The following is a 57,671-nucleotide window of genomic DNA, read 5'->3' on the forward strand; positions in this document are numbered from 1 at the left end:
GGACATCGAAATGGACAGCGGCAGAAAATATTGGAGGGTCAAGGTAACGCATGTCCAGGATGAAAAAGAAGCAATGTTTGACACCGTAGAGTCGGCAATGAAATTTATTAAAGAAATAGTTGGAGAATCATAGATCCGGTTTTAGAGGGGGGAAGAGGATGCAGATTGGCATTGTCAGTACGGGAATCTACCTTCCTGATACCTATATCACAGGAGCGGAAATTGCCCGGTTGGCAGGAATTCCTGAACAAGTTGTGGAAGAAAAAATGGGAATCAGGAAAAAGCCGGTGCCCGGTCCGGCTGACCATACATGTGAGATGGGAATCAGAGCTGCGAGAATTGCGTTGGAAAAAGCAAACATTGATCCACTGGACATCGACCTTGTCATCTATATTGGCGAGGAATACAAGGAGTATCCATTATGGACAGCCGGAATCAAGCTGCAGGAGGAAATCGGTGCAAGGAATGCCTGGGCTTTTGACACGGCATTAAGATGCGGAACGACAGTGATGGCCCTGAAGCTTGCCAAAGGGATGATGCTCTCTGATTCGGCGATCAATACCGTCCTCCTCGCTGGAGGTTATCGCAATGGTGATTTCATAGATTACCAGAATCCAAGGACAAGGTTCATGTACAATCTCGGGGCTGGTGGGGGTGCAATTTTATTGCAAAAGGGCCATCAGGAGAACGTGCTGCTGGAAACAGAAGTGATTACGGATGGGTCTTTTTCCGAGGATGTCGTCGTGTTAGCCGGCGGGACAAAAAACCCGATTTCAGCAGAGAATCTGGAGCGAGGTCTGTACCAGCTTGATGTTCTCGATCCTCAGGGAATGAAAGAACGGCTCGAGCAAAAGTCGATGGCTAATTTCCTGAAGGTCATCTATCGGTCCGTGGAAAAAAGCGGGTTTTCCGAAAAAGATATCTCCTACGTCGGGATGTTACACATGAAGCGGTCGGCACATGATTTTGTATTGAGGGAGCTAGGTCTTGCGGAAGAAAACTCTATCTACCTCGAAGACTATGGGCATATTGGACAGATTGACCAGATCCTGTCGCTGGAACTGGCAGAAAAGGCAGGGAAATTGAAGGACGGGGATGTAGCTGTTCTTGTCAGTGCAGGGATAGGCTATGCATGGGGCGCAACAACCATTCGTTGGGGAAAGGGTGTGCTGTAATGGAAAAAACAGCAGTGGAATTGAAGAAAGTTGATTTGCAGAATGGGGAAACGTTCGCGTATAGGGAACGAGATGGCGGAACCAAAAATGTTCTTTTGATCCACGGCAACATGACATCATCCAAACACTGGGACATATTGATTGATCAGATAGATCCTGAATATAAAATTTTTGCGGTTGACCTGCGGGGATTCGGTGAGTCCAGCTATCACAAGCCAATCATGTCCATCAAGGATTTTTCCGATGATGTAAAGTTGTTTGTAGATGAAATGGGGTTGAAGAATTTTGCACTTGTTGGCTGGTCGACGGGAGGAGCAGTAGGGATGCAATTCGCCGCTGATTATCCAGGTTATTGTGAAAAACTTGTGCTGCTCGCTTCTGCATCGACAAGAGGATATCCGTTCTTCGGGACTAGTGCAGAGGGTCTGCCAGATGTAAATAACCGGCTGGTTACTTATGAGGATGTAAAAGCGGATACTGGTAAAACGGTTGCCGTCCAGACGGCCTATGACCAGCATAATAGAGGATTTTTAAAGGCAATGTGGAATATGTTGATTTATACCGATCGTCAGCCGGAAGAACGGCATTATGATGAGTATGTTGATGATATGCTGACACAACGTAACTTGGCTGAAGTCTACCATTCTCTTAATAATTTTAATATCAGTTCTTTAAATAATGGGTTGAAGGATGGAACAGACCAGGTAAAGGATATCCAGACTCCTGTGCTTGTGCTCCGCGGTGACCGGGATCTTGTTGTCACTAAAAGGATGGCAGAAGAAATTATCGAGGATTTTGCAGGGCGGGCAAAGTTTGTGGAACTGAAAAATTGCGGCCATTCGCCATTAGTGGATGACCTGGACCAGCTATTGCAGCATATCGAAGGATTTTTAGCAGAGTAGGAAGGTGTATTTATGAGATTGAAAGATAAGGTAGCGATTATTACAGGTGCAGCGAACGGAATTGGGCTTGCTGCTGCAAAGACTTTTGCCCGTGAAGGTGCCAGGATTGCAATGGCTGACTTTGATGAGGAAACAGGAACAAAGCGTGAAGCTGAACTGTCTGCTGAGGGCTATGATGTCGCTTTTTTTCAGGTGAACGTTGCCGAAAGGGCCAGCGTAGACTCGTTGGTCCAAAACGTTTTAGGACACTTTGGCAAAATTGATATTTTAATAAATAATGCAGGCATCACCAGGGATGGGATGCTTCATAAGCTTTCGGCAGAGGACTTTCAAAAAGTCGTTGATGTCAATCTGACTGGCGTATTCAATTGTGCCCAGGCGGTTGTGCCAGCGATGGTTCAGCAAGGTTCAGGGAGAATCATCAATACATCATCAGTTTCGGGCATATATGGCAACGTGGGACAGACAAACTACGCAGCAACAAAAGCCGGAGTCGTCGGGATGACGAAAACATGGGCAAAAGAACTCGGCCGCAAAGGCATCAACGTCAATGCTGTAGCTCCAGGTTTTATCGAGACTGGCATGACAGCCAAGGTTCCAGATAAAGTGATTGAACAAATGAAAATGCTTGTCCCGCTAGGCAGGCTTGGTTTGCCAGAGGACATTGCCAACGCCTATTTGTTCCTCGCTTCGGACGAATCAAAATATGTAAACGGCACGACGCTTCATGTCGATGGCGGGATCATGATGTAACTGTAAAAGCGCACTTGTTGCGCTTTTTTATTTTGGGGGTAGGAAGGGTAGTTAAACTTTTATAACGGGGAATAAAGCTTCACCAACGGGGATAAAAACCGCTGCAAAGGGGATTAAAACTCCTTCAACGGGGATTAAATTTGTGCCAACGAGGATTAAAACCTTTTTCAACGGTTAAAACTTCGAATTCGCAGAAAAAATAGCTCAACCGTAAATATATTCGAGCTAACCGTAAATATAATGATCTCGACCGTTAATAAAACTTAGACAACCGTATATAAATTTGTTTCAACCGTAAATAAATCTTCCCAACTGGTATTAAAACCGATTCAACTGGTATTAAAACTGTCCCAACTGGTATTAAAACCGATTCAACTGGTATTAAAACTGTCCCAACTGGTATTAAAACTAATTGTTCCCACTGCAATTGGCCAAAATGTGCTCTAAAATGCCAAAACTGCATTGCATATCCAACCTTTTGCTTCCCTGTAATCACTTTAGGGTTAAATCCCCTCCAAAAGTGGTAAATGGTATTAAAAAAGGATGAGGTGCTGTACATGGAAGAAACAAAGCAGAAGTACTATTTTAATATAGAAAGCGGTGAGGTCCTGGACACGCCGGCTGAGCCAGAGGGCCATTTATTCACGTTAATCGCGACAGGGGAAGAAATCAAGGATCTGCGCGAATACCTGGAGATTAACTATAAAGCAGACTGGGCAACATACGGAAATTCTCATCTGCATCCTTTCAAGGACCCGGACCGTGAACATGCTGAATATGACTTTGCGATGAAGGAAATTTACGCGATGGTCTACAAACTGGGTGATGCTGAAGCGAGGAACCATGTGAAAAGCATGGGGATATTTACGGAAGAAGAGTTAAGTGGCTTATAAAATTTTGACACCATAGCTGATGCTGTGGTGTCTTTTGCATATGTAACTATACTGTAACTCCCTTTTCTTAAAATTAACCCATCATGACGAGTGAAGGAGAGATTGCGGTGAGGTGGGAGCTCGACTGGCTTGAATCTAGAGCGGGATTGACACCTGATGCAGCTGCGATTGCCGATGCAGGGACGGATCAGGAATGGTCATACAGGGAAGTCAATGATCGGGCGAAAGCAATCGCGGTGTGGCTTGGTGAAAAGGGTGTCAAAAAAGGCGACAGGGTTGCGCTGCTTGCGCTGAACGGAATCAGTTACTTTGATTTGCTGTTCGCCTGCGGGAAAATTGGCGCCATTTTTGTGCCGCTGAATTGGCGGCTATCCCTCGATGAGCTGGCATATATCATAAAAGACTGTGAACCCAGTTTGCTGGGATTCCATTCCAATTTCACGAAAGAAGTGACAATGATTTGGGAACACGAGGATCGTTGCATCCAAATCAACAGCTCACGTTACGACCAGCTGTTTGACGTAAATGTTAGCCAAGATGCTGAAAAGGTGAAAGTGGAGGAAGAAGATCCGCTTGCGATGATTTATACAGGCGGAACGACGGGAAAGCCAAAAGGGGTTGTTCTGTCACATCGGGCAATCATCTGGAATAGCATTTCCACGATCGCCAGCTGGAATCTGACGAATGAAGACCGAACGGTGACATATTTACCATTATTCCACACGGGAGGGCTGAATGCTCTTTCCGTTCCGATCCTGATGGCAGGGGGCACCGTCGTCCTGGCCAATGATTTCACACCGGAAAGCGCAATTAAAAATTTAATACAGCATCAATGCACAATTGTCCTGTTTGTCCCGACGATGCACCATATGCTTGTAAAATCTGATTCCTTTCATAAGGCAGTATTCAAGGATATAAAGCTATTTTTATCAGGGGGAGCGCCATGCCCGCTCGAAATTTATGAAGCTTACAAACAGAAGGGTATTGCCTTTAAGGAAGGGTATGGACTGACAGAGGCTGGCCCAAATAATTTTTACATAGACCCTTCAGAGGCGGATGTAAAAAGGGGCTCAGTGGGCAAGCCGATGTTGTTCCATAATATCAGGATCCTGAATGAAGACGGCAACGAGACTGGAGCGGATGAGGTCGGTGAACTCGCCATCCAGGGGAATCATGCATTTTCTTTTTACTGGAAAAATAAGAACGCGACCGAAGACACATTGAAGGATGGCTGGCTCTATACAGGTGACCTAGCGAAAAGAGATAGAGATGGCTATTACTATATTGTCGGCCGAAAAAAAGAGATGATCATCACGGGCGGTGAAAATGTGTACCCGCTCGAGATTGAACACTGGATCTGTTCCCATCCTTCTATCCGTGAGGCTGCCGTGGTCGGTATGCCGGATACAAAATGGGGAGAAGTCGTGACTGCGTTCATTGTTCTTGAAGAGGGAGCCGTTCTGGAGGAGCAGGAAGCCAAAATGCATTGCAGGAAGAAGCTCGGCGGCTATAAAATTCCGAAAGTAATCCATACCATTGGCCAGATGCCCAAGACACATGTCGGGAAAATTGATAAAAAGCAACTGAAAGAAGATGCGTTGTCTACTTCCGGCCAAAAGCCTGTCAGCTAAAATAGAAGAAAGGCATTTCAGCCAGCATTTGCTGACTGAAATGCCTTTTTTTGAATTAATATGCAAAGTCCGATATTAACAAAGAAGAGTGAAGACAAAAGAATCATGACTCCGCTGAATGGCAGGAGAGCAGCAACTGGCGGAGCGAGGCTGGCGCCGGTCAGCAGGATAAACGAATAGAGCGACAATGCTTTTGCCCGCTGGCTGCTGCCGTAAAAGCCAATCAAGGTAATGACGGTCGGGATGACGAGTGAAATCGATGAAACAAAAAAGATGGAGAAGAAAATCAAAGCTCCGGTAGAATGGAAGAAAAGCAGCAGGAGCGCGCTTGTTGACCCGATGGCCAATCCGAACATTAATGTCCGCAACTCGCCCCATCGATCCATCAGTTTACCTGTGAAGAGGGAAAGAGAAGCGCCAATCAATCCAACAAGCCGGATCATCAGCAGGTCTGATTCAGGACCGTTAAAATAACGGCCAATTGCATCATAGAAAGCGATAATCGCAAACAACAGTGAGAATGAAATACTATAGCATTTCATCAACCGAGGCTCTTTTAACAATTGAAAAAAGATTCTCCATAAAGGCTTGCTTTCTACCGTCTGTGGTGGTGATTCTTTCAGCAGGAAAAAAGCGGCAGCAAACAGAATAAAATAGACAGCTGAGAAGAAAAAGAAGACGCTGTTCCAGGAAAAAACATCGGCCAGAAAGTCACTGGCAACCTGCCCGAAGATTCCAGCAATCAAAAATCCAGTATTGATCAGTACAACAAGGATGGTCCTCTGCCGAAAATTGAATACATCATAGGAGTAGGCGAAAGCAACTGAAGCGAAGGTAGCCAGAGTGATTCCCTGGAGCGAACGGGCGATCCACAAACTGGCGGATCCTGCAGAAAAGCCGACGCCCAGTGTCGTCAGTGCTGAGGCCAAAAGTCCGAACACGAGGATTTTCCTTCTCCCTGTGAAATCGGATACCGGCCCGAATGAAAGCAGTCCGCAGGCATAGAAAAAAGTAAATAGCCCTCCGGCCAGGACAACGTGGGATTCGGCGATCAATAGGTCATCCGCAAGAACGGAATAAATGGGAATCAGCGTATAAATATTACTTGCGACCATGATGGCGCAAATTGTCAGTAAGATGGAAGCCTTGTAAAAAAAGGACATGGATTTCATGTATATCACCTGCCATCACTAACATATGAAGCCACCGTTGATTTTGCAGGTTGTTTTGGCAAAAATTAACGGGCTTCCTGCTTCCAAAATGGCCTGAAAAAAAGGTATAATGAATGATATATAGAACAATCGTTTGGTATGGAGAAGGCGCATGAATATGAAGCGCCTTTTTCAATTTTAAAAGTGATACAGAGATAGATATTTTAAGAGAGAAAGGGGAAGTCAGATGTCTGTACGTTTAGTACTCGGGCGCTCGGGAAGCGGCAAGACCGAGATGATCATAAATGAAATCAAGGACAGGCTCATTTTCGACCCCCAGGGGGATCCGGTAGTTTATCTTGTTCCTGAACAAATGTCATTCCTTTCCGAATACAGATTGTCCACTGACCCTGAGCTTGGGGGGATGATCAGGGGGCAGGTATTCAGCTTTCCGCGCCTTGCCTGGAGAATCCTGCAGGAAACAGGCGGATATACTCGCCAGCATTTGGATAGCGTCGGGATCAGCATGATGATCCGCAAGATCATTGAGGATAAAAAAGATGATTTGAAAATCTTCCAAAAGGCAGCGGATAAAAATGGATTTGTCCAGCAGATGGAGCAGATGCTGATTGAGTTCAAACGCTATGCGATTAACCCGGATGAGCTCACTGGAAAAATGGAGGAAAGCTCCGCAGGCAATAAAGCGCTGAAGGATAAAGTCCATGATCTTGAGTTAGTCTATCGTCAATTTGAAGATGAACTATTCGGCAAATATATCGATTCAGAGGATTACTTTAAACTGCTTGCCGAGAAAATCCCTGCCTCACAATATTTAAAAAATGCGGAAGTATACATCGATGGTTTTTACAGCTTCACTCCCCTTGAATTGATGATTATTGACCAGCTGATCGGCACATGTAAAAGGGTGACGATTGCGCTACCCGTCGACCAGGGTTTTAAAGATGCTCAGCCTGACGAGCTGCATTTATTCAGGATAACTGGAGAAACCTGTTCAACACTGTATGACATGATTAGGACAAAAGGCTATGAGCTGGAAGAAGATGTCGTGTTGACAGAGCAGAGACGTTGGCAGGATGAATCCCTTCAGCACCTTGAAAGAGAATTTGATTCCAGGCCTGCCGTTAAATATAACGGAGAGGCTGCGATCCATATCGCCCAGGCTGCCAACAGAAGGGCAGAACTTGAAGGAGTTGCGCGCAAGATTCTCGGACTTGCAAGGGATAATGGTTACCGTTACCGTGATATTGCGGTTTTGATGAGAGGCAGCGAATATCGCGAAGTGCTTGAAACGATCTTTGATGATTATGGGCTTCCATACTTTATCGACCAGAAGCGGAATATGCTTCATCATCCATTGATTGAGCTGGTCCGTTCCAGCCTTGAAACGGTATTGGGTAACTGGCGTTATGAACCTATTTTCCGGGCTGTAAAAACTGACTTATTGTTTCCGGATGGCATTAATCTGAACAAGATGCGCGAACAGATGGATGTGCTGGAGAACTATGTACTTGCATATGGCATCCAGGGAGTTAAATGGACGAAAAAAGAACGTTGGAAATACCGAAGGATCCGCGGCCTTGAGTATGACAGTGTGGCCCAGACAGATGCAGAAAAACAGACAGAACAGGAACTGAATGATCTGCGGCTGTTGATTACTTCTCCGCTGCTGCGGATGGCCCGCCGCTTGAAGCGCGCTGACACGGGAAGGAAGCTTTCGGAAGCAGTCTATTTATTCATGGAAGAGCTTGATATTCCGGCTAAGCTCGAAGCATGGAGAATGGCGGCTGAGCAGGAAGGCAAGCTGGTAGAGGCGAGAGAGCATGAGCAGGCCTGGAATGCAGTGATCAACCTGCTTGATCAATTCGTCGAGATGCTTGGTGACACGAAAGTTGTGCCTAAAAAGTTCGTGACGATTCTTGATGCTGGCTTTGAATCTTTAAGATTCTCACTCATTCCACCGGCAATTGACCAGATATTGGTTGCCGACCTTGAAAAAACAAGGCTTGCCGATGTTAAGGTCGCATTTGTGATCGGTGTCAATGAAGGTGTTCTGCCTGCGAAGATGTCGGAGGAGGGAATTTTTGCGGATGATGACCGGGAGCTTTTGCAGTCAAAAGGCATAAAGCTTGCCCCAAGCAGCCGCACGAAGCTGCTGGACGAAAACTTCATTGCTTATAAGGCATTTGTGACGCCATCAGAACAGCTGTATATCAGTTACCCTATAGCCAATGAAGAAGGGAAAGCTTTGATGCCATCTTCATTTATTAAGAGGATTTCTGATCTTTTCCCTGAGCATCAATCGCACTTCTTCCTGCCAGATCCATCGGAATTGCCGGAAGAGGAGCAAATAGAGTACGCAGCTGGAGAAAACGTTGCTCTGTCTTATCTGACATCCCAGCTTCAATTGAAGAAGCGCAATTATCCAGTCTATGATTTTTGGTGGGATGTGTATGATTATTATTTAAACAATCATCAATGGGCTGATACTGCACGCAAGGTTCTTTCAAGCCTATTTTACGAAAACAGGACGAAGCAGTTGTCCGAAGAAGTCACGAAGGAGCTATATGGTGATGAAATCCAGGCCAGTGTATCAAGGATGGAATTGTTCAATAGCTGCCCATTCTCGCACTACGTACAGCATGGATTGAAGCTGCGTGACCGCCAGATCTTCCGTCTTGAGGCTCCGGATATCGGTGATCTGTTCCACGCTGCGTTGAAGGAAATTGCCGAGACCGTCATGCAGCAAAACCTCAGCTGGGCCCAGCTTACAAGAGCCCAGGCTGAAGAACTGGCGAAGGATGCAGTCCAAAAGCTGGCTCCTAAATTGCAGAATGAGATTTTGCTAAGTTCGAACAGGCACCATTATATCAGGCAGAAGCTGCAAAATATCATCAGCCGCGCATCGCTTGTCTTAAGTGAGCATGCAAAGGTCAGCGGATTTTCGCCAGTAGGCTTGGAGCTTGGTTTTGGCCGCCAGGGAAAACTGCCGCCACTTGCTTTTTCGCTTAAAAACGGTACCAGGATGGAACTCATGGGCCGGATTGACCGCGTCGATAAAGCAGAGGACGACAAGGGAATGTACCTGCGGGTCGTCGATTATAAATCGAGCGTGAAGGATGTTAATTTGACGGAGGTTTATTATGGTGTGGCCCTTCAGATGCTCACCTACCTGGACATTATCATCACTCATTCGCCATTGTTGGTCGGCAAGGCTGCTGACCCAGCGGGAGTCCTGTATTTCCATGTCCATAACCCGATTGTCAATGCATCAAAAATGCTGACTCTTGATGAAATTGAAGAGGAAATCCTCAAACGCTTTAAAATGAACGGATTGCTGCTAAGCGATGAAAATGTCATCAGGATGATGGACAAGGGACTGGATACAGGTAGCTCCCAGATTATTTCCGCAGGTTTTAAAAAGGATGGAAGCCTGCTGAAAAGTTCGAAGGTTGCCAGCAAGGAAGACTTTGACCACTTGCGGCAATTTGTGCGCCATAAGTATGTTGAGACCGGTAACAGGATCGTCAGCGGAATCGTCGATGTTGCGCCGTATAAGCTTAAGGACAGGGCACCATGTACATTCTGTTCTTACAAGCCGGTCTGCCAGTTCGACCAGGCAGTGGAATCGAATGACTTCAGGAAGCTTCCAGTCATTAAAAAGGAAGACTTGCTAGCGTCACTTCGGCAGGATCAAGACATTAAGGCAAACGACGGCTTGCCTGGAGTAAATGATCGATTGGAAGAAATCAAGAAACTGGATATTCTTGCATCAATTGGAGAGGAGGAAGAGGATCTTGGCTAAAACAACTATACCGCCAGTACCGGAAGGGGCAACCTGGACGGAAGATCAGTGGAAGGCAATCATGGCATCGGGACAGGATATCCTTGTTGCAGCGGCAGCAGGGTCGGGGAAAACGGCAGTGCTTGTTGAGAGAATCATCAAGAAAATCACTTCGGAAAGCAATCCGATTGATGTTGATGAATTGCTCGTAGTGACATTCACCAATGCCTCTGCGGCTGAAATGCGACACAGGATAGGGGAAGCGCTGGAAAAAGCAATCGACAGCAACCCGGCTTCGACTCATTTGAAAAAGCAGCTTAGTCTCTTGAACAGAGCGTCTATTTCAACACTCCACTCCTTCTGTCTTGAAGTGATCAGAAAATATTATTACCTAATCGATGTGGACCCAGGTTTCAGGATCGCTGATCAAACCGAAGGGCAGCTGCTTAGGGATGAAGTGATTGAGGATCTGTTCGAAGAAGAATACGGAAAAGCAGATAATCAGCACTTTTTCAACTTGGTGGATGCGTTCACGAATGACCGCAGCGACGAAGGCTTGAAGGACATCATTGTCGACCTGTTTGATTTCGCCAGATCCAATCCATCTCCTGATGCTTATCTGGATTCAATTGTTTCAATGTATGATGCGGCAGGCAATGCTGCGATTGAGGACCTGCCTTTCACAGAAGTGCTCATTGCGGATATTGAACTTCAGCTTGAGGGAGCGAAACAGCTTCTTGAAAAAGGGATGGAGATTGCCAAAATGCCAGGAGGGCCAGCACCAAGGGCCGTTAATTTTACCGAAGACCTCCATGTGATTGAAACTTTGCTTGCTGCAAAAGACCAATCATGGACCGAGCTTTATGAAGCAATCCAGCTGGCCAATTTTGGCAGGGCGAAAACATGCCGCGGTGATGATTTCAACAAGGATCTTGTAGAAAAGGCGGCCAAACTCCGTGACCGGGCAAAGAAAATCGTCCAGGATCTAAGAGGCGAACTATTTTCACGAAAACCTGAAAGCTTCCTGAAGGATATGCAGGAAATGAAACCGTTAGTCGCTGTCCTGATTGGTCTTGTAAAAGAATTCTCGCACCGGTTTGGAGAAGTGAAGCAGGAGCGTGGTCTTGTTGATTTCTCGGACCTTGAGCATTATACATTGGAGATTCTCACAGCAAAATCGGATCAGGAGCAAGAATTCCCTGCAGGTGAATCTAAACCTTCAGAAGCAGCACTCGCCTATCGCAATAAATTCAAGGAAGTGCTCGTGGATGAATACCAGGATACGAACATGGTACAGGAAGCGATCCTCCAGCTTGTGACAGCTGAGGGGGAGACATCAGGAAACTTGTTCATGGTTGGTGATGTAAAGCAGTCGATCTACAAGTTCCGTCTTGCTGAGCCTAATCTGTTCCTGGGTAAATACAACAGGTTCACATCGAATGGCGAAGGAACAGGATTGAAAATAGACCTGGCCAAGAACTTCCGGAGCCGCAGGGAGGTTCTTGATGGGACCAATTATTTATTCAAGCAAATCATGGGCATCAAGGTAGGCGAGATTCATTACGATGAGAATGCTGAGCTGAAAAAAGGAGCGCCATATCCTGAAGATGACGAGTTCCCTGTGGAACTGCTCTTGATTGATAAAAGCGAGGGCGCATCATCAGAAAGTGATCCTGGGGAAGATAGTGAAACGGCAGCAGATGAATTCGACGCAGACGACCTGGAACAATCCCAGCTCGAAGCAAGGCTGATGGCGAAGCATATTAAGGATATGGTAGAAGAGCGTCGGGGTGTTTACAACCCAAAGACTAAGACATCAAAACCCGTCAACTACCGTGATATCGTCATACTCCTCCGCTCGATGACATGGGCGCCGCAAATCATGGAGGAGTTCAAGCAGCAGGGCATCCCGATTTACGCAAACCTTTCCACTGGTTATTTCCAGGCAACAGAGGTAGCGATCATGATTTCCTTGTTGAAGGTGATCGACAATCCTTATCAGGATATCCCTCTGGCTGCAGTCCTGAGATCCCCGATTGTCGGACTGGATGAAGAAGAGCTTGCCATCATCAGGGTCAGCCAGAAACGCGGTTCTTTCTATGAGGCATTGACAGCATTCTGCCTTCAAAAGCCGTTGCCGGGAAATGAAGAATTGCATGAGAAGACAAGTCGCTTCTTCGAAAGCTTAAAGAGCTGGAGGACTTCAGCAAGACAGGGTTCTGTATCTGATTTGATCTGGCAATTATACAGGGAAACCCGTTTCTTCGATTTTGCCGGCGGGATGCCAGGAGGCAAGCAACGCCAGGCAAACTTGCGAGCATTATATGATCGCGCGAGACAATATGAAGCAACAAGTTTCCGAGGCTTGTTCCGCTTTTTGCGATTCATTGAGCGGATGAGGGAGCGAGGCGACGACCTGGGTGCCGCCAGGGCTCTTGGAGAACAGGAAGATGTCGTCAGAATCATGACGATCCACAGCAGCAAGGGCCTTGAGTTCCCGGTAGTCTTCGTTGCCGGCCTGGCCCGCAATTTCAATACGATGGACCTGAAGAAATTCTACATGCTCGATAAAGAGTTTGGTTTCGCGGCAAAATATATCAATCCTGAGAAGCGGATTTCCTACCCTTCCTTGCCGCAGTTAGCCTTCAAGCGCAAGCATAAGATGGAAATGTTGGCAGAGGAAATGAGAGTACTATACGTTGCCTTGACGCGTGCCAAGGAAAAGCTTTACTTGATAGGATCGGTCAAGGATGCTGAAAAAACGATCAGTAAATGGCAGGACGAGGCAAGCCATCCTGACTGGCTGCTGGATGAATATCTAAGGGCGTCAGCTTCGGGCTATATTGACTGGATTGGCCCCGCGGTTATCCGCCACCAGGATTGTGACGGCATCAGGGGAAGTGAGGTTTCCCTTCATCCGGTACTTGGGGAAGACATTAGCTGCCATCCTTCCCGCTGGAAAATCGAAACCATCAATGCAGAGGAAATTGCTTCATATGGTGACGAAAAAACTGAAGAGCACGAAAGCCTGATGGATCTTGTTGAAGCAGGAAAACCTGTAAACAAAGACTCTCAACTGGCAGAAACAGTGCACAGGCAGCTTTCATGGAATTATCACTTCAAGGAAGCGGCAAACCACCGTTCCAAGCAGTCCGTTACCGAGCTGAAGCGCAACCACGAAACCAGGGATGAAGAGAGCGGTACGCAGATTGTCAGGAGGTTCTCAAAACCAATCCTCAACAGGCCAAGATTCATGCAGGAGAAAAAGCTTACACCTGCAGAACGAGGAACCGCGATGCATATGGTCATGCAGCATATCGATCTTAACCAGCCAGTAACGGAAGCTTCACTCGAGTTCCAACTGGAGAAGATGGTGGAGAAGGAGCTGCTATTCCCAGAGCAACGCGATGCTGTCGATAAGAAATGGATACTTGTCTTCTTTGAAACGGACATTGGCAAGCGCCTGTTGACTGCAGAAAAAGTCAGCCGGGAGGTACCTTTTTATCTGTCATTGCCGTCAAAAGAAGTATATCCTGATTGGCAGGGAGAAAACGAGCCGATTTTTATCCAGGGGGTAGTGGACTGTATTTTCCAGGATGAAAAAGGAACAGTTCTCCTTGATTTTAAAACAGATGGCATCCATGACCGTTATAAAGGTGGTTTCGAACAGGCAAAGCCGATTCTGGAAGAACGCTATCGAATCCAGATCAGTTTGTATGCCAAAGCAATCGAACAAGTATGGAAGCAGCCTGTTAAAGAGAAGTATTTGTATTTCTTCGACGGCGGACATCTGCTTGAACTAGACCAGATATAAAGTAATGTTAAAAGCCGGTGGGATGAGAATAATAATCCTGCCGGTTTTTTAAGTTTGTATTAAGAAGATATTTGGAAGTGATTTAGCTGACACGACATTCGTAGTTAGTTTTGTGTAAGAACCTTTTATAGCATTGGAGCCCTAAAAAGCAGAAATTTCGGAAATGAGGTAACCAATAAAGCTAAGTAGCACCTGACCAGTCAGAAAACCATGATTTCGGTCGCAGCTATGTGATGCTATCATAGAAAAAAGCGACTTCATTTTACAAGGGAGGAACCATCGAGTGGCTAAGAAAAAACAACTTGCAAAATGTGAATTATGCTGCCGGGAAGAGGTTGAGGTAACAGTCCATCATCTGATTCCTAAAGAAATGGGAGGCACTTTCATGCCAACTGCCATTCTATGCATCCCTTGTCATAAACAGATTCATGCTCTGTTTACGAATGAAGAGCTTGCAGCGGGTTTGAACACGATTGATCGACTCCGCTCTCATCCTGAATTGAAGAAGTTTTTGAAATGGATAAAAAAGCAGCCTTCTACAAGGCTGCCGAAAATTTCAAAATCTAATGCGAGAAAAAGAAAAAAGCGCTAGTTATTTCCTACTGTCGGCTGGTCAATCAGGTTGGCATCCAGGACATTGCTGGCACTTAATCCATTGTTCGTTACAATGAATCCGCCAGTATTGAATCCACCTTGCCCAGCGACTGTTTTTGAATTGCTTTTTGGCGAGATGAACAGCGTGTCGCCAAACTGCACCGTCCCGCCGCCTACATTCAATATTTGCACAGGACCTATTATTGCTGGCATTGAAAACATCCTTTTCTGCTTTTGTTTAGTCTTTTTTTAAAAGCTAATGTTGCTGTCTTAGACTGATAGATGTTCAGTGATAAAGACTAAGCTCCATAATAAATCTATATGCCTTCCACACCCGAATTGTTATTACGGGGCAGAAGCTGGCGTATATGCTTTACCCGGGCTTCCATGGCTATATTGCGGCTGTTTCCTAAGTGTACAACTGATGAGGAAGAGGCACCCAGGATATCAATGTTCCTGACCTTCAATACTGGGTTGAGGTTGTGGGTTGAGAAAGTAACATTTTCATCATCAGCTGGTTGATATGGAATGGCTTCTGAAAAGACGGGAAACGCATTGAAATTACCTTCATTGTCAAAAAATATTTCTGCCTCTCTTTGCACGGCCAATGCCCTTGAGACCGCCTGTATTTGCTCCGAATCACCAATCTGGAAAATTGAGGAGAAGGATACCGAGTCAATTTTTATATGGTCAACACATGTTGTTCTTTGAAGCATAGTGATCACGATATATCCGGCGACAATGGGACAAATGGACCGACAATCAACGATTCAGCAGGTGTGTCAAAGGTAGCTGCGAGCTGGATTGTTTCAGCGTCCCCAACCATCAACAGTGATGAGCTCGACACACCGATGACCCTGATGTCACCAACACAAATATCCCGGTTATAGACTTGGAAATTCATTATGAACGTCCTTCCTTTACACTATCCGGCAGGTTTTTCAGGAACAGGAATACACCATTCTGGATTTCCTGTTTAAGCAAATCAATCACCTTTTCATTCAGCTGAGGGCTTAGTTCAGTGCCTCTTTCACTTGATGATTGTTCCTGTAAATGTTGAGCGGCTCTGCCAGACAACTGTTTTTTAATATCATTTTTTATAAACTCAAAATACGAATCATCTACACTTATTCCCAACTCCGTTTGGGCACCTCGGTAAATATTCTCCAAATCAGATTCAAGATATTGGTTCAGTGCCGTTTCAATCTCGATTGTCCTTTTAAATAACTGCTTTGGCGGAATCGGAACATTCACAGATTTTTGATCAACGGAAAAATCTTCGATCCCATCCAATTCTGATGGGTTCAAGCCGATATTTAAGGTTCCTTCGAGCGTTTCCACTTTTAACTGGTCGAACTTATACTCGATATTTCCAATTTGAACCGGAGGACGCTCCTTCAGTGCAGCAATTTCCTGCTGCAGTTCGAAAACCATCTTCTCCAATCTGGCAGTCTTTCTGCTCTGGTGTTCCACATATAAATGCAGCTTCTTTATATATTGATAAAATTCCGCATCCAAAATGAATCACCTCGAATTCGCCAATTTTTAAAATATCTTTACTTACGTGGAACAGGAGCCTGCAAAGGGACGGCAGGTGCTTCAAGTGTGCCGCCTGGCATATCCCCCATGCCAGTTGAAATTTCCGTAGGGTGAACAGCCTCTGGAGCAGGTGCTGTGAATCCCCCAGTGTTATAAAGGTAAGAAACTGGTTTTATCATTCCTGCACTGCCAATTTGCAAAACAGAAGAGTTTGTGATTCCATCAATCCTCAGTTGGTTGATATTGATCGATTGTTGTATATAAAAATTCATTGTACTCACCCGCATTATACATTCAGATAATTGCCTTGATCGACGGCATCCTGATCATAGGTATTTGTTGAACTTTGATTATTGTACACGGTCAATCCATCTCCGGTATTGAATGAACCAGCACCGGAAAAAGTTTTAGCATTGGAAACCGGGCTTATTCTGTAAACATCGCCTATGTGGAAGACAGCGCTGTTTCCCAGAGAAATGACCTGTGCGACTCCGACAATTGCTGGCATTTGCAACACCCTTTAATTAGATTTCTTTAATATCCTATGTGCCCAGACAAAGAATGTGATTAAAATGCCTATTGTGTTTACAAGGCTCTTTTCACAGACTTTTTCCTTTTAAAAACGGTGTTGGAAATTTGGTTTCTTTTTAATAGCTCTTGTTCAGATAAGATCCTAAGCTAAAAAACAATTCACTCAAAGCGAAAGCTGCCTTGAAGAAAATACTTGTTATATAACAGCTAAAAAGTTATATAACAGAAGGGATAATATGTTAATATATTTATATATTTAGAATTATAAAATTATTCTACAGGAGGAAGATTATGAACGTTCCATTGCTGTTGAACCAGTTTCTAGATCGAGCAGTATCGTTATACGGTAACAAGGAAGCCATCTATTCTGAGGACAGGTCGCATACATATTCTGAGCTGAATGGAAGGGTGAACAGGCTTTCGGAGGGATTAAGAAAACTGGGAACTTCCAAGGGTGACCGGATTGCCTATCTTGCACCGAATTCCATCGAAATGCTCGAAGGCTTCTACGGTGTCTTCCAGGTTGGCGGAGTCATGGTCCCTTTGAACATCCGCCTGAAGCCGGATGATTATTTGTTCATCCTTAACCACAGTGAGTCAAAAGTTTTGTTCGTGGACCAGGACTTATATCATTTGATCCAACCGATTAAGGATCAGCTCGAAAGCGTTCAGCACATAATTGTCCACTACAAAGAGGATAGCCTGGATGAGATCGGCTATGACGAATGGCTTTCACAGCAATTTGCTGAACCTTTTAAACGTGAAGAGCTTGATGAAAATGATGTCTGCAGTCTGCTTTATACAAGTGGGACGACTGGGAATCCTAAAGGAGTCATGCTCACGCACCGGAATAATTACCTCCACGCTCTTAGCACTATGCACCATTTACGTGTCAGCGATGAGGATGTCCTCCTGCATGTCCTGCCGATGTTCCATGTTAATGGCTGGGGATCGCCATTTTATTACACGGCTAACGGTGCTTCGCAGGTTTGCCTCCGGAAAACGACGCCCGAGACGATTTTCAACGCGCTGGAAAAGCATAAAGTCAGTGTCATGCATATGGCTCCAACAGTGTTGAATGCGCTGCTTCAGTTTTATGAAAAAAATGTCCCGGCCATCGAACAGCAGGTTCGGGTGGTCATTGCCGGTTCTGCTCCGCCACCAGCATTCGTCACCCGGGTGGAAAAGGAACTGGGCTGGGAGTTCATCCAGGTATACGGCATGACAGAATCCTCCCCTTTGAGCACAATTTCAACTGTCAGGTCACATTTGAAGCAGCTTCCTTTGAATGAACAATACCGAATGAAAGCAAAAGCAGGTATATCCATGATTGGCAGTCAGGTAAAAGTCGTGAATGATCATGGCGATGAGGTTGCCCATGATGGCAAGGAAATAGGTGAAGTCATTACCCGAAGCAATGGAGTCATGAAAGGGTACTGGAAAAATGAAGAGGCGACGATGGAAACGATCCGTAATGGCTGGCTTCATACCGGAGACATGGCAACGGTCGATGAATACAGCAACATTGATATCGTCGACCGCAAGAAAGACGTCATCATTAGCGGAGGCGAAAATATTTCCTCCATCGAAGTTGAGGGGGTATTATATGACCATCCGTCGGTCCTTGAAGCAGCAGTCATTGCCGTTCCTCACGAAAAATGGGGCGAGACTCCGCATGCATATATTGTGCTTCGTGAAAATGAGCAAGTCTCAGAACAGGAGCTCATTGCTTTTTCGAGAGAAAAACTTGCCCATTTTAAGGCAATTACTGGAGTCACTTTCGTAAAGGAACTGCCGAAAACGGCTTCAGGCAAAATTCAGAAGGTCCATTTACGGAATGAATACTGGGAAGCAAATGGCAAGACTGGCAGGTTTGTAAATTAATAGCCTTAGGGGATGTCTTGTTTGTGGCGTCCCCTTTCTCATTCAAAGCTGTTCATCAGTAACCTTTGGCATGATGGTATATTGTGTGATATACATAGATTAGATGTTAACTATTGGATGGGAAGAGGGGGAAAATGGAGATTAACGGACAGGTATCCGGAAATAGAGTTGTTTCAATTGACCGGATGCGGGGCTTTTCATTATTGGGGATTTTTCTTGTAAATATGATTTCATTCCATTCGCCCTATTTTTATATCGATCCAGAAACATGGTGGGCTGGAAAAATAAATTTACTTACATACCAGTTCATTGATTTATTTATCCAGGCTAGCTTTTACCCGCTGTTTTCAATGCTGTTCGGATATGGTCTGGTAATTTTAAGAGAACGCACGATAGCAAAAGGCCTGAGCTTCAATCCTCTTGCATTAAGGAGACTCTCGATCCTATTGTTGATTGGGATCATCCATGCATTCTTGATCTGGCCAGGTGATATTCTCATAACCTATGCAGTATGCGGTTTTGTTTTCCTTCTGTTTATTGGCTGGAGTGCAAAGAGGCTTCTCATTGGCGGATTGGGTTTATACATAGTTCCAAATATTCTCTTGTTGTTGATGCTCGGTGCAGCATCAGTCGTTGACGGCGGAGAGGGATTTTCAATGTATGACGCACAAGCTGCAGAACAGACAATAACCATCTATCAAAATGGCAGCTTTGCTGAAGTGACACATCATAGAATAACTGAATGGTATAAAAATAATAACCTGTTTGGATTGTTCTTATATTTGATCACTATCCTTCCTCTGTTCATGGTTGGAGCGGGGGCGGCTAAGCTCAGACTGTTTAAAAATGTACGGGACAAAAGGAGGAAGCTTGCAGCCGCTGCGGCTGTACTCGCAACTCTTGGCCTGCTGATCAAAGCAATTCCATACATGTATGGAAAAACATTAATGACAGATTATGCGCAGGATATTTTTGGCGGGGCGATGGTCGCGATGTCGTATGCACTGATCATTGCGCTGATTTCTGAGCTTAAACGATTCGACAGACTGTTCTACCCGCTGGAAGCTGCGGGCAGGATCTCAATCAGCAATTACCTATTCCAGTCTATCGTTTCGACATTGATTTTTTACAGTTATGGACTAGGATACTATGGGGAATTGTCCATTTTCTCGGGAACAATGCTTGCGCTTGGAATTTATGTGATTCAGTTGGGGCTTAGCAGTTGGTGGGTCAAAAGATTTTACTATGGGCCTGTCGAATGGCTGTGGCGCAGTGGCACATACATGAAGAAACAGCGTTTTAAAAAGGGAGAAGCCTGATGGAGAAGGTCATCATCATCGGCTGCGGAGGCGCAGGGAAATCGACACTGGCCCGGAAGCTCGGAAAAATAATTAACTTAAAGGTGTACCATCTTGATGCAATGTACTGGAAACCGGGCTGGGAAATGACTGCAAAGGATGATTGGAAAAAACTAATTCAGCAAGTGATTGAAGAAGATTCATGGATCATGGATGGCAACTACGGCAGTACAATGGACATGAGGGCACAGGGAGCTGACACAATCATCTTCCTCGATTATTCTGCTCCAAGGTGTCTGTATGGAGTTTTTAAAAGAAGAATCATGTACCACGGCAGGACAAGGCCGGATATGAATGAAGGCTGTCCGGAGAGACTTGATTGGGATTTTATCAAATGGGTTGCAAAATACAAGCGTGAAAAAGCTCCTGGCATTATTGCCAAGTTAGAAGAATTCAAGCTTCATGGAAAAGAAATATACCATTTTAAAAATCCTCGCGAAACAGAGGAATTCATAGAAGAGCAGTCAATTAAAGGAGGACGATAACATGAAATTCGCTACATATAAAAATGATTCCTACCAGTTTATTGGAATTGTCAATGCAGAAGGGACCCATGTTCTGCCCCTTCGCGAAGCCTATGAAAAAATGGGTGGTGAAACAGCGATACCGGCTGATCTGCTAGAAGCTATTTCAATGGGAGAAGTATTTTATCAGGAATCAGAAAGAACCCTTCAATGGGTTAGCGAGAACAATCTGGACAGCGAACTTTACATCCCGCTTGACTCAGTAGAATTGCTAGCGCCGATTCCGCGTCCGTCCAAGAATATTTTCTGTGTGGGCAAAAATTACGCCGAGCATGCGATTGAAATGGGCAGCAAGGACGATATCCCTGAGCATGTAATGGTGTTCACGAAAGCACCAACTACTGTCATTGCCCATGATCAGAACATCGATGAGCATAACGAACTGACAGAGCAACTGGACTATGAAGGCGAGCTCGCAGTCGTCATCGGCAAACAAGGAAAAGCGATCAAAAGGGAAGAGGCTTTGGATTACGTGTTTGGATATACCATCATTAACGATGTGACTGCCCGCGACCTCCAGGCAAAACACAAACAGTTTTTCATTGGGAAAAGCCTTGATACCACTTGCCCGATGGGGCCGTGGATTGTCCATAAATCAGCAATCGCCAATCCGAATAACCTGGATATTAAGACCACAGTAAATGGAGAAGTGAGACAGGATTCCAATACCGAAAACTTTATCTTCCCGGTAGAAGAGGTCATTTCAGTGCTCTCCCAGGGAATGACACTCGAGCCAGGGGATATCATTGCTACCGGAACACCAGCAGGCGTAGGCAAAGGCTTCAAGCCGCCAAGGTTCCTGAAGGCTGGAGATACCGTTGAAATTACTGTTGAAGGGATTGGGACATTGCGTAACAAAGTGGAGAGTTAATCATAGCCTGGCCAGTTTATTTTAGTTTTTTTGACGCCGTTATGATATGATATTTTAGAATTTACTATTAGGAGGACGGGTACATGATACATGCCCATATGACAGCTTGGTTTTTGGCTCTTGTTTTATTCTTCGTAGCACTGGGACTACATAAAAGTGGTAAGGAAAAAGGCGCTAAAATTGTTCAGATGGTCCTTAGATTGTTTTACGTGCTGATTCTTTTGACTGGCTTCTGGCTTCTTTTCAGCATCAATATTAGCCTGATGTATGTGCTGAAAGCAGCAGTAGGCTTGTGGGTAATCGTCATGCTGGAAATGATTTTAATCCGTACAAAAAAGAACGAGAAAGCGTCTGTATTGTGGATTCAATTCATTGTCGCGGTTCTTCTTGTACTATATTTAGGGTTTTCACTTCCACTTGGAACATATTTGTTCTAATAGTGAAATGTCGAAAGAAAGCTGTCCTTATAGGCAGCTTTTTCTTTTTTTGTCATATCTTAACCCCGTAAAATATGATAATTTAAGAGAAGGGTTATTGGAGAAATATAATAATTGGAGAATGCAATGGCTACGACAAAAAGCTGCGTTTACGAAAATGACATACAACTTAATAGCTTTATAGAGGGCAATTCATTCATAGACAACCACAATGTATTGGTACAGATCTTTTACAGTCAAAAAGAAAAACCTGTGCTTCAGCGTATGGAGCAGTTGCTAAAAAAGCAGCTACCCGCCTCCACTGTGTTGAGCTGTGAAGCAAAGGGCTGCTTCACTGGTGATCGACAATATGTTATCTCATTTACAGTTTTCGATAAACAGGAACTTAATCCTATTCTTCAAGATCAGTACACCATCAACACATTGAATAATCTTGTCGAAACCTCACAACAAGACATCCTTCTGCTTAACGAAAGCCTCAAAGTTTCCGAGCAATACTATCGTTCGTTGTTTGACAACAATGGAGATTTTGTCTATTCAACAGATTTAACAGGGAATTTCACAAGTATAAACCAGGCATTCATGAAGACCTTTGGCTACAACGAGAATGAACTTATTGGCAGGTCAGCGCTCGACTTTATCAACCAGGAAGACGTGCACCGTGCCAAAATGCATTTTATTCAGGCGCTTAAGGGGAAGGATCAGACCTACACAATTGAGATTCCGGTCAAGAGCGGTGAAACCCAAATTTTTCAGATCAAAAATATTCCGATTACGGTAAATGGTGCATGTGTAGGAACGTATGGTATTGGCCGGAATATTACAACCCAGAAAAAAACAGAGGAAAAGATCATTCAGCTTGCCTACTATGACCAGGATACGGGATTGCCGAACAGGATGAGGTTTACCGAACAGCTCGAAGAAATGATTCACCGTGCCAGGCATAAGAAAGAACTCCTTGCCGTACTAGTCATTGATATTGATCGCTTTAAAATCATCAACGACAGTCTCGGACATTATGCTGGTGATATTGTTTTGAAAGAACTGGCAGAAAGAATCGAGAATCGACTTCCAGCAGGCGCTTATCTCGGAAGATTCAGCGGTGATAAGTTCACAATGTTGCTTACAGAAAATGTCAGCATCGATCAGACGACAAGAACTGCAAGAGAATTGCAGAATCTTATTTCAATGCCTTTATTTTACCAGAATCAGGAATTCATCGTCACCGCAAGCATTGGAATCAGCTCTTTCCCAGGCGATGGTCTTGATGAGCATGTACTCCTGAAAAATGCAGATATTGCGATGAACCGCTCGAAAAATCAAGGCGGGAATAAGATTACTTACTTCTCAACCGGGATGAATGACCAGGCAATGGTCCGGCTTGAGCTTGAAAGCTATTTAAGGAAAGCGCTTCAAAAGAATGAATTCCATCTTTGCTACCAGCCGCTCATGGACTTGAAATCTGGAGAGATTACGTGTACTGAAGCCCTTATTCGCTGGCAGCATCCGCATCTGGGACTGGTTTCGCCAGCACAGTTCATTCCTCTGGCAGAGGAAACAGGATTGATTGAGGAGATCGGGGCATGGGTGCTGACCACCGCATGTGTCCAGACAAAAGCCTGGCAGCAGAATGGATTCCCGGATTTAGGCATCTCTGTAAATGTATCAGCCTATCAGTTCCAGCAGCATGCTTTTATTGGACAGGTGATTCAAGCCCTGGAGACTTCTCAGCTTGACCCAGGATACCTTTCCCTGGAACTGACAGAAAGCGCGATGCTGAAGGATATCGTCTATAGCATTTCAGTAATGAAATCGTTACAGGAACTCGGGGTAAAGGTTTCGATTGATGACTTCGGCACAGGTTATTCGTCATTAAGCTATTTGCGCAATTTGCCCATCGATACGCTTAAAATCGACCAGTCATTTATCAATAATCTGCATGATGACCCATCAGATATTGCAATCGTCAAGGCAATCATCACGATGGGACAGGGGCTCTCAGTCAAAATTGTTGCCGAAGGTGTAGAAACACATGAACAGCTGAACCTCTTAAGAGACTTGGACTGCCATTATGCCCAGGGTTACTACATCCAGAAGCCGCTTGATATAGCTGCTTTTGAAAAAGGCTTCAGGACTGTAGAAAAAGTTGAGTATACCATAAAATAAATTCAGAGCCTGCACAATGAGTGCAGGCTCTTTTTGTCGTTAGGAAATTCTTTCGATTACAGTCCGTTTCCCATTGTTCAAGGTCAATTCGAACCTGTCATTTTGTATTTCAAAGTAATCAAAGTGATGTTGTACACTGCAGATGAATTCTTCATTATCAAGAATTAAAAAATTGACTCCTGAAACCCCTTTTTCATGATCAAGGAAGGTCAGGTGGTTATAACAATAAATGCAATCATAAATCGAAAAGTTGAGCGAATTCAATGTATTGATAAATTGGACAAAAGCTTCATCATTCAGCTCATCAAGCAGACGCTCGAATGAATAGATCAATTGTTTCCTGATTTTGATCATTTCCTGGTCCTGTAAAGTGATTTTTTCACTGCCGGTTTGGATGGAGCCGTTATCCAGCAAAAAACCTTTGCACCATTTATTGTTGCGCTGCACTTCAACCTCTTGATGGATGAATTCATCGACAAGTGCGGCCTCTTCTGTTTCTTCATCAAAGAAAACCCATTGTGAATTAATATATTCTACTGTCCCGGCGTTGAATGCACGGGGCTGGAATTCAATTAGATTGCTTCGGTGTTGTCGATTCATTTGGATCCTCCGTTAATTATCGCTCACCTTCTTTGTAGACAGATTTTGGCGAATTTATAACATGATTTAAAAGATAGGCAATTAACCAGTTGGGATGATTGTGCATAAGATGAGTAATGCTTAAGCAATTGTCTAGTTCTGAGAGTGCTTATTGACATTAAAAAGTTCCGCTGAAAGGAATGATCAAAAAGATGTGTGGAATAACTGGCTGGGTAGACTATCGTAAAAATTTGGATCATGAACGGGAGACCATGGCAAAAATGGCGGAAACTTTGAGTAAAAGAGGTCCCGACGATACCAATGTATGGGCTTCAGGGCATGCTGCGCTGGGTCATAAAAGGCTGGTCGTTGTCGATCCTGAGGGCGGCAAACAGCCAATGACCAGAACACAAGGAGATAACCGTTATACCATTTGTTATAACGGAGAACTTTATAATACGGAAGACCTCAGAAAAGCACTGCTATTAAAAGGATATTCTTTTAACGGTCATTCTGATACAGAGGTTTTGCTTACTTCTTTCATGGAATGGAAGGAAAACTGCCTGGATCATTTAAACGGGATCTTTGCATTTGCTGTTTGGGATCACCAGCAAGAACAATTGTTCATTGGCCGCGACAGACTTGGTGTGAAGCCACTGTTTTTTCTTGAAACAGCATCTGGTCTTATGTTTGCTTCTGAACAAAAGGCGCTGCTGGCACATCCGGAAGTGAAGGCTGAGGTAGACAGGGAAGGACTTTGTGAGGTGTTTGGGCTTGGACCATCCCGTTCTCCAGGGGCAGGTATCTTTAAAAACATGAAGGAGCTCCGACCTGGCCATGGGATGACTTTTTCAAAAAATGGGCTGAAAATCTGGAGATATTGGAACGTTAAAAGCGAGAAACACACTGATACTCTTGATGAGACAACTGAAAAAGTGAGGGAATTGTTCACCGATGCTGTCACAAGACAGCTAGTTTCAGATGTGCCGCTATGCACATTCCTCTCAGGCGGACTGGATTCAAGCGCAATCACCGCTATTGCTGCGAATCATTATAAGGCAGAGGGTAAGGGCAGCCTGCATACTTACTCGATCGATTACGAAGGCAATGAAAAGTATTTCAAGGAAAATGAATTCCAGCCAAATGCTGATGCCTTCTGGATCAATAAAATGACGGAAACATTTGGTACCGTTCATCATAACAGCATCATATCCCAGCAGGATCTGGCTGGTTATTTAACAGAAGCTGTCCATGTCCGGGACCTGCCAGGAATGGCAGACATCGATTCATCACTTCTCTGGTTCTGCCGGGAAATCAAACAGGATTTCACCGTAGGACTTTCAGGTGAATGTGCTGATGAGATCTTTGGAGGCTATCCATGGTTTCACAGAGAGGAAGACCTGAATAGACCAGGGTTTCCATGGATGCGGTCGATTAATGAGCGGCAAAACATGCTAAGGGATCACTGGCGGAAAAAATTGAGCCTTGAAGATTATATGATGGAAAAATTCAACGATACGATCGCAGAGGTGCCGATACTGGATGGGGAAAATCGAGTAGAGGCTAAGCGGAGACAATTATTTTATCTGAATATCATCTGGTTCATGACAACACTTCTAGACCGGAAGGACCGGATGAGCATGGGTGCCAGCCTTGAAGTGAGGGTTCCGTTTGCCGACCACAGGCTTGTGGAATATGTCTGGAACATCCCTTGGAAAATGAAAATGCACGGCAACAGGGAAAAAGGAATCTTGCGCAAAGCATTGGAGGGCACATTGCCTGATGAAGTTTTGTACCGGAAAAAGAGTCCATATCCGAAGACTCACCATCCGGCCTATACCCAGGCAGTCCAGGGAATGCTTTCAGCATTCATGGCTGATTCGAACAGTGCGCTGCATGAATTCTTTGACAGGGCTACACTGCAAAAAATGATTGAGTCCGAGGGCGCATCCTTCAAAGTCCCATGGTTCGGCCAGCTGATGACAGGTCCGCAGCTTTTGGCTCAGTTAGCACAGATTCATATCTGGTTCAGAGATTACAATATTAATATTGCAGACTAAAAAAGCAAGCCCGAAATTTGGGCTTGCTTCAATTTTTAATATTTCTGACCTCTTGCTAATGAGCCCGTCTCCTTTTTGGATATGGGGCTTTTTCCAGATGGTTTGATGATCTATTTTATAAAACGACAAAATTAGCTTTTATGTATCGAAAAATTCTGTAAAATAAACAGTAAGGAGAATTTGAGAAGATAGCTGCATGGGACATGAGCCGGATGATCTTATGAAATCTGTTTATGGAATGATAGTGAAAGCATTTACGGCATTGGAATATATAGATTAAGGCTAGATGGAAGAATAACGAAGAAAAGGAGGGTTCTTAACATGTGGGATAACAGGGTGACGGAGTTATTGAATATTGAATACCCAATCATACAAGCACCAATGGCAGGAGGGGTGACAACCCCGGAACTGGTGGCTGCGGTATCAAACGCAGGAGGCCTTGGTATGGTCGGTGCAGGATATTTGGAACCAGGCCAGTTAAGAAGTCAAATAAGGGTGATCAAAAAGCTGACAGACAGACCATTTGGGGTGAATTTGTTTATTCCGTCCGATTTTCAAATCTCAAAGCTTGATTTTGACTTGGCCTTCAATAGTCTCCAGCCTGTTCGTGATGAGTTAAATATTAAGGAGGAGATCCCAGTATTCCCGGATTCGAAAGAGGAACATGTTACATTCCATCAGGTGCTGGAAGTCATCATTGGAGAAAAAGTTCCTGTCTGCTCTTTTACCTTTGGCATTCCTTCGGAAGAAGTCATCTCAAAGTTAAAAAGGGAGGGGGTTATCCTCGTTGGAACTGCTACAAGTGTAAATGAAGCAGTGCAGAATGAAAGTGCTGGCATGGATATCGTTGTCGGGCAGGGAAGTGAAGCGGGCGGGCATCGCGGGACTTTTTTAGAAGATGGCGGAGATCATCTGATAGGAGTAATGTCACTGATTCCTCAGATAACGGATAGGGTATCAATCCCGGTTATTGCTGCCGGAGGGATCATGAACGGAAAAGGGTTTATAGCCTCGCTCTGTTTAGGGGCAATGGGAGTGCAAATGGGAACAGCTTTCCTGACCTGCAAAGAGAGCGGTGCCCACAAAGTATACAAACAAGCCGTTCTCCGGGCAACTGATTCAGATACTGTCCTGACCCGCGCTTTTTCAGGTAAATGGGCTAGAGGGATCAAAAATCAATTCATCAAAGAAATGGAAGAAAGTCAGGTTCCCATTACTGATTATCCAGTTCAAAATAAACTGACGAGCCAGATAAGAAAAGCAGCAGCCACAGGGAATGACAGCAGGTTCATGTCGCTTTGGTCGGGACAAAGCCCAGGGCTGGCAAAGGACCAAACCGTTAAAGGGTTAATCAAATCTATTGTTTCTGGTGCTGAGGAAATAAGGGCATCACTTGGATAAACAGGTGTCCAGTCCGAGTTATCTTAAATTGTAATGTTCGAAGATTAATAGGTTAGAGCTATCAGTTAAAGTAATGGACAAGGGGTCATCTTAACACCGCCACCGTCCAGGATACCCAGGAATTCAGAACATCTAAAGGATGGCTTTTTATGAGAATGAGTTTAAGGACTAAAATGTTAATGATGTCTTTTTTTGTGGTTTCAAGCTCTATTTTTACCAGCGGATTAATCATGGTTTACAGTATTTCGGATGCTTTTGAGAAGGAGCTGGGTGAGCGGGCGATAGCCATAGCCAGAACAGTTGCACAAATGCCCAGTATCCGAAATAATGTCGGGAAGCCGGGAGGGGAAACTTTTATCCAGCCTTTTGCGGAACGGACAAGGCTGGCTACCAGTGTGGACTATATTGTGATTATAGATATGAACCGCATCCGATACTCACATCCATCAGAAAGCCTAATTGGCAAGGAGTTTGTCGGAGGGGATGAGAAGGCATCATTATCAGAACATGAATATGTGTCAAAAGCGAAAGGAACATTGGGCAATTCGGTCAGGGCTTTTGTTCCGATTATGGATGAGGAAGGAGTTGTCCAGGTCGGGGTTGCCGTTGTCGGGATTCTTACTCCAACATTCCATTCTCTTGTAGCCCAATATCAGAATGATATCTTCCTATCTCTCATATGGGGTTTGATGATTGGGCTTTTCGGTTCTTTGTTCCTGGCAAATAATATTAAGAAACAAACATTTAATCTGGAACCCTATGAAATTGCCAGACTCGCCGAGGAACGGTCTGCAGTCATGCAGGCAATGGATATGGGAATCATCGCTGCGGATGAAAAAGGGAAAATCACTTTTATGAACCGGCTGGCTAAAGAATACATGTATAATGACTCGGAAAAAGAAATAACCAGGGACAATGGCCTAACAGAGATTCTTCCTAATTTAAATGATAGTATATCAAAAGCCCTCCATAATACTGAGTCCCTGCAAATTGTAAATCGGAGCATGAATATATTTAATAAAATTTACCTAGTATCTCTCTATCCGATTTACGTTAAGGGGCGGCCGGCTGGCTCATTTATTACAATGGTTGACAAGACTGAAGCAAACCGTCTGGCTGAAGAGCTTACAGGGGTGAAAACGCTGGTGGATGCCTTAAGGGCGCAGAATCACGAATATATGAATAAGCTGCATAGCATTGCTGGGTTAATTCAATTGGAAAGGACCGAAGAAGCCCTCAATATTATAATTGATGAAACAACTGATGAAGAGGATATGATCCAATTTCTGAAAGATTCGATCTCGGATTATTCGATTTCGGGCTTGCTTTTAGGAAAAAGAGCAAGGGCCAGGGAGCTTGGAATCCAGTTTCATTTTGACAGGAAAAGTTATCTGCATCACCTTTTGGATGGTTTCAGTCCTGGCGATATAATCACAGTCCTGGGAAATTTGATTGAAAATGCCTTTGAGGCATATTCGCCTCAAGACAAGAATAAAATCGTCGAATGCTTTCTGCAGGGAGATGAAAATCATTTGATGATTATGGTACGGGACAAAGGGAGAGGAATCAGGGCTGAAGACTGGAACAATATTTTTACATATGGTTTCAGCACTAAGGCAAAGGAAGGCAGAGGGATTGGTCTCGCGCTTGTCAAGCAGATTGTCGAGGCTCAGGGTGGAACGGTTGAAATCGTATCCGAAATCAACTATGGGACAGAAATAAGCATTGAAGTGGAAAGAAGGGGAGAGAATGATAAGAGTTTTTATAGTTGAAGACGATCCAATGGTTCTTGATGTGAATATTGGATTCCTAAAAAGGCTTCCCTTATTCCAGTTATGCGGATCAGCTGCCTTGGGAGCAGAAGCAGTCAAAGAGATTCAAGGGCTAAAGCCGGATTTGGTGTTACTCGATATGTTTTTGCCGGATTTATCCGGCATGGAGGTAATGAAATCGATACGAGAACGGGATATCCCTACGGATGTTATCATGATCACAGCAGCCAGGGATGCCCAGACCATCCATGATCTTTTTCGATTAGGTGCGGTTGATTATTTGGTGAAGCCCTTCCGTTTTGACCGATTCAAATCGGCGCTCGAGGCATACGAGAAAATGTGGAACAAATTAAATGCTGCACCCAGCTTGAAGCAGGAAGACATCGACGAATTCAAACAAATGCAGGGACAGGCAGAATACCTGCCAAAAGGCCTGAGTGAAAAAACACTGAAGCAAATTTTATTAGCATTGATGGACCAAAAAGACCCCGTTACGGCTGAAAGCCTTGCATCCGTATTAGGGATGGCAAGGGTAACGGTAAGAAGATATCTGGAGTATCTCGTACAATCTAAGAAAATCAGGGTGCATATCCAATATGGGAGTGTCGGACGGCCAAGTCATTATTATTTCATGTAATAAGGCTGTTTTCGAAAAGATTGTTGTTAAAATCCTAAAGCCGATTTTAACGTCATATACGGCCATTTAGCAGGTCGGTATTAAGTTTGCATGCTCTTTTCTCACAAAAGAGTCAACTTTACGAGGTCATTAAATCCTATTTTGTAGTCAATTAGCAACGTAGTTTGAGAAAAGAGCCTTTAATAAAATTCAATCTTTCATATTTTAAGACCAAAAAGACCAAAAAGACCATTATGGTCTTTTTCTTGTTGGTATAATGGAAGCGCTTTATAATTTGAATTATCAAAATATAGACAAAAAGTTTTCATTAAAATGTCAATGTTTTGCCAAGATTGTAGGAAGGGGCAAGTTGAGCCAGTGATTCATTACCTTTTCCGGACAAAGCCAAGAATGATTTTATTGATGGTATTTCCACTGCTTTTATTATCTTTATCTTCATGCCAGACGCAGAAGCTGGCGGAAGATCACGAGCAGCTTAGCAGGGAAGAGAGAATTGTCATCCGGTTTTCACACATCGTCGGTGAAAAAACTCCAAAAGGAATGGCTGCCAGGAAGTTTGCCAGCCTGGTCAAAGAGAAATCAAACGGGTCTGTCGAGGTCCAGGTATTCCCGAATGGATATCTTTATAAGGATGGAGAGGAAATCGATGCGCTGCTAAGAGGTGATATCCAGATGATTGCTCCTGCAACAGCCAAAATCAGTTCCTCTGTGCCTGAATGGCAAGCTCTTGACTTGCCTTTTGCATTTCAGGACACCGATGAGGTCCAAGAGTATCTTGACGGGAATGTTGGGGACAAATTATTGAAGGGGATCGAGAGGGAAGGTTTTTATCCATTGGGCATGTGGGAAAATGGATTCAAGCAAATGACCAATATTTCAAAGCCGCTCATCCAGCCTGAAGATTTCCGCGGATTAAGGTTCCGGATTATGCCAAGTGAGATAATCAGGCAGCAATTTCTGGAACTGAAAGCAGAAATACAATCCAATTCTTTCAATGAGGTATATCAATTACTGGAGAAAAACGAGATCGATGGCCAGGAAAATACATACTCCAACATTGTCAGCAAAGGGATCCATTCCCAGCAGAAGCATATGACAGTCAGCAATCATGGTTATCTCGGGTATGTCGTATTGTTGAAAAAAGAATTCTGGGACCAATTGCCTGAAGATGTGCAGCAAATCCTCCAGGAATCTATTAAGGAGGTTACTGTCTGGGAAAAGAAGATGGCCAGGAAGTTGAATGATGAGAGTTTACAAGAGTTGAAGAACTGTGGATGTGTTGAAATCCACTATTTAACTGAAGAAGAAAAAGAATTATGGGTAGAAGCTCTCAAGCCGATTTACCAAAGATTCGCCAATCGGTTTGGAGCAGAATTTATAAACCAGCTTCCGAGGAACAAAGGGGCAGAAGACTAACACCAGGCTCTGTTATGGGATAGGTTAATGTTGATTTGCCAGCAAAATGCCTTGAGAGCCATATAGTTAAAAAAATTAAGGGGGAAATACAATGAAGTTCAATTGGAAAAAGAAAGCAATCGCTGCAGTTGCTGGATTGTCACTGGTTTTGACAACGGCCTGCGGTAATGGGGGAGGCAGCGAGACGAGCGGTGAAGCAGCTGAAATCAAATATCAGGATTATCCAAAGACCGTTAAAATTGGAACTGCTTCACAGGGAGGCACTTATTTCATTGTTGGTGGAGGTTTAGCCTCATTATTAGAACAAAAGCTGGATATTACAGCTAATGTTGAAGTGACAGGAGGACCTGTCCATAATATGCAATTAACACAGGCAGGCGACCAGGATATCGGAATGGTAACACTCGGTCCGGCTTATGAAGGATTTACAGGAACCGGAGAATGGACTGGCGGAAACAAGATGGACGATGTCCGGATTATTTTCCCGATGTATACTACACCGATTCATTGGTGGGCGTTGGAAGAATCAGGGGTTAAGAAAATTGAAGATATTAAAGGTCAACGTGTTGGTGTTGGACCGGCTGGAGGAACTTCCGGTACCTACGTTCCTTTAATTCATGAAGTTTTGGGATTGGATACTGATAATGTCCAGGCTGGAGCAAGTGACATGGCTTCTCAGCAGATGGATGGCCAGCTTGACATCATCGGATATGCAGCAGGTATTCCTATTTCTGCCGTATCTGAAATCGAAGTTCAAAGGAAAATCAATTTCTTTGGGATCGAAGGGGAAATGAGGGACAAGGTTATTGAAAAGTTCCCGTACTTCTTCCCGTTCACGATTCCTGCCGACACATACACGACCCTTGATAAAGACATCGAAACGATTGCCATGTTCAACTTTGGAATCGTGCGAAAGGATGCCAATCAGGACTTTGTTTATGACCTGGTGAAAGCTTATCATGAAAATCATGACATGTTAGTAAAAACCCATGTATCAATGGAGGAAGCAGTAGAAGAAGCAATCACGGTCAATAAAGATGTCCCGCTGCATCCAGGGGCAATTAAATATTACGAAGAAAAAGGCATTGAATTGCCGGAGTCAGTCTATCCGCCAGAGATGAATAAAAAGTAGAATACCTGCCTATCCCCCTTGATGGGGGATAGGTATATTTAAGAAGGCAGGTGTAAAAATGAGCAAGGAAAAAACAGAGCAGTCCGAATTGATTAATAAGCCCGTCCTTGAGATGCTTCAAGAAGCTGAAGAGGAGGAACAGGTCGAAAGTGCCAGCGAGGCACGAAGGTTCACTGGCTGGACTAAGATCCTGTTCACCACGATTGCTGTAATCGGAGCGCTGTTCCATTTATATATTTTAAACTTTAACCCGATTGATCCATGGTTATTCAGAAGCGCCCATTTACTGTTTGGAGCGGTTCTTGGCTTCATGCTCTTCCCGGGGTGGAAAAAAGCGAATGGACGGATTCATTTTGTCGATTGGATTCTTATCCTGGCAAGCGTCGGCATCTTTATCTATATATATATGAATTTAAAACAATTGCTTTTCCGATTTGGTGTCCTGCCGACAACAATGGACTTTATCGTGGCGTTGGCAGGAATATTGCTGGTTCTTGAACTTACAAGGAGGACAAGTGGGTGGACGCTCCCGATTCTGGCAGGCATATTCATTCTTTATGCCTTCGTCGGTCCGTACCTTCCAAGCATTCTTAACCATAGCGGCTACAGTATTGAACGCTTTACTACCTATATTTATGGTCTTGACGGTATATTCGGAGTCACGCTCGATGTTTCATCCAAATATATTTTGCTTTTTATTATTTTTGGGGCGTTTTTACAGATGTCAGGTGTAGGGCGCTACTTTATTGATTTTTCTTTTACGCTTGCAGGAGGAATGCGGGGAGGCCCGGCTAAAGTAGCTGTCATCTCCAGCGGATTGATGGGAATGATGAATGGTACATCAGCAGGAAATGCGGTTGCAACCGGTTCGTTGACGATTCCTTTGATGAAGCGAGTAGGCTATAATGGTCGATTTGCTGCAGCAACAGAGGCAACTGCTTCGGCCGGGGGCCAGATCATGATCCCAATCATGGGAGCTGGGGCTTTCCTGATGGCCGAAATTACCGGAATCCGCTATAGCGAAATTGTTATTGCTGCGACCATTCCGGCGATATTATACTTTCTGTCTGTATATTTCATGGTCGATTTTGAAGCAATCAAAAAGGGCATGAAGGGAATATCAAGAAAAGATTTGCCAAGTCTGAAAAGTATTTTAAAAAAGGCCTACTTGTTTGTGCCAATCATCCTGTTAATCGGAATGCTGCTGAATGGATATTCTGTCATCATGTCGGGAACCTACAGCATTCTGGCGTGTCTCGCTATCAGCTGGGTTGGCAAGGAAACGAGAATGGGGCTAAAGAAGGTTCTGGAAGCTTTAGAACTTGGGATGAAAAACACAATTCAACTATTAGCAGTTTGTGCCACCGCCGGCATTATCGTCGGGGTAATAGCCTTGACAGGTGTTGGCCTTAGATTCAGCTCCATGCTCTTTTCAGTGGCAGGAAACAGTGAATTCCTCGCTCTCTTGTTCGCTATGTTCATTGCAATTTTCCTTGGAATGGGTATGCCGACAACAGCAGCCTATGCCGTGGGTGCTTCCGTTGTTGCACCTGGATTGGTTAACCTGGGAATTGAACCGCTGTTTGCGCATATGTTCGTCTTCTACTATGCTGTCATGTCAGCCATCACACCGCCAGTCGCTCTAGCAGCCTATGCAGCAGCTGGAATTGCAGGCACTGACCCGATGAAAACGGGAGTGGAAGCATTCAGACTGGGAATTGCAGCCTTCATCGTGCCTTTCATGTTTATCTACAGCCCGCAATTATTGATGGTAGGAAGCTTTATGGAGATTTCCATTGCTGTGACCACAGCAGCCATCGGTATTTACCTGCTGTCAGCCAGTGTCCAGGGCTGGTTCGCGGGACGGCGCGCCACTTGGGTCACGAGGATTTTGCTGATCATTGCTTCACTTCTTTCAATTCATTCTGGTTTAAAGACAGATTTAATCGCGCTTGTGATCATTGCGTCTGCGGTAGCTGTCCAGCTGATCATCGTGAAAAAAGAGGCAGATAAAACACTTGCAGTCTAAGTCCAAGTGTTATAGCAAATTGGGAAAGGAGGGATCAAGGAGTCCAGATGACCGATGGAATCCTTGATCCTTTTTTCTTCCTATTCATATTTCCAGCAGATAGCGAGGATTCGGAAGCGAAAACTGCTGCACTGCTCTTTAGCATCAATGTTAAAAATAACAGTTACATATTAATAATAGCAGGGAGAGATATAAGTGAATCAATTAGATATTTCCGTAATACCAGGGGATGGAATCGGCAAGGAAATCGTTCCTGCGACACTGCAAGTTTTAGACACACTCGCCGACCTTCATGGCGGTGTGAAGTTCCGTTACCAATCACATCCGTGGAGCTGTGAGTATTATCTTGAACATGGCCAGATGATGCCCGAAGACGGAATTGAGCAGCTTAAGCAAACAAATGCTATTTATCTTGGGGCAGTCGGTAATCCCCAGCTTGTTCCAGACCATATTTCTTTATGGGGCCTGCTGATCAAAATCCGACGTGAATGCGAGCAGGTGATCAATATCAGGCCAGCGAAATATATTGAGGGAATCAAGTCCCCGCTTGCAGAACCAAATCATTTTGACTTTATTGTCGTCCGTGAAAATAGCGAAGGAGAATACAGTGAATCAGGAGGGAGAATCCATAGCGGTCAAGATGAAATCGCGATCCAAAATGCGATTTTTACCCGTAAAGCGACGGAAAGGACCATACGCCATGCCTTTGAGCTAGCGCAGGGCAGGAGGGGCAGAGTCACGAGTGCAACCAAATCAAATGGAATTGTCCACAGCATGCCATTCTGGGATGGGGTATTCAATGAAATCAGCAGTGAGTTCCCGGGGATTGAAACAGAGAGCAATCATATTGATGCTCTATGTGCATTTTTAGTATCGAAGGCTCACCATTTTGATGTAATAGTAGCCAGCAACCTTTTTGGCGATATCCTGACTGATCTTGGAGCAGCAATCATGGGAAGCATTGGTATCGCACCTGCGGCGAATATCAACCTGACTGGACAATATCCTTCCATGTTTGAGCCTGTGCACGGCTCAGCTCCAGATATTGTAGGCCGTGGAATAGCCAACCCGATCGGACAGCTCTGGACCGCAAAAATGATGCTCGATCACCTTGGCCTGAAAGAGCTCGGGTCGGTATTGCTGCATGCAATTGAAGAGTCAATCGCTGAAGGAGTAAAAACGCAAGATATCGGCGGTTCTTCAAATACTCAGGAAGTCATCACCCATATTAATTCAAAGGTTCTATCCTATTAAAAGGCTACCCCAGTTCATCAACCAAGTTGGAAAATAAAAAACTCCCGGCTGGAATTCAACATTCCGGCCGGGAGTTTTTAACTGCACCCATGTCAGTGAAAATAATAGTACCCTTATGCAGCAGTATCGCTCCCAATAAGGGTACATTTAAGTGCTAATAGTACCTTTATGCGTGCGAATCGCCATCTATAAGGGTGCATTAAAGAGTTAATAGCACCCTTATGTGTGTGAACCGCTATCTATAAGGGTACATTTAGGAGCTAATAGTACCCTTATGCCGCGAAATCGTCTCCTATAAGGGGACATTTAAGAGCTAATAGAACTCTTATGCGGCAGTTTAATCTCCATAACCTAATCAGTCTGTGCTGGCTGGACTTCCGGCACAAATGATTTTTTGACCCACACTCTGGATTTCCAGCGCCACAGCATAAGCAGTCCGCGCAGCCATTCGTCGGCGATGAAGGCAATCCATATTCCAACCAGCCCCATACCTAGATGTATTCCCAGGAAATAAGACAAGGTTACACTGACTCCCCACATCGACAGGATTCCCATATAAACAGGGAACTTCACATCTCCGGCCGCCCGGAGTGAACTAATCAGTACCAGGTTGAAAGATCTGCCGGGCTCAAGGATGATTGTAAGCAAAATCAATGTGGTGCCGAGTTCGATGATGCTCATATTATCCGTGAAGATTCCGAGCAGGTCTTTAGTAAAGAAGGAGACAAGCGCAGCAGTAGCGATCGAAATGATAATCGCCAGCTTCAAGCTTTTTAGTGCCCGTTTATAAGCATTTTCGATTTCCTTTGCACCGACCATATGGCCAATCAAAATCTGTGTCCCCTGACTGATGGCGATACTGAATAGGAAGATGAACATCATGACGTTTTGTGTATAAACTTTTGCCGTCAATGCCTGGGTTCCAAGGGTAGCGATAAAATACGTGATCACCATCTGCGACCCATTGTAGCTCAAATGCTCACCGGCTGAAGGAATGCCGATATTAAGCAGGTTTTTCAAATGTTTTTTTGGAAAACTAAAAAGCATCGATACTGGCACTGAGCCAGGGACTCGCTTTGTCATGACATAAATGGCAGCCAACAATCCGAGAATCCGGCTGACAGTGGTGGAAATCGCCACACCTTCTACACCCAGGACAGGAAAGCCGAATGGCCCGAAGATGAACAAATAGTTGCCGATGACATTCAACACATTCATCCCGATCGTGACATACATGATATCACGGGTAAAGCCATAGCTGCGGATAATGCTGCTGACTGTCATGATCAGAGATTGGATGAATGAAAAGCCACCGACAATCCGCAGATAGGAATTGGCTTCTTCAAACAGCTCAGGCGGCAGGTCCATTAATCCTAGCAATTGCTCGCTAAAAATGAAAACAGCCGCACTCAGAATCAATCCGAATACTAGATTTGCGCCAATTGAGACCGCAGAAACTTCACGGGCATCGTCATCCATTTTCGCGCCCAGATTCTGGGCAACCAGGATGGCAGTTCCTGTTGCAATGAAGCCGAACATAACGATGACCATGGAAAGAATCTGGTTGGATACCCCGACTGAAGCCACGGAATTATCCGAATACTGGGAAAGCATCAGCGTATCCGCATTTCCCATCAGCATATAAAGCAGAATTTCAATAAAAAGAGGCCACGTAATGGCAAAAAGTGAAAGTTTAGCAGTTTTATTCTTCATGTTTTACATCTCCAAGTTGTAATTCAATTCCTTAATTATACAGACTATAGGAGGAATTTGAAGTGAAAAAGATTCGTTTTACGAAAAAAATAATTGGAAAAGCAGCTGAAACGTATAATTTGTTCCCAAAAAGTTGAGTTTTAACAAATTTATTCGGTTATGACCAGTCTTCCTTTGTGTATAAAGAGGACGTAAATGATTATTCCGCGATATTTGGCAGGGATTCCGCGAAAATGCGAAGTAATTCCGCGAAAATCGGCAATAATTCCGCGAAAATACGAAGTAATTCCGCGATAAGGATAAAATGTCATTAAAAGTGTAAAAGTCCACGAGCAGCACAAAGAGCAAACCCCTTTCCAGGCAGGAAAGGGGTTTACTAATTTAGAATTGGAACAGCGCAAATCCATTTGCAGCAATCTTGGCTGTAAGATCATCACTTTCAGCTGCGTATTCTTCGCCAGAATAGATATTGGTGATTTTCCTGCCTTTTAAGTTAAATGGCAGTGGATAGCTTGCTTCTTCGTCGCTCATGTTCACAACTACCATAATGGTTGTTTCACCGGTGGACTTTGTATAAGCAAAGCAGCTTTCATGGTAGTCAGATGGGATGAAGTGTATTTCCCCTTCATTTGCCAGAAGCGGATATTCTTTGCGAAGCTGAATCATCTTTTGGACGTGTTCGAACATATCCTGGTTCTGATCTTGTTCATTCCACTTCATACATTCGCGGCATCCCGGATCTTGTGGACCGCTCATGCCGATTTCATCGCCATAATAGATACATGGTGTACCGATGTAAGAAAGCAATACAGTGAAGATTTGTTTTAATTTATCTTCGTTGCCTCCGCACTCGGTCAAGATTCTTGGTGTGTCATGGCTGCCGATCAAGTTGAAGGCAACCTTGTTGACGTTTTTCGGATACATATGATTGACTGTCGTCATGTTCTCGATGAATTCTTTTACTGAAATAGTTCCACGCGCAAACAGGTTTAGGATGTTGGTCGTAAAAGGATAGTTCATGACAGCGTCGAACTGGTCGCCGCGCAGCCATGGCATTGAATCGTGCCAGATTTCACCGAGTATATAGAGATCAGGCTTGATTGCTTTCACTTCAGTACGGAATTTTCTCCAGAAAGAGTGGTCGACTTCATTGGCGACATCAAGTCTCCAGCCGTCGATATCAAACTCGCGGACCCAGTAGCGGCCGACTTCAAGTAGATACTCAATGACCTCAGGATTTTCCGTATCCAGCTTCGGCATTGATTTTTCAAAAGCAAAGGTATCATAATTTGGCCTTGGTTCCATTACTAGTGGGAATTCGTTCGTGTGGAACCAGTCTTTATATGGAGATTCTGCACCCTTTTCCAGTACATCCTGGAACTGAGGGAAGTAGAACCCACTATGATTGAAGACAGCATCGAGCATGACCTTGATGCCGTGCTCATGGCAAACCTGAACCAGCTTCTTCAGCGTTTCTTTATCCCCGAATTGCGGGTCGATTTCCATATAATCAATCGTATCGTATTTATGGTTAGAATAAGCTTTGAAAATAGGAGTAAAATAAATACCGGTGATGCCAAGCTTGGCCAAATAATCAATATTGTTGATTACACCTTGAAGGTCACCGCCAAAAAAGTTGTCCCTTTCAGGTGGAGCACTGCCCCATGGCAAAGCGCCCTCTGGATCATTAGATGGATCTCCATTGCCAAAGCGCTCAGGGAATATCTGATACCAAACTGTATCTTTCACCCATGATGGAGCACGGAACACATCGATATTGTTAAGGTAAGGAAATGCATAATAATAGCCTGTATCATCCAAAGGAGGATCATCATAAAACCCTTTTTCGGTCAAACAAGCTGTTTCGTTGCCATCATTTAAAATAAATCCGTAACGCATCCTGCGGAAAGGAGGTTTAATAGAAACAAACCAGTAATCGAATAACTGGTCAGATCCACTTTTGATCATTGGAACGGTATTTGTATTCCATTTTCCATCCTGCCAGTCATATGGATCGCCATTTAAAAGGGATACTTCTTTCATATCATCTTTTTTAGTGCGAATGCGAATATGTAGTTCTTCATTTGTGCAAGCGTATGCATAATTGTCTTTAGGACGGTGGTAAATCGCTTCTTTTAACAAGTGGAAACCATTCCTTTCATATTGAACTGCTGGTGATCCTGATTTTCCATTTGGGCGGAGAGAAATTTAAAAGCTCTATTAGATGAAATTTTAACGGAAAGAGCTTCAATATATCAAGATTAAAACAAGGGTAGACCACTAAATTTGAAATGTCAATTATTAAAAAGTCGATTCACAAAACTTTAACGATTTTACATGACTTAAAAAAAATTTTAAAAAAACTAGTTGTCAAAAGCATTTTTGTCTTTATAATAAGAGTTAGGTTGTGCAATCGTTTTCATAGACTTGCAAACAATATTACAAACGTTTGCACAGGCAGTGAGCGTTCTGCGCAATAATTAGTTACAACATATTTTTAGGAGGGGTATACACATGAAAAAGGCATTGTCGATTTTCATGATGCTGGTCTTAATGATCGGCGCACTTGCAGCTTGTGGACCTAAAGAAGAAGAAAACACAGGTTCAAAAGACAACGGCGAGAAAACAGAAGACGCTTCTAAACCAGAGAAGCTAGTAGTTTGGGAAGACAAAGATAAGTCTGGCTGGCTAGAAAAAGTAGCTAAAGACTTCGAAGATGAGCACGGTGTTAAAATCGAGTTCAAAGAAGTAGAAATGGCTACAAAAATGAAAGAACAATTACGTCTTGACGGTCCTGCGGGAACTGGCCCAGACATCATCACTCTTCCACATGACCAAATTGGTGAGCTTGCAGTTCAGGGACACATTGCTGAACTTAATGTAAGCGACGATGTGAAGGGTACTTTCTCTGAATCTTCAATCGGTGCTCAGACATTTGATGGAAAATTATACGGACTTCCTAAGTCTGCTGAAACTCCAGTATTCATCTACAACAAAGCTCTTATGACTGAAGTTCCTGCTACAATGGAAGATTTATACGAATTCGCAAAAGCTAACACTAAAGATGGCAAGTACGGTTTCCTTGCTCTTTGGGATAACTTCTACTTTGCACACGCTCCGATCGGCGGTAACGGCGGATATGTATTCGGTGAAAAAGACGGCGCTCTAGATCCACAAGATCTTGGATTGAACAACGAAGGTGCTGTTGAAGGTACTCAGTACATCCAGAATTGGTATACTGAAAAGCTATTCCCTAACGGAATCATCGGTGAAAACGGCGGATCTGCAATGGATGGACTATTCAACGAAGGTAAAGTTGCTTCTGTTATGAATGGACCATGGGCATTCGGCGGAATGAAAGATGCTGGCATCGATTTCGGTGTAGCTCCATTCCCTAAATTCGCTGATGGCACTCCAATGAAGACTTTCATGGGTGTTAAAGGATGGCACGTTTCTTCTTACTCTAAGAACCAAGAATGGGCTGTTAAGTTCCTTGAGTACATCACAAATGACGAAAACGCGAAATACCGTTTCGAACAAACGGCTGAAGTTCCAACAAACGTAGCACTTGTTGACGATCCAGCTCTTGCTGAAAACGAAGGCGCTAAAGCTGTTGCACTTCAAACTCAAGACGCAGTTCCAATGCCAAACATCCCAGAAATGGGCGAAGTTTGGTCTCCAATGGCAAGTGCATTGCAAACAGTTGTAACTGGCAAAGCTAAGCCACAGGAAGCTCTTGATTCTGCTGTAAAGCAAATCGAGCAAAACATCCAGCAAAACCACGCTAAATAATAGCAACAAGGTATAACAGTACCTCCCTTGGGAGGTACTGTTATATTTTCCACTATGAAATTCCAGTTTCTGTTTTTTTCGTAGACAGTATGTGAAAAGTCACAAAGTTTATGAAAACTGCAGTAAAAAAGTCTTTCATTGAGCAAACGGTTGCGCTAAAATAGACTTATACCTATCAGGTGCTTCATGAGAGTGAAAACAGAATAATTCGATACAATAGATAGTGTTGCCTCGAGTGAATTTTCCAGAACGGAAAACAATGTATTCGTTCTCATAAAGCATCTGATGCTTTTACTAGGGCCTCTTCGCAAAGATCGTAGCTTCTAATCTTTACTATTCATTCTTTTAAAAAAGCCTCTTAATTAAGCGGTGGGATAGATGAGAATGGTCTAAAGTAAGTATGGAAAGCGGGTTTAACGATTAGGAGCCTTAAAAAAACATAGAAAGAGAAAGGGGAATATAGGATGGAGAAGAAATCCTATCAAACCAACCACCGTAGAATAGCAACAGCCCTTTCGATTATTCCAGGGCTAGGACAGCTATACAACAAACAATATTTAAAAGGGATCGCATTTCTTATTTTGACCGGTGCATTCTTCGGTGTATTCGCAGATCTGCTCAACATGGGTTTATGGGGTCTGTTTACACTTGGAGAGCAGACGCCTCGTGACCATTCCATCTTCTTGATGGTTGAAGGGATCCTGGCACTGATTGTCCTGCTCTTTGGAATCGGTTTCTATCTATTCAACTTAAATGATGCATATAAGACTGGCCTGAAAAGAGACATGGGAGAGCGCCTAAGCTCTATTAAGGAACAATATAATAACCTGATTGATAATGGATTCCCATACTTGATCATGTCACCGGGATTCCTGCTTCTTATTTTCGTTGTTGTATTCCCTATCATATTCGTAGTCTTGCTTGCATTTACCAACTATGATCTTTACCACTCGCCGCCTGCAAAGCTGGTTGACTGGGTCGGACTGAAAAACTTCTTTGATTTGTTCCAACTGCAATCATGGCGTGAGACTTTCTTCTCCGTTCTATCATGGACAATCATTTGGACATTCGTTGCTACAACATTTCAGGTCGCATTGGGAATGTTCCTTGCGATTCTCGTAAACCAGAAGGATGTAAAAGGAAAGGCAATCATCCGTACAGTGTTCATTCTTCCTTGGGCAGTTCCAGCCTTCGTTTCAATCCTAGTATTTGCTGGTATGTTCAACGAATCATTCGGTGCCATCAACCGTGACATCCTTGGTTTCTTTGGAATCGATCCAATTCCATGGATGACTGAAGCCATGTATACAAAAGTCGCACTGATCATGATCCAAACATGGCTTGGATTCCCGTTCATTTTCGCAATGGTAACAGGTGTCCTTCAATCGATTCCGGAAGAATTGTACGAAGCTGCAACTGTGGACGGTGCGACGAACTTACAGAAATTCAAGAATATTACATTGCCGCTTGTGCTATTCGCTACAGCGCCAATCCTGATTACGCAATATACATTCAACTTCAATAACTTTAATATCATTTATCTCTTCAATGGCGGCGGACCTGCAGTTTCAGGTGCGAATGCCGGAGGAACAGATATCTTGATTTCGTGGATTTACAGTCTCACAATGACATCTGCACAATATTCAAAAGCAGCCGCTATTACAATGCTCCTTTCATTGATTGTTATTGGAGTAGCTTTATGGCAGTTCAAGAGAACGAAATCATTCCAAGAAGAGGATATGATGTAATATGAGTATCAAACGACAGAAATATATCAGACTGACACTAACGTACCTTGTGATTTTGGCTATGTTTGCGATCATTATTTACCCGCTCCTTTGGATTGTCGGTTCATCCTTCAATCCTGGACAAAGCTTGTCCGGTTCAAGTATCATTCCGGAAAATGCTACGCTAGCTCACTATAAGGAGCTTTTCGATACTAACCAGAGTGCGTACTTGTACTGGTACTGGAATTCGTTGAAGGTAAGTGTACTGACAATGGTATTTACGGTCATCCTTGTCAGCCTGACAGCTTATTCATTTTCACGCTATCGTTTTATCGGACGTAAAAACAGCTTGATGACATTCCTGATCCTGCAGATGATTCCAAACTTTGCAGCACTGATCGCGATTTTCATCCTTGCTTTATTGACTGGCTTACTTGATACACATCTAGGCTTGATCCTTGTATATGTCGGGGGCGCAATCCCGATGAATACATGGTTGATGAAGGGATATCTTGATACCATTCCGAAAGAACTTGATGAATCAGCTAAAATGGACGGTGCAGGCCATTTGAGGATCTTCTTCCAAATCGTCATGCCGCTTGCAACACCTATCATCGCGGTTGTAGCGCTGTTCGCTTTCATCGCACCATTTGGGGATTTCATCCTTGCAAGAATTCTTTTAAGAACGGAAGAAAAGTACACACTTGCTGTTGGTCTATATGATATGGTAGCCAAACAGTTCGGTGCAGAATTCACCACATTTGCTGCCGGTGCCGTACTAATCGCAGTTCCGATTGCAATCCTGTTCTTGTCATTCCAAAAATACTTTGTTTCTGGTTTGACGGCAGGAGGAACAAAAGGATAATCTATTAGGGCAAAGACATTTTAAGCAAAGGCCATATTTGGTCTTTGCTTAAATTATGAGGAGGACCGGAGATGAAAAAAATTCTCATCTTCATCTTGATTCCGTTTCTTCTTTTTAACGCCCTCCCGGTAGGCGCTGTTGAAAATGAAGGACGCAAATGGCAGGATGAAACAATTTATTTTTTAATGGTTGACCGTTTCAACAACGGTGACAATAGCAATGATTTTGATGTGGATGCAAATGATCCTAAAGCCTATCATGGAGGCGACTTCCAGGGTGTCATCGACCAGCTGGATTACATTAAGGATATGGGATTTACCGCTATTTGGCTGACACCTGTATTCGATAATGTCGATAAAGGCTACCATGGGTATTGGATCAAGGACTTCTACAATACAGAAGAGCACTTTGGAAGCGTTGACAAGTTCAAAGAGCTGGTAAAAGAGGCACATGATCGTGACATCAAGATCATTCTTGATTTTGTTGTCAACCATGTCGCTCCAGAACACGAATGGGTAAATGATCCAGGCAAGAAAGACTGGTTCCATGAAAAACAGGATATCTTTGACTGGGATGACCAGGAACAGCTGGAGAATAACTGGCTTTATGGACTTCCTGATTTAGCTCAGGAGAATCAGGAGACTAGAAAATATTTATTGGATGCAGCTAAATGGTGGATTGAAGAAACAAATATTGACGGATACAGGCTGGATACTGTCCGCCACGTACCTGTTGATTTTTGGGCTGATTTTTCAAAAGAAGTGAAAAGTGTCAAGGATGACTTTTATCTGATTGGCGAGGTTTGGTCGGAGGATCCAAATTATATTGCTGAATATGATAAAGCAGGAATCGATGGTTTTGTTGATTTTCCATTGAATGAGCAGCTGCGCACTGCATTCGAAAAACCGGATCAAACTTTGGACTGGCTTTTAACAACAGCGAAAAGAAATAAAGCGATATACGAAAACCCTGAGTTGATGGGTAATTTTATCGACAACCATGATATGGTCAGGTTTACAAGAAAAGCCGTCCAGAACAGACAGCATCCCGGAACAAGATGGAAGATGGCGCTGACTTATATGTATACTGCTCCAGGAATCCCGATTGTTTATTATGGAAGCGAGATTGCTCTTGATGGCGGGGAAGACCCAGATAATCGCAGGCAGATGAGCTTCAGGGCGGATAAAGAATTAATTGATTACGTCACGAAAATTGGGGAACTGCGCAATGACCTACCTTCTTTAAGAAGAGGGGACTTGGAAGTGCTTTATGAAAAGAAAGGCATGGCCGTTTTCAAGAGAACCTATGAAAACGAAACTTCCGTCATTGCAATTAATAACACCTCAAATACCCAGAATGTCATACTGACAGCGGATCAGCTGGAAGATGATAAAGAGTTGAGAGGCTTGCTTGCAGATGACCTTGTCAGAAGCAAGGATGGAGAGTATAACCTTGCATTGGAACGTGAAAAAGCAGAGATTTACGTGCTAGCCGAAAAGACTGGATTGAATATTCCTTATTTAGCGACAATGGGTGCTGTATACGCAGCGTTCTTCGGCTTCATTTTCCTCCTTTTCAAGAGAAGGAAGCGAAGCAAGGAATAATGAGAGCAAGACCAAAACTTGCCTCCATTGTTGTTTAATGGAGCCTTGAAAAATTAAGCAAAAATACGGGACAAATCATTTATAATAGAGATAAGGATTTTTTCTGGCTAAAGGGAGGGGAACTTTATGGCTGTCACAATAAAAGATGTTGCGAAGGTAGCTAACGTCGCGCCTTCAACTGTCTCGCGTGTAATCGCCAATAGTCCGAGGATCAGCGAAAAAACGAAAGAGAGAGTCAGGGAGGTTATGGACCAGCTTGGGTATCACCCAAACTTCATCGCCAGAAGCCTAGCTAGCCAATCTACCCGGGCAATCGGCCTGGTAATGCCGAGCTCTACTGATGTCGTCTTCCAGAACCCGTTCTTTCCAACTGTCTTGACAGGTTTGAGCGAAGGAGCGCATTCAAAGCAATACGCCCTTCACATGACTACTGGGAAAACAGAGGATGAAATCTTCGATGGTGTGGTCGCGATGGTTCAGGGCGGCAGAGTAGATGGTGTAGTTCTTTTATATTCAAAGGTGGAAGACAGGGTCATTGCTTATTTGAAAGAAAGACATTTTCCGTTTGTGGTGATTGGCAAGCCTTTTAAAGATGAGGAAAATACTAGTTATGTCGATAACGATAATTTTAAAGCTGGCAAAGAAGTGACCGAGCATTTAATCCAGCTAGGTCATGACCGGATTGGTTTCATCGGTGGAAATCTGGATTTAGTCGTGACGGTTGAACGCCTGCTTGGCTATGAGAAAGCTTTAAGAAACTCTGGGATCCATCTTGAGGATAAGTACATCGTCAATGACGAATTCCTCCGCGAAAGCGGCCAGGATGCTGTTGAGGTTTTACTTTCGTTAGATCAGCCTCCTACCGCAATGGTAGTTACCGATGACTTAATGGCACTTGGTGTGTTGAATAAGCTGGATGAAATGGGAATTGCCGTGCCACAAGACGTTTCCATCGTCAGCTTTAACAATGTTCTGATTGCCGAGATGGCTAGACCGCCTTTAACTTCTGTAGATATTAACATTTTCGACCTGGGATACCAGGCTGCGAAAAGTTTGATTCAAATTATAGAGAATCCTAACGAGCCAATTAAAAGGATCATCGTTCCATTCAAAATTGTTACTCGATATTCTTGCGGTCATCCTAAGGATTATAAAGAAGTACTAGTGTAAACAAAACAAAATGAACTGCACCCCAATTGTAGACCCTACAATTGGAGGTGCAGTTTTTTTTATCCATTCACGATCGTGCCACCATTTACGTGAATTGTCTGTCCGTTTACATAAGTAGAGTCATCGCTAGCAAGATAGACGTATGCTGGTGCGAGTTCATAAGGCTGTCCGGCTCGTCCCATCGGAGCGTTCGTTCCGAACTTCGCGACTTCTTCAGCAGTGAAGGTGGAAGGAATGAGCGGAGTCCAGATCGGGCCAGGAGCTACGCTGTTGACTCGAATGCCCTGTGACGCAAGGGACATGGCCAGGGAACGCGTGAACGAAACAATAGCACCTTTAGTCGAAGAATAGTCAATCAGCTTCTCATTCCCCTTATATGCGGTTATAGAGGATGTATTTATGATTGTGCTGCCTTTCTTTAAGTGTGGAAGGACAGCCTTTGTAAGATGGAAGATGGAGAATACATTCGTGCGGAACGTCTTCTCCAGCTGGTCCGCAGAGATATCGAGCAGGCTTTTTTGCGGATGCTGCTCAGCTGCGTTATTGACCAGAATATCAATTTTCCCGAACTCATCAAGAGTTTTCTTCGTCACTTCCTCACAGAAATGCTCACTGCCGATATCACCAGCAAGGAGCAGGCATTTCCGGCCTTCAGCTTCAACGAGCTCCTTTGTCGTTTGCGCATCATTGCTTTCCTCAAGATACACAATCGCTACATCTGCGCCTTCTTTCGCATAATAGATGGCAACAGATTTGCCGATTCCGCTGTCGCCGCCTGTAATCAGGGCAACTTTACCAGTTAATTTTCCAGATCCTTTATAATTTTCATCGACTGACTTGGGTTCAGGATTCATCTCCGGCTCAGTACCAGGCTGATGGTCCTGGTGCTGGGGCGGGAATCCTTTTTTATTGTTTTCAGTAGGCATATTAAATCCACTCCTAAAATTAAATTCACCATTACTTAAATTCCTTTAAAATCCAGATTAAAAACATGGAAATTCCTTCAATTAGCCATGGAGGTGCATTGGCCGCAGCAGTGTGAGCAGCTGAAAAATGGTAAAGCAGGACACCTGCATTGCCTGAAAAGGTGGTAGGAAACGAAAAAGGGGAAAAGCAGAAGCTCTGCATTACCCCAAAAAGTGTTGAGAAGTGAAAAAGGGTAAAAGCAGAAGCTCTGCATTACCCCAAAAAGTGTTGAGAAGCGAAAAAGGGTAAAAGCAGAAGCTCTGCATTACCCCAAAAAGTGTTGAGAAGTGAAAAAGGGTAAAAGCAGAAGCTCTGCATTACCCCAAAAAGTGTTGAGAAGCGAAAAAGGGTAAAAGCAGAAGCTCTGCATTACCTCAACAAATGTTGAGAAACGAAAAAGGGTAAAAGCAGGAGGTCTGCATTACCTCAAACGGTGAAAGGAAACGTAAAAGGGTAAAAGCAGGAGATCTGCATTGCCACAAACAGTGAGAGGAAACGAAAAGGGTAAAAGCAGAAGCTCTGCATTACTCCAAACGGTGAAAGGAAACGTAAAAGGGTAAAAGCAAGAGGCTTGTATTATCCGAAACAGTGAGAGGAAGCGAAAAAGGGAAAATTCAGAAGTCGACACAAACAAAAAAAGCGGCCCCCATAATAGGAGCCGCTGCATTTATACTATTGAAGTTTATTTTTAAAGATTGAGTAAGTCTTATAGCCGCCAGTCAGGTTCTTGACCTTGAAGCCATTTTGCTGAAGGATACGGGAGGCTAGGTAACCTCTCAAACCAACCTGGCAAGTGATCAGGATTGTTTCATCCTTTGGAAGCTCATCCAGACGATTGCGCAGGTCATCAAGCGGAATGTTCTTTGAGCCTTCAATCTTGCCATCTGCATGCTCTTTCTCAGTACGCACGTCAATCATGAATGCGCCGTCCTGAAGCAATTCGTCAACTTCATAGTGTTGAACCGTTTCGATCGTACCGTCAACAATATTGGAAGCTACATAACCAGCCATGTTCACTGGGTCTTTTGCAGAAGAGAATGGTGGTGCGTATGCTAGCTCAAGCTCTTGAAGGTCATAGACGCTCAATCCGCCTTTGATAGCAGTTGCGATGACGTCAATGCGCTTGTCAACACCATCTTTACCGACTGCCTGTGCACCAAAGATCTTGCCAGTCTCTCTGTCGAAAATGACTTTAAGAGAGATTTGCTCTGCACCAGGATAGTAACCAGCGTGAGAAAGTGGGTGAATATGAACGACTTCATATGGAATGCCCAGTCTGCGCAATAGCTTTTCACTGTTACCAGTCGTTGCAGCAGTCAATTCGAATACTTTAACGATTGAAGTGCCCAGTGTTCCTGGATATGCGATGTTACGGCCATTAATATGGTGTCCGACAATGTGCGCCTGGCGGTTTGCAGGCCATGCCAGCGGAATCATTGTAGGCTGTCCATTGATATAGTCAGTAACCTCGATTGCGTCACCCATTGCATAAATTGCTTCATCAGATGTCTGAAGGTATTCATTTACCTTGATACCGCCGCGTTCTCCAAGCTCAAGGCCAGAGTCAGCTGCAAGCTTGTTTTCTGGGCGAACTCCGATTGACAGGATAATCAATTCTGAATCAAGGACCTTGCCGCTTTCAAGAACAACTTTTGTGCCATTTTCTTGAACGTCAGTGATTCCGTCTCCAAGAATTAATTCAACGCCATTCTTTCGTAACTCATCCTCAACGATTGCTGCCATTTCTGGGTCAACTGGACCCATAACCTGTGGCAATTTCTCAACTAGAGTAACATTGACTCCAGCGTGGACAAGGTTTTCAGCCATTTCCAGGCCGATGAAGCCTCCGCCGATTACGACTGCATTATTTGGTTTATTGTCTTCTAGATATGCTTTAATTTTATCCATATCCGGAATATTTCTTAGTGTAAATACATTGGCGCTCTTCAAGCCTTCAATAGGAGGAACGATTGGTTTCGCCCCTGGTGATAACACTAGTACGTCATAGCTTTCTGTGTATTCTTCACCAGTTTGAACATGTTTTATAGAAACAGTTTTCTCTTCACGGTTGATTGCAGTCACCTCAGAGAAATTGCGGATATCCAAGTTGTAACGTGCATTCATGCCTTCAACAGTTTGAAGAAGTAACTTTTTACGATCTTCGATAACACCGCTAATATGATAAGGCAGTCCGCAGTTTGCGAAAGAAATGAATTCTCCTCTTTCAAAAAGAACGATCTCAGCTTGTTCATCAAGTCTTCTAAGCTTAGTTGCTGTAGTTGCTCCACCTGCTACGCCGCCAACGATTACGATTTTTTTACTCATTGTATTGTCATCCTTTCGGTTGTGAAATTTATGTGTTTTATACCCCTACTGGTATATTAACGTGAAAATAGGGGAAATCCAATAGTACTTTGTGAAGGATTTGTGAATGTTTTATCAAATTAAGTATCCTTAACTGACTAATGTCACATCTAAGATCAATACATTAATTGTAACGTGTAAATAGGATAATACCGTAGGCGGTTTGTGAACCATTCATGAATTTTTCATAAAATAAAAGCGGACAATGCTCTCATTGTCCGCTTTTACCCAACATTTAGTTTTAGCTCTTTTTTAACGATAATTCACGAATTGCACATCTACTGTAAGATCTGCTTCTTTTACTGCAGTGATGATTTTTTGAAGATCATCACGGTTTTTGCCTGTGACACGAACCTGGTCATCCTGGACCTGGCTCTTGACCTTCAAACCGCTGTTCTTTATAAGTGTGTTAATCTTCTTCGCGTTCTCTTTATCAATTCCCTGAACAAGCTTGGCTTTTTGTCGGACCGTTCCACCTGAAGCACGTTCAACTTTCCCGTAGTCCAGATTCTTTATTGGAATGCCGCGTTTGATCATTTTACTGAATAGAACATCCTTCAACTGGTCAAGCTTAAATTCATCATCGGAAATTAGGACAAGTTCTTCTTTATCAAGTGAGATATCACTTTTGCTGCCCTTAAAATCGTAACGGGTCTGGATTTCTTTCATTGCGATGCTGATTGCATTTGTGACTTCTGACATTTCAACTTTGGATACAATATCAAATGAGCTCTCTTTAGACATGGCTACCTCCGGATTATGAGAAATTTCGCTGCGCCAAAAGACAAGGGACTGTCAAAGGCGCTTTCGCTTTTGCTTACATTATAGTAAAATATAGCAGTTCAAACAACTTTACGTAATTTAGTGCTTAATAACAAGGCAGGAGGGATTTTATGTCCTTGAACGAATATACAGGTCAGACTTTGGAGCTGACCGTAGCAAGAATTGTTGATTTCGGCTACTTTTTAACGGACGGAGAAGAGGATGTGCTGCTTCATTCAAATGATACAGACATGACATTTGAAGAAGGAGATAAGGTAGAGGTTTTTCTATTTGTTGAATCAAGAGGAAGGCTCGCAGCGACAACAACCATACCGAAAGTCCAGGTAGGCCACTATGAGTGGGTACCTGTCGTTGATGTTAAGGAAGGTATCGGCATATTCCTTGATATCGGGATCAGTAAGGATGTTTTGTTAGGTGAGGAAGACTTGCCGGTCGTAAAATCAGTTTGGCCGCAAGAAGGGGACTTGCTTTATATCACGCTTCGAGTAAATCGCAGCAATATGATTTATGCCCGAATGGCAACCGACCCTGTTATTCAGGATATCTCCGTCAATGCTACAAGGAGTGACTTTAACAAGAATGTCCATGGCTACATCTACCGGACGGCAAGGGTAGGCAGCTGGATGATCACTGCTGAAGGCTTTAAAGGCTTCATCCACGAATCGCAGCGCCGGACTGAGCCTCGTATTGGCCAGAAAGTAGAGGGAAGAGTCATTGATGTAAAACCAGATGGTTCGGTCAATATCTCGCTTTTGCCGCGCAAGCAGGAAGCATTGGATGAAGACGCTGAAAAGATCATGGAATACCTGGAGCTCCGTAATGGGGCAATGCCTTACCATGACAAGAGCATGGCCGAGGACATCCAGGAACGTTTCGGTATGAGCAAAGGCTCCTTCAAGCGGGCAATGGGAAGGCTCATGAAGGAAGGAAAGATCTATCAGGAAAATAACTGGACATATAAAAAAGAAAAATAGAGCCGGGTGGCTCTATTTTTTTTACGAACTTAAAAGAATAAACTTCACTTCGAGAATTGTCTAGCTCCAGCGCTTGTCGGGGCTGACCAAGGCGCTTGCGCTTTTATTACAGATGATCTGTTTTCTTCGAGTATTCATGCTTGCCTGCTTTGCGGTTCTTTTCGCGCATCATATTTTTTTCATGGCGAAGGGCATTGTTGTCTTTTGCTTTTTTATCGTTATCAGATGTATGTGGCATTTAAAAAACTCCTTTCAGGTTAGGTACATTTTATTTTCCCTAAAACCTGAAAGGAGTATGTAAATTTATGATGGCAGTTTGTTTAAGAAGAAAATTGCAATGGTACCAGGTCCAGTGTGGGATCCGACTGCTGCACCGATGGAAGTGATAATAACTTCTTTAGCCTTCAGCTCATCCATGATCATGTTTTTCATTTCAGTGGCTGTCTCAAAATCATCTGCCTGGCTGATGCCAACGATCTGATTTTCAAAACCGACGCCGCGTTCCTTCATTACTTCCACAATCCTGCGAAGAAGCTTTTTCTTCCCGCGAATTTTTTCAAGCGGAACCAGTTTCCCATCCTCAACATTAAGCAGCGGCTTAATATTCAACAGGCCGCCTACGAATGCGGAAGCTTTTGAAACGCGTCCACCCTTGGCAAGATGGTCAAGGTCATCTACCGTGAATAAATGCTCCATATGCTGGCTGTGGAATTGGACAGCTTCAACGATTTCTTCCTTTGAAAAATTCTCCTTCGCCATCCGTGCTGCTTCCATAACAACTAGTCCATATCCAAGGGATGCACATTTTGTATCGATGATCGACAAGTTGAAGTCAGGGTATTCCTCCTTAACTTGCTCGGCAATCATGACGGCTGTCTGATATGTTCCTGACAGCTGTGAAGAGAAAGCTATGTATATTCCATCTTGCTTATTCTCGGCCAATTCCGTGAAAACTTCTTTAAAACCAGCAGGAGAAGCCTGTGAGGTCTTTGGAAGGTTGCCAGCGCGGATTTGATCGTACACTTCTTTTGGCTGGATTGTTCGTAGGTCCTCATATTCATTGCCATTAATATGGACCTTCAACGGAAATAGTATTGCATCATTTTCTTCATAAAAACTCAATGGCAAATCACATGCACTATCAGCCATGATTTTTACTGACATAACTTTCACCTGCTTTCAACCTTTATATGTTAATAGTTTATAGGGAATATGGGAAAAAGACAATTAATTATAGTGATTTTCGGCAAAATAGGGGTACAGGAAGAATAGAAAAGAATAAGGGGGATTTACATGGTCTGGTTGGAAACAAAAAAAATCATCATCGTGGTGATCGGTGCATTCTTGAATGCCATGTCACTGAACTTCTTTTTAATACCGGCAAATGTCTATGCCAGCGGCTTTACCGGGATCGCACAGCTCGTTTCGAGCATACTTGGTGAATTCGCACCATTTAATATTTCTACCGGGATTCTTCTACTGCTATTGAATATACCGGTGACAATCCTTGGCTGGAAGAAAGTAGGGAAATCTTTTACACTTTATAGTTTTATCTCCGTTCTGCTTTCATCTTTCTTTCTTGAAATCATTCCGGTAAAAGAAGTATCGAGTGATATTCTGCTGAATGCTGTTTTTGGGGGAGTCATTGCAGCGTTAGGTGTTGGACTGACCTTAAAATGGGGGGCATCCACAGGAGGAATGGATATTATTGCAATGGTCCTGTCACGAATGAATGATCGTCCGGTTGGTACATATTTCTTTACCTTGAATGGCATCATTATAATGACAGCTGGCTTTGTTTTTGGCTGGGAAAACGCTCTTTATACTCTTGTCGCTTTGTATGTGTCCACACGGTTAATTGATGCCATCCATACACGGCATGAGAAACTGACGGCGATGATCGTTACGAAGAAGTCAGATGAATTAAAGAAGGCCATCCATGACAAACTTGTACGCGGAATCACGCTGCTGCCTGCCAAAGGAGCTTTTTCCGGAGAACAGAAAGAAATGCTTATCATTGTCGTGACAAGGTATGAATTGTATGACTTGGAACACATTATCAAGGAAGTCGATCCTAATGCGTTCACCAATATTGTTGAGACAGCTGGGATTTTCGGTTTTTTCCGAAAGGAGTAATCACTGAAACGGAGGTTTGGTAAATGAGGAAGGTCAGTTTGTTGATCATTTTGTTGTTGATGGCCGTGGCGCCTGTCCTGGCGATCGGAGAAGAAAAACAGTCACCAGCAAATCTGGAATACAGTTTTTATATTGATCCCTTAGCTGGTCCTGAGAAAGCTGAGTTTGAAACCATTCTGCAAAACCAGGGGAATACAGAGCTTTCATTTGAATTCCCAACATCCCAGAAATACGAAATTACCGTCCTGGATGCTAATAAGAAAAAGGTGTATCAGTATTCTGAAGGAAAATCGTTTACCCAGGCCTTTGAAACCTTGACCTTGAAACCGCAGGAGAAAATGAAATGGGTGGAGAGCTGGGATTACTCGACGGCAGGAAAAAGAGTCCAGGAAGGAGAATACACGGTCACTGCACAGTTGAAAGCAACGAGCATCAATGGAAAACCTGTCGGGGACAAAAAGCTGCTGACTGATACGAAGACAATGTATATCCCTGGGGAAAACCCTGTTTTTAAAGGCGTAGTTTCAGAAGGGAGCAAAGGGAATTATAAAATAATGGGTGAAGCCCGGCCAATCAATGGTAAGTTCTTTTATACAGCTGAAGATGGACATAACCAGTTGGTCCCTGAAACAGAAGTTGTTCCACGAGCAAAATATCCACAATGGAAACCGTTCTCGCTAGAAATATCAATACCAGAAAGCAAGCTTCCGCAAAATGGGTCAGTCATTCTTAATCTTTATGAACGCAGCAAGGATGGCGAAATCATCCATACCTATCCAGTGTTGCTTGAAAGGTTCAATAATCATAATTAGCAAAGTAAAAGCTGGCGGGATTTCCGCCAGCTTTTACTTTTACTTGCTTTCAATTGAATTCAGCTCGTCCTGAAATGACCGAAGCTGCTCTTTTTCAGCCATTGTCGTATTGGCATAGGCTGATGACAGAGCATTTTTAGCTGTGTTGATGGCTGCAGACTGTTCCGCAGGCTCCGCAGACTGAGCTAACTGGACAGCCTTCCTAGCTTCCTGAAAAAGCCTGTTTCCCATTTATATTCCCCCTAAAGAGGACTCTCTGACATTCGCCATCTTTTGTGCTTCAGCTTCGGCATAAGTGGTGTGGTAAGGGATTCGTTCATCATGCTTGGAGACAGTATCTACCCCTTGCTGTACAAAACGCTTGGATTTATTGCTTTTACCCATCGTTTTACCCCTCCATCTACGAGCGAATTTGAAACAGGCTATAACGCCGCTTCGCTTATAGTATGCTCTTTTGACATAAAATCAAACGGTTCTGATGCAAGTTCAATTTGGAAGGTACATGCAATGATTAACATTTATCGGACAATTTCAGCGGGAACTATTAAATGAGTGTCCGATAGAACCCGTCTAACGGACAAACCCAGCGGGAATCAGCAAGAAAATGTCCGATAGAACCTGTCTAACGGACAAACCCAGCGGGAATCAGCAAGAAAATGTCCGATAGAGCTTCCTATCGGACAGTTGTGTATTTTATAGAGCTTTCAAATTAAGCAAGTCGTTCAAATAAACGCCGATGCCGTCTTCTTCGTTAGTCAATGTCATGTCGTTCGCGATGTTTTTCACTTCGTCGACGGCATTGCCCATTGCGATTCCGCGGCCTGCGTATTCAAGCATTTCCAAATCGTTATCTTCATCGCCGAATGCAATGATGCGGTCTGCAGGGATTTGGAAAAAATCTGATGCTTTCTTTAAGCCAACTGCTTTGTTCAAGCCGCTTTTGACGATTTCGACGACGTGGAACGGAGCGGCCCAGCTTCTATGGTCGATCACTTCGGCATGGACTTCTGACAGATGGTTACGGATTTTACGAACATGTTCTTCATCAGCGTGAATCAACATACTAGTTGGAGATGCCTTCAAATATCTTCTCAGATCGCCGGTCGTGATATTTGGATTTCCCATATTAAAAATGTCCATCAATTTTTCATCATGATAATGTACATATACATCGTCGATTACTTCGGCAATGATATTGTAGAATTTGAAATCATCAAGTGCTTCGACAATATCCTTTGCCACATCGATTGAAAGCGGAGAATGGTGTACTCCCCAGCTATTATCAAGCGGGTGATGGATAAACGCACCGTTGAAGTTGACGATTGGCGTATCAAGTGCAAGCTCATGGTAGTACATCTCGCTGGAACGGAATGGTCTACCGGTCGCGATCATGACAACATGGCCTGCTTCTCGTGCTTTTTGTATTACATGCTTGTTCTTTTCAGAAATCGTTTTATCATCGGTTAGTAAAGTTCCGTCTAAATCTAATGCAATTAAATGTTTTTCAGCCATAAATACTCCTTCTTAAACTCTTTTTTTTTTACATCGTATGCGTATGATTGGCTCTTTTTTCGTAAGAGTTCTACAATACATATATTGGATGATGGTTAATTGGTCTTATAACCACTATGGTAACCATTTTACATATAAATTGTAAAAAAATCATTTTAGATACTTAAAAGTCCGGTAAATTTAAGATCCGCATGCTTCAGGAGGGTTAATTAGTGATTTTGGTCGAGAAGAAACGCATTGAACATATTCCCGTTCTCCATATTGTAAAACAAAAGCAATTTTCAGATAGAATGCCTTTGATTATTTTTCTGCATGGGTTTACGAGCACAAAAGAACGTAACATGCATTATGCTTACCTTTTTGCCGAAAAAGGCTTTAGAGTCATCATGCCTGAGGCGAAATATCACGGAACTCGCAGTGAAGGATTGTCAGAGGCTGAGCTTGGCTACCGCTTTTGGGAGATCGTCATCACGTCGATTGAAGAGCTTTGGACAATCAAACAGGAATTGGTGGAGGAAGGACTGGTAGATCCAGCGAGAATTGGTGTTGCCGGTACTTCGATGGGCGGAATTACAACACTCGGCGCACTTGCAAAGTACGAGTGGATAAAGGCTGGTGTCAGCTTGATGGGTAATCCTTCATTTGAAGAGTTTGCATTATGGCAGCTGAACGAAATGGAAAAAAGGAGTATTCAGACAGGGTTATCCAAGGAGCAAATATCAAGCTTGCTGAATCAGTTAAAACAATACGACCTATCCCTGCAGCCTGAAAAATTGAACAAACGCCCGCTGTTATTCTGGCATGGAAAATTAGATCCGGTCGTACCGTATCAATCTGCTTATGATTTTTACGCGCAAAACAGGAAAAGCTATGAGGGAACAGTCGGGATGTTTGAATTCATCACCGATGAAAATGCCGGACACAATGTTTCAAATGCTGGTGTTGAGG

50 protein-coding genes (2 of these 50 cut by a window edge) are annotated in these 57,671 nt (G+C 43.7%); 32 read left to right on the forward strand and 18 right to left on the reverse strand.

The annotated features are described in order from the left end of the window. From AC0VX7_RS06580 to AC0VX7_RS06605, 6 genes are all read left to right on the forward strand, one after another. Nucleotides 1-133, forward strand: the 3' portion of a protein-coding gene (locus tag AC0VX7_RS06580; RefSeq protein ID WP_475427171.1) for a hypothetical protein. Its footprint begins 47 nt before the window's first position; the window shows 133 of its 180 coding nt (coding positions 48-180); the start codon falls outside the window, past its left edge; its stop codon occupies nucleotides 131-133. 25 nt (nucleotides 134-158) lie between these two features. Continuing rightward, nucleotides 159-1,175 carry a 3-oxoacyl-ACP synthase gene (locus AC0VX7_RS06585; protein WP_475427172.1) on the forward strand — a complete coding sequence of 339 codons (1,017 nt, stop codon included), beginning with the start codon at nucleotides 159-161 and terminating at the stop codon, nucleotides 1,173-1,175. Continuing rightward, on the forward strand, nucleotides 1,175-2,077 hold the full coding sequence (phaZ, locus tag AC0VX7_RS06590; protein WP_475427173.1) for an intracellular short-chain-length polyhydroxyalkanoate depolymerase: 903 nt from the start codon (nucleotides 1,175-1,177) through the stop codon (nucleotides 2,075-2,077). Before AC0VX7_RS06585 ends, phaZ begins: the two co-directional genes overlap by 1 nt. A gap of 12 nt (nucleotides 2,078-2,089) precedes the next feature. Then, nucleotides 2,090-2,830, forward strand: a complete 741-nt coding sequence (fabG, locus tag AC0VX7_RS06595) for a 3-oxoacyl-ACP reductase FabG (RefSeq protein ID WP_475427174.1) — start codon at nucleotides 2,090-2,092, stop codon at nucleotides 2,828-2,830. A 557-nt stretch (nucleotides 2,831-3,387) separates the two neighbouring features. Next, a complete protein-coding gene (locus AC0VX7_RS06600) occupies nucleotides 3,388-3,723 on the forward strand; it encodes a hydrolase (RefSeq protein ID WP_475427175.1) in 336 nt (111 codons plus the stop codon). Nucleotides 3,724-3,830: 107 nt separating this feature from the next. Next, nucleotides 3,831-5,354, forward strand: a complete 1,524-nt coding sequence (locus tag AC0VX7_RS06605) for a class I adenylate-forming enzyme family protein (protein ID WP_475427176.1) — start codon at nucleotides 3,831-3,833, stop codon at nucleotides 5,352-5,354. Nucleotides 5,355-5,371: 17 nt separating this feature from the next. On the opposite strand, the gene AC0VX7_RS06610 is transcribed toward AC0VX7_RS06605, so the two are convergent. After that, complete coding sequence (locus AC0VX7_RS06610; RefSeq protein WP_475427177.1) at nucleotides 5,372-6,526, reverse strand: MFS transporter; 1,155 nt, start codon at nucleotides 6,524-6,526, stop codon at nucleotides 5,372-5,374. Between the two features lie 226 nt (nucleotides 6,527-6,752). Between AC0VX7_RS06610 and addB the strand changes: the two genes are divergently transcribed. From addB to AC0VX7_RS06625, 3 genes are all read left to right on the forward strand, one after another. Then, nucleotides 6,753-10,328 carry a helicase-exonuclease AddAB subunit AddB gene (addB, locus tag AC0VX7_RS06615; protein WP_475427178.1) on the forward strand — a complete coding sequence of 1,192 codons (3,576 nt, stop codon included), beginning with the start codon at nucleotides 6,753-6,755 and terminating at the stop codon, nucleotides 10,326-10,328. Continuing rightward, the gene (addA, locus tag AC0VX7_RS06620; protein WP_475427179.1) at nucleotides 10,321-14,121 is read left to right on the forward strand and encodes a helicase-exonuclease AddAB subunit AddA; all 3,801 of its coding nucleotides are present in this window, start codon (nucleotides 10,321-10,323) and stop codon (nucleotides 14,119-14,121) included. The genes addB and addA overlap by 8 nt, the downstream gene beginning before the upstream one ends. A gap of 283 nt (nucleotides 14,122-14,404) precedes the next feature. After that, the gene (locus AC0VX7_RS06625) at nucleotides 14,405-14,713 is read left to right on the forward strand and encodes an HNH endonuclease (protein ID WP_475427180.1); all 309 of its coding nucleotides are present in this window, start codon (nucleotides 14,405-14,407) and stop codon (nucleotides 14,711-14,713) included. Here AC0VX7_RS06625 and AC0VX7_RS06630 read toward each other — a convergent pair. The 6 genes from AC0VX7_RS06630 to AC0VX7_RS06655 form a co-directional block, all read right to left on the reverse strand. Further along, the gene (locus AC0VX7_RS06630; protein ID WP_023615349.1) at nucleotides 14,710-14,928 is read right to left on the reverse strand and encodes a spore germination protein; all 219 of its coding nucleotides are present in this window, start codon (nucleotides 14,926-14,928) and stop codon (nucleotides 14,710-14,712) included. The two genes, AC0VX7_RS06625 and AC0VX7_RS06630, sit on opposite strands and share 4 nt — an antisense overlap. 104 nt (nucleotides 14,929-15,032) lie before the next feature. After that, a complete protein-coding gene (locus tag AC0VX7_RS06635; protein ID WP_475427181.1) occupies nucleotides 15,033-15,431 on the reverse strand; it encodes a spore germination protein GerPE in 399 nt (132 codons plus the stop codon). Between the two features lie 5 nt (nucleotides 15,432-15,436). After that, entirely contained in the window at nucleotides 15,437-15,619 is a 183-nt protein-coding gene (locus tag AC0VX7_RS06640) for a spore gernimation protein GerPD (RefSeq protein WP_041967411.1), read from the reverse strand. Next, complete coding sequence (gene gerPC / locus AC0VX7_RS06645) at nucleotides 15,619-16,233, reverse strand: spore germination protein GerPC (protein WP_475427182.1); 615 nt, start codon at nucleotides 16,231-16,233, stop codon at nucleotides 15,619-15,621. The genes AC0VX7_RS06640 and gerPC overlap by 1 nt, the downstream gene beginning before the upstream one ends. Nucleotides 16,234-16,271: 38 nt before the next feature. Beyond that, complete coding sequence (locus AC0VX7_RS06650; RefSeq protein ID WP_475427183.1) at nucleotides 16,272-16,526, reverse strand: spore germination protein GerPB; 255 nt, start codon at nucleotides 16,524-16,526, stop codon at nucleotides 16,272-16,274. A gap of 14 nt (nucleotides 16,527-16,540) precedes the next feature. Further along, the gene (locus tag AC0VX7_RS06655; RefSeq protein ID WP_041967408.1) at nucleotides 16,541-16,762 is read right to left on the reverse strand and encodes a spore germination protein; all 222 of its coding nucleotides are present in this window, start codon (nucleotides 16,760-16,762) and stop codon (nucleotides 16,541-16,543) included. 314 nt (nucleotides 16,763-17,076) lie between these two features. Here AC0VX7_RS06655 and AC0VX7_RS06660 point away from each other — a divergent pair, with 314 nt between their 5' ends. From AC0VX7_RS06660 to AC0VX7_RS06685, 6 genes are all read left to right on the forward strand, one after another. Further along, nucleotides 17,077-18,669 carry a long-chain-fatty-acid--CoA ligase gene (locus tag AC0VX7_RS06660; protein ID WP_475427184.1) on the forward strand — a complete coding sequence of 531 codons (1,593 nt, stop codon included), beginning with the start codon at nucleotides 17,077-17,079 and terminating at the stop codon, nucleotides 18,667-18,669. A gap of 134 nt (nucleotides 18,670-18,803) precedes the next feature. Then, entirely contained in the window at nucleotides 18,804-19,988 is a 1,185-nt protein-coding gene (locus tag AC0VX7_RS06665) for a DUF418 domain-containing protein (protein WP_475427185.1), read from the forward strand. Continuing rightward, nucleotides 19,988-20,512, forward strand: coding sequence for a DNA topology modulation protein (locus AC0VX7_RS06670; protein WP_475427186.1), 525 nt, complete (start codon nucleotides 19,988-19,990; stop codon nucleotides 20,510-20,512). Before AC0VX7_RS06665 ends, AC0VX7_RS06670 begins: the two co-directional genes overlap by 1 nt. Nucleotide 20,513: 1 nt before the next feature. Then, the gene (locus AC0VX7_RS06675; RefSeq protein WP_475427187.1) at nucleotides 20,514-21,422 is read left to right on the forward strand and encodes a fumarylacetoacetate hydrolase family protein; all 909 of its coding nucleotides are present in this window, start codon (nucleotides 20,514-20,516) and stop codon (nucleotides 21,420-21,422) included. A gap of 83 nt (nucleotides 21,423-21,505) precedes the next feature. After that, on the forward strand, nucleotides 21,506-21,859 hold the full coding sequence (locus AC0VX7_RS06680) for a YisL family protein (RefSeq protein WP_475427188.1): 354 nt from the start codon (nucleotides 21,506-21,508) through the stop codon (nucleotides 21,857-21,859). 126 nt (nucleotides 21,860-21,985) lie between these two features. Further along, nucleotides 21,986-24,025 carry a sensor domain-containing protein gene (locus AC0VX7_RS06685; protein ID WP_475427189.1) on the forward strand — a complete coding sequence of 680 codons (2,040 nt, stop codon included), beginning with the start codon at nucleotides 21,986-21,988 and terminating at the stop codon, nucleotides 24,023-24,025. 39 nt (nucleotides 24,026-24,064) lie between these two features. Here the strand turns inward: AC0VX7_RS06685 and AC0VX7_RS06690 are convergent, their stop codons facing one another. Then, complete coding sequence (locus tag AC0VX7_RS06690; RefSeq protein WP_475427190.1) at nucleotides 24,065-24,625, reverse strand: DUF2777 domain-containing protein; 561 nt, start codon at nucleotides 24,623-24,625, stop codon at nucleotides 24,065-24,067. A gap of 191 nt (nucleotides 24,626-24,816) precedes the next feature. Here AC0VX7_RS06690 and asnB point away from each other — a divergent pair, with 191 nt between their 5' ends. The 8 genes from asnB (at nucleotide 24,817) to AC0VX7_RS06730 (ending at nucleotide 36,305) form a co-directional block, all read left to right on the forward strand. Then, nucleotides 24,817-26,664: an asparagine synthase (glutamine-hydrolyzing) gene (gene asnB, locus AC0VX7_RS06695; protein WP_475427191.1), complete on the forward strand. Its 1,848-nt coding sequence runs from the start codon at nucleotides 24,817-24,819 to the stop codon at nucleotides 26,662-26,664. A gap of 321 nt (nucleotides 26,665-26,985) precedes the next feature. Beyond that, entirely contained in the window at nucleotides 26,986-28,065 is a 1,080-nt protein-coding gene (locus AC0VX7_RS06700) for an NAD(P)H-dependent flavin oxidoreductase (protein ID WP_475427192.1), read from the forward strand. A gap of 149 nt (nucleotides 28,066-28,214) precedes the next feature. Then, nucleotides 28,215-29,837 carry an ATP-binding protein gene (locus AC0VX7_RS06705; RefSeq protein ID WP_475427193.1) on the forward strand — a complete coding sequence of 541 codons (1,623 nt, stop codon included), beginning with the start codon at nucleotides 28,215-28,217 and terminating at the stop codon, nucleotides 29,835-29,837. After that, a complete protein-coding gene (locus AC0VX7_RS06710) occupies nucleotides 29,815-30,474 on the forward strand; it encodes a response regulator (RefSeq protein WP_475427194.1) in 660 nt (219 codons plus the stop codon). The genes AC0VX7_RS06705 and AC0VX7_RS06710 overlap by 23 nt, the downstream gene beginning before the upstream one ends. Before the next feature lie 357 nt (nucleotides 30,475-30,831). Continuing rightward, complete coding sequence (locus tag AC0VX7_RS06715; RefSeq protein WP_475427195.1) at nucleotides 30,832-31,890, forward strand: DctP family TRAP transporter solute-binding subunit; 1,059 nt, start codon at nucleotides 30,832-30,834, stop codon at nucleotides 31,888-31,890. Between the two features lie 91 nt (nucleotides 31,891-31,981). Continuing rightward, complete coding sequence (locus tag AC0VX7_RS06720; protein WP_475427196.1) at nucleotides 31,982-33,022, forward strand: TAXI family TRAP transporter solute-binding subunit; 1,041 nt, start codon at nucleotides 31,982-31,984, stop codon at nucleotides 33,020-33,022. Nucleotides 33,023-33,080: 58 nt separating this feature from the next. Further along, a complete protein-coding gene (locus tag AC0VX7_RS06725) occupies nucleotides 33,081-35,051 on the forward strand; it encodes a TRAP transporter permease (RefSeq protein ID WP_475427197.1) in 1,971 nt (656 codons plus the stop codon). A gap of 195 nt (nucleotides 35,052-35,246) precedes the next feature. Next, nucleotides 35,247-36,305 carry a tartrate dehydrogenase gene (locus AC0VX7_RS06730; RefSeq protein ID WP_475427198.1) on the forward strand — a complete coding sequence of 353 codons (1,059 nt, stop codon included), beginning with the start codon at nucleotides 35,247-35,249 and terminating at the stop codon, nucleotides 36,303-36,305. A gap of 351 nt (nucleotides 36,306-36,656) precedes the next feature. On the opposite strand, the gene AC0VX7_RS06735 is transcribed toward AC0VX7_RS06730, so the two are convergent. Together AC0VX7_RS06735 and AC0VX7_RS06740 are read right to left on the reverse strand one after the other, a co-directional pair. Continuing rightward, nucleotides 36,657-38,018, reverse strand: a complete 1,362-nt coding sequence (locus tag AC0VX7_RS06735; RefSeq protein ID WP_475427199.1) for an MATE family efflux transporter — start codon at nucleotides 38,016-38,018, stop codon at nucleotides 36,657-36,659. Between the two features lie 381 nt (nucleotides 38,019-38,399). Next, nucleotides 38,400-40,160 (reverse strand): alpha-glycosidase, encoded by a 1,761-nt coding sequence (locus AC0VX7_RS06740; RefSeq protein WP_475427200.1) that lies wholly within the window; start codon nucleotides 40,158-40,160, stop codon nucleotides 38,400-38,402. Nucleotides 40,161-40,532: 372 nt separating this feature from the next. Here AC0VX7_RS06740 and AC0VX7_RS06745 point away from each other — a divergent pair, with 372 nt between their 5' ends. From AC0VX7_RS06745 to AC0VX7_RS06765, 5 genes are all read left to right on the forward strand, one after another. Beyond that, nucleotides 40,533-41,810, forward strand: coding sequence for a sugar ABC transporter substrate-binding protein (locus tag AC0VX7_RS06745; protein ID WP_475427201.1), 1,278 nt, complete (start codon nucleotides 40,533-40,535; stop codon nucleotides 41,808-41,810). 464 nt (nucleotides 41,811-42,274) lie between these two features. Beyond that, nucleotides 42,275-43,558, forward strand: a complete 1,284-nt coding sequence (locus AC0VX7_RS06750) for an ABC transporter permease subunit (protein ID WP_475427202.1) — start codon at nucleotides 42,275-42,277, stop codon at nucleotides 43,556-43,558. 1 nt (nucleotide 43,559) lies between these two features. Then, nucleotides 43,560-44,402: a sugar ABC transporter permease gene (locus tag AC0VX7_RS06755; protein ID WP_023615332.1), complete on the forward strand. Its 843-nt coding sequence runs from the start codon at nucleotides 43,560-43,562 to the stop codon at nucleotides 44,400-44,402. A 71-nt stretch (nucleotides 44,403-44,473) separates the two neighbouring features. Then, on the forward strand, nucleotides 44,474-46,006 hold the full coding sequence (locus AC0VX7_RS06760; RefSeq protein ID WP_475427203.1) for an alpha-amylase family glycosyl hydrolase: 1,533 nt from the start codon (nucleotides 44,474-44,476) through the stop codon (nucleotides 46,004-46,006). A 126-nt stretch (nucleotides 46,007-46,132) separates the two neighbouring features. Then, nucleotides 46,133-47,176 carry a LacI family DNA-binding transcriptional regulator gene (locus AC0VX7_RS06765; protein ID WP_475427204.1) on the forward strand — a complete coding sequence of 348 codons (1,044 nt, stop codon included), beginning with the start codon at nucleotides 46,133-46,135 and terminating at the stop codon, nucleotides 47,174-47,176. 59 nt (nucleotides 47,177-47,235) lie between these two features. Here the strand turns inward: AC0VX7_RS06765 and AC0VX7_RS06770 are convergent, their stop codons facing one another. From AC0VX7_RS06770 to AC0VX7_RS06780, 3 genes are all read right to left on the reverse strand, one after another. Then, nucleotides 47,236-48,102: an SDR family oxidoreductase gene (locus AC0VX7_RS06770; protein ID WP_475427205.1), complete on the reverse strand. Its 867-nt coding sequence runs from the start codon at nucleotides 48,100-48,102 to the stop codon at nucleotides 47,236-47,238. A 712-nt stretch (nucleotides 48,103-48,814) separates the two neighbouring features. Beyond that, nucleotides 48,815-50,467: a CoA-disulfide reductase gene (locus tag AC0VX7_RS06775; RefSeq protein WP_475427206.1), complete on the reverse strand. Its 1,653-nt coding sequence runs from the start codon at nucleotides 50,465-50,467 to the stop codon at nucleotides 48,815-48,817. A gap of 291 nt (nucleotides 50,468-50,758) precedes the next feature. Further along, nucleotides 50,759-51,250: a YajQ family cyclic di-GMP-binding protein gene (locus AC0VX7_RS06780; RefSeq protein WP_475427207.1), complete on the reverse strand. Its 492-nt coding sequence runs from the start codon at nucleotides 51,248-51,250 to the stop codon at nucleotides 50,759-50,761. Between the two features lie 149 nt (nucleotides 51,251-51,399). On the opposite strand from AC0VX7_RS06780, the gene AC0VX7_RS06785 reads away from it, so the two are divergent. Continuing rightward, the gene (locus AC0VX7_RS06785) at nucleotides 51,400-52,263 is read left to right on the forward strand and encodes a CvfB family protein (protein ID WP_475427208.1); all 864 of its coding nucleotides are present in this window, start codon (nucleotides 51,400-51,402) and stop codon (nucleotides 52,261-52,263) included. A 106-nt stretch (nucleotides 52,264-52,369) separates the two neighbouring features. Here the strand turns inward: AC0VX7_RS06785 and AC0VX7_RS06790 are convergent, their stop codons facing one another. Next, nucleotides 52,370-52,501, reverse strand: a complete 132-nt coding sequence (locus AC0VX7_RS06790) for a DUF3941 domain-containing protein (RefSeq protein ID WP_215034454.1) — start codon at nucleotides 52,499-52,501, stop codon at nucleotides 52,370-52,372. Nucleotides 52,502-52,566: 65 nt separating this feature from the next. Next, nucleotides 52,567-53,427, reverse strand: coding sequence for a DegV family protein (locus AC0VX7_RS06795; RefSeq protein WP_475427209.1), 861 nt, complete (start codon nucleotides 53,425-53,427; stop codon nucleotides 52,567-52,569). Nucleotides 53,428-53,556: 129 nt separating this feature from the next. Here AC0VX7_RS06795 and AC0VX7_RS06800 point away from each other — a divergent pair, with 129 nt between their 5' ends. Both AC0VX7_RS06800 and AC0VX7_RS06805 read left to right on the forward strand, forming a co-directional pair. Further along, on the forward strand, nucleotides 53,557-54,399 hold the full coding sequence (locus tag AC0VX7_RS06800; RefSeq protein ID WP_475427210.1) for a YitT family protein: 843 nt from the start codon (nucleotides 53,557-53,559) through the stop codon (nucleotides 54,397-54,399). Between the two features lie 23 nt (nucleotides 54,400-54,422). Beyond that, nucleotides 54,423-55,211 carry a BsuPI-related putative proteinase inhibitor gene (locus AC0VX7_RS06805; protein WP_475427211.1) on the forward strand — a complete coding sequence of 263 codons (789 nt, stop codon included), beginning with the start codon at nucleotides 54,423-54,425 and terminating at the stop codon, nucleotides 55,209-55,211. A 39-nt stretch (nucleotides 55,212-55,250) separates the two neighbouring features. Here AC0VX7_RS06805 and AC0VX7_RS06810 read toward each other — a convergent pair whose 3' ends face one another. The 3 genes from AC0VX7_RS06810 to AC0VX7_RS06820 all read right to left on the reverse strand — a co-directional run bounded on the left by AC0VX7_RS06810 (nucleotide 55,251) and on the right by AC0VX7_RS06820 (nucleotide 56,723). Then, nucleotides 55,251-55,442 (reverse strand): DUF3813 domain-containing protein, encoded by a 192-nt coding sequence (locus tag AC0VX7_RS06810; protein ID WP_041967316.1) that lies wholly within the window; start codon nucleotides 55,440-55,442, stop codon nucleotides 55,251-55,253. Continuing rightward, the gene (locus tag AC0VX7_RS06815; protein ID WP_167832158.1) at nucleotides 55,443-55,595 is read right to left on the reverse strand and encodes a hypothetical protein; all 153 of its coding nucleotides are present in this window, start codon (nucleotides 55,593-55,595) and stop codon (nucleotides 55,443-55,445) included. Between the two features lie 309 nt (nucleotides 55,596-55,904). Further along, on the reverse strand, nucleotides 55,905-56,723 hold the full coding sequence (locus tag AC0VX7_RS06820) for a Cof-type HAD-IIB family hydrolase (RefSeq protein WP_475427212.1): 819 nt from the start codon (nucleotides 56,721-56,723) through the stop codon (nucleotides 55,905-55,907). 212 nt (nucleotides 56,724-56,935) lie between these two features. Between AC0VX7_RS06820 and AC0VX7_RS06825 the strand changes: the two genes are divergently transcribed. After that, nucleotides 56,936-57,671: the 5' portion of a prolyl oligopeptidase family serine peptidase gene (locus tag AC0VX7_RS06825; protein ID WP_475427213.1), read on the forward strand. Its footprint extends 32 nt past the window's final position; only the first 736 of its 768 coding nucleotides appear in the window; its start codon is at nucleotides 56,936-56,938; its stop codon lies off the right edge, out of view.

The sequence above is a fragment of the Mesobacillus sp. QJM3NY_10 genome (assembly GCF_056173465.1).

Coding starts and splice junctions, on each gene's coding strand:
- AC0VX7_RS06760 (WP_475427203.1), top strand. CDS start 44,474: ATGAAAAAAATTCTCATCTTCATCTTGATTCCGTTTCTTCTTTTTAAC.
- AC0VX7_RS06640 (WP_041967411.1), bottom strand. CDS start 15,619: ATGAATTTCCAAGTCTATAACCGGGATATTTGTGTTGGTGACATCAGG.
- AC0VX7_RS06710 (WP_475427194.1), top strand. CDS start 29,815: ATGATAAGAGTTTTTATAGTTGAAGACGATCCAATGGTTCTTGATGTG.
- AC0VX7_RS06815 (WP_167832158.1), bottom strand. CDS start 55,595: ATGGGTAAAAGCAATAAATCCAAGCGTTTTGTACAGCAAGGGGTAGAT.
- AC0VX7_RS06720 (WP_475427196.1), top strand. CDS start 31,982: ATGAAGTTCAATTGGAAAAAGAAAGCAATCGCTGCAGTTGCTGGATTG.
- AC0VX7_RS06735 (WP_475427199.1), bottom strand. CDS start 38,018: ATGAAGAATAAAACTGCTAAACTTTCACTTTTTGCCATTACGTGGCCT.
- AC0VX7_RS06750 (WP_475427202.1), top strand. CDS start 42,275: ATGGAGAAGAAATCCTATCAAACCAACCACCGTAGAATAGCAACAGCC.
- phaZ (WP_475427173.1), top strand. CDS start 1,175: ATGGAAAAAACAGCAGTGGAATTGAAGAAAGTTGATTTGCAGAATGGG.
- AC0VX7_RS06635 (WP_475427181.1), bottom strand. CDS start 15,431: ATGCTTCAAAGAACAACATGTGTTGACCATATAAAAATTGACTCGGTA.
- AC0VX7_RS06685 (WP_475427189.1), top strand. CDS start 21,986: ATGGCTACGACAAAAAGCTGCGTTTACGAAAATGACATACAACTTAAT.
- AC0VX7_RS06770 (WP_475427205.1), bottom strand. CDS start 48,102: ATGCCTACTGAAAACAATAAAAAAGGATTCCCGCCCCAGCACCAGGAC.
- addB (WP_475427178.1), top strand. CDS start 6,753: ATGTCTGTACGTTTAGTACTCGGGCGCTCGGGAAGCGGCAAGACCGAG.
- AC0VX7_RS06675 (WP_475427187.1), top strand. CDS start 20,514: ATGAAATTCGCTACATATAAAAATGATTCCTACCAGTTTATTGGAATT.
- AC0VX7_RS06700 (WP_475427192.1), top strand. CDS start 26,986: ATGTGGGATAACAGGGTGACGGAGTTATTGAATATTGAATACCCAATC.
- AC0VX7_RS06820 (WP_475427212.1), bottom strand. CDS start 56,723: ATGGCTGAAAAACATTTAATTGCATTAGATTTAGACGGAACTTTACTA.
- AC0VX7_RS06665 (WP_475427185.1), top strand. CDS start 18,804: ATGGAGATTAACGGACAGGTATCCGGAAATAGAGTTGTTTCAATTGAC.
- AC0VX7_RS06745 (WP_475427201.1), top strand. CDS start 40,533: ATGAAAAAGGCATTGTCGATTTTCATGATGCTGGTCTTAATGATCGGC.
- AC0VX7_RS06650 (WP_475427183.1), bottom strand. CDS start 16,526: ATGAATTTTTATATACAACAATCGATCAATATCAACCAACTGAGGATT.
- AC0VX7_RS06810 (WP_041967316.1), bottom strand. CDS start 55,442: ATGGGAAACAGGCTTTTTCAGGAAGCTAGGAAGGCTGTCCAGTTAGCT.
- asnB (WP_475427191.1), top strand. CDS start 24,817: ATGTGTGGAATAACTGGCTGGGTAGACTATCGTAAAAATTTGGATCAT.
- AC0VX7_RS06655 (WP_041967408.1), bottom strand. CDS start 16,762: ATGCCAGCAATTGTCGGAGTCGCACAGGTCATTTCTCTGGGAAACAGC.
- AC0VX7_RS06785 (WP_475427208.1), top strand. CDS start 51,400: ATGTCCTTGAACGAATATACAGGTCAGACTTTGGAGCTGACCGTAGCA.
- AC0VX7_RS06680 (WP_475427188.1), top strand. CDS start 21,506: ATGATACATGCCCATATGACAGCTTGGTTTTTGGCTCTTGTTTTATTC.
- AC0VX7_RS06800 (WP_475427210.1), top strand. CDS start 53,557: ATGGTCTGGTTGGAAACAAAAAAAATCATCATCGTGGTGATCGGTGCA.
- AC0VX7_RS06775 (WP_475427206.1), bottom strand. CDS start 50,467: ATGAGTAAAAAAATCGTAATCGTTGGCGGCGTAGCAGGTGGAGCAACT.
- AC0VX7_RS06690 (WP_475427190.1), bottom strand. CDS start 24,625: ATGAATCGACAACACCGAAGCAATCTAATTGAATTCCAGCCCCGTGCA.
- AC0VX7_RS06780 (WP_475427207.1), bottom strand. CDS start 51,250: ATGTCTAAAGAGAGCTCATTTGATATTGTATCCAAAGTTGAAATGTCA.
- AC0VX7_RS06585 (WP_475427172.1), top strand. CDS start 159: ATGCAGATTGGCATTGTCAGTACGGGAATCTACCTTCCTGATACCTAT.
- AC0VX7_RS06765 (WP_475427204.1), top strand. CDS start 46,133: ATGGCTGTCACAATAAAAGATGTTGCGAAGGTAGCTAACGTCGCGCCT.
- AC0VX7_RS06610 (WP_475427177.1), bottom strand. CDS start 6,526: ATGAAATCCATGTCCTTTTTTTACAAGGCTTCCATCTTACTGACAATT.
- AC0VX7_RS06630 (WP_023615349.1), bottom strand. CDS start 14,928: ATGCCAGCAATAATAGGTCCTGTGCAAATATTGAATGTAGGCGGCGGG.
- AC0VX7_RS06660 (WP_475427184.1), top strand. CDS start 17,077: ATGAACGTTCCATTGCTGTTGAACCAGTTTCTAGATCGAGCAGTATCG.
- AC0VX7_RS06600 (WP_475427175.1), top strand. CDS start 3,388: ATGGAAGAAACAAAGCAGAAGTACTATTTTAATATAGAAAGCGGTGAG.
- AC0VX7_RS06670 (WP_475427186.1), top strand. CDS start 19,988: ATGGAGAAGGTCATCATCATCGGCTGCGGAGGCGCAGGGAAATCGACA.
- AC0VX7_RS06725 (WP_475427197.1), top strand. CDS start 33,081: ATGAGCAAGGAAAAAACAGAGCAGTCCGAATTGATTAATAAGCCCGTC.
- AC0VX7_RS06805 (WP_475427211.1), top strand. CDS start 54,423: ATGAGGAAGGTCAGTTTGTTGATCATTTTGTTGTTGATGGCCGTGGCG.
- AC0VX7_RS06795 (WP_475427209.1), bottom strand. CDS start 53,427: ATGTCAGTAAAAATCATGGCTGATAGTGCATGTGATTTGCCATTGAGT.
- AC0VX7_RS06705 (WP_475427193.1), top strand. CDS start 28,215: ATGAGAATGAGTTTAAGGACTAAAATGTTAATGATGTCTTTTTTTGTG.
- AC0VX7_RS06790 (WP_215034454.1), bottom strand. CDS start 52,501: ATGCCACATACATCTGATAACGATAAAAAAGCAAAAGACAACAATGCC.
- AC0VX7_RS06755 (WP_023615332.1), top strand. CDS start 43,560: ATGAGTATCAAACGACAGAAATATATCAGACTGACACTAACGTACCTT.
- fabG (WP_475427174.1), top strand. CDS start 2,090: ATGAGATTGAAAGATAAGGTAGCGATTATTACAGGTGCAGCGAACGGA.